Origin of the sequence: Micromonospora sp. NPDC002717 (assembly GCF_040295705.1) — a bacterium.
Taxonomy (GTDB): domain Bacteria; phylum Actinomycetota; class Actinomycetes; order Mycobacteriales; family Micromonosporaceae; genus Micromonospora.
Genome location: NZ_JBEOVW010000030.1, coordinates 1 through 56,899, shown reverse-complemented (window position 1 = coordinate 56,899; position 56,899 = coordinate 1). Strand labels below are relative to the sequence as shown.

The following is a 56,899-nucleotide window of genomic DNA, read 5'->3' as shown; positions in this document are numbered from 1 at the left end:
CGTGCTTGAAGCCGCGGTAGTCCACCGAGACGGTGGCGGCGGCCGGCTGGGGCGCGGCCCCGTCCGGCGCGGCGGTCGCGCCCGCCCTGGTCGCCGGCGGGTCGGCGCTGGCGCCGCCGACGCGCAGCAGCAGGCCGTCGCGCCAGCGCGCCGGCACCGCCGACCGGTCCAGCACCTCCACGGACACCGCCGACGCGCGGTCGCCCGCCGCGCCGGGGGCGCGGCTCACCGACACCGGCAGTGCTCCCGCCTTGACCGGAGCAGCGGCGGCCCGCCGCTCGCCGGCCGGGGCGTCGGGCAGGGTCACGGACGCCTTGCCCGGCTCCGGCCACACGGGGGCGGCGAGCTTCGCGCTCTCCGCCTCCTTGACGGGGTACGCCCGCCCCTGCGCCGTGCCGCCGTGCTTGTCGAGCCTCTCCCGCTGGCCGGTGAGCTTCGTCGGGTCGGGCGCCGCCTGCGCGGGCACCGACAGGCCGGAGACGGCGAGGGTGCCGGTGAGCGCCGCCGCCACGGCGACATAGATCCGGTTAGGCCGCTTTCGCAGCTTTTGTGGTGGTTCGAGGAGTGGTTTCGGGACGCGTTTCACTGTGCCTCCACAGGCTCGGTCGCAGGGATCGATGGAGAGGAAGAGGGGTGTGAGGGGGTCAGTCGACCGGCTCGACGGTCTCGGCGGACTCGGAGTTGAAGAGGATCTTGACGGCGGTGTCCGTCAACGCGCCCTGGTAGAGACCAAGGTCGTCGATGTCACCGAGCCACCGGTCGGTCATGCCCGGTGTTCCCCCGGCCGGCGTCCACTGTGCGTCGCCAACGACCAGCGGGCCGGTGGAGTCGAACGCTCCGGTGAAGGTGCCCGAGAAGGGGACGTTGGCCTCGAGGACGCCGTTCACGTAGAGGCGGATCTGTCGTCGGGAGGCGTCGTGGACTCCCACCAGGTGGGTCCACCTGGAAAGGTCATCCTCATCCATCAACCGGGACATCATCAGCGCGTCTTTGCCGTTGCCGTTCACATCGCTGTCGGCTCCGAAGACGGTAAACGACCACCGGTTTTCCGTGACGCCGTTCACGACCTTCACCCGCTGCCCGAGGTAGAAGGCGGACTGCTTCGCGCCCATCTGGGAGACGGCGGTCCGCGTGCCGCCGAGCGCCAAGGGGCGCACCCAGACCGCGACGGAGAAGGACTGGTCGGTGCGGAGGACCCGGCCGTTCTGCCAGACGGGGTTCTGGGGCTCGCCGAGGTTGTCCTGGGAGAGGCCGTACTCGCGGGTGGCCAGGCCGTAGTAGGGGTCGGTCGTGTCCTCCGTGAAGTGCACCGCGTCGAGCAGCAGCCCGTCGTCACGGTGCCCGGCCCCGACGTTGCTGCCCTGGGTCAGGGCCAGGTGGCGGCCGAACTGGCCGGCTTCGGGAGCGCTGCACAGCGTCGGGTCGAGGAACTCCTCGTAGCAGGGCTGGGCGCCGGAGAAGGTCCAGTCGCCGACCTTGACCGCGCTGAGCATGCCGGGCTCGTCGAAGCCGCCCGACTCCGGGTCCTCCGCGGACTGGCCGACGAAGTCGTGGTCGACGAGGATCCGGTCGTAGACCTGGACGTCGGCCAGGTTGCCCTTGAAATAGTTGCTCACCGCGCCGGAGCTCCAGCCACGCCCCACGGCGAACTTGCCGTTCGCGCTCCAGGGCGTCGCGGTCCGGGCGACCTCGGCGGTCAGGGCGCCGTTGACGTAGAGCCGCACCTTGCCGGCGGTCTTGTCGTACACGCCCGCGATGTGCGTCCAGCGGCCCACGTCCGCGGAGGTCAACGCGGTGCTGCTGAACGCGGCCCGGCTCGCGCTGGACTGGAGGTCGGTGTCCTTCATCAGGAACGACCAGCGCGGCGTCGCCGGCGAGCCTTCGAGACGCGTGCCGAGGTGGAACCCGGCGGCGCTCACGCCCTCCTGCGAGGCCACCACCATGTCCGCCGTCGTCGGCAGGGAGTTCAGCCGCACCCAGCCGGCAACGCTGAACGACCTGGTGGTGTCGACGACCTTGGTCGTGGTGGTCAACGCCGAGGAGGTGCCGTTGAAGGAGGCCGTCTCGCCCCGGATCAACCTGAGGTCACCGGTCCAGGAGACGCTGCCTCCGGTGAAGGAGTTGTCGCCGGCCAGCGTCGGCTGGCTGTCCGTCATCGGTCCCGGGTTGACGCCCGGATAGTTCTCCAGTCCCCAGCGGGCGATCGCGGGCGTCGGCCGGGCGGCGGTGAACTCGTGCGAGCCGTAGCCGACGTTGCCGGCGCCGTCGACGGCGGAGACGGAGATGGTGTTCTGGCCGTACTTCGGCACCATGAGCGACACGTTGGCCTGCTTGCCCGTGACGGTGGCACCCGTCGACGGGTCGGTCCAGGTGCCGGTCGTGGCGGCGATCTCCGTGGTGGGCGGGTTGACCCAGCCGTACCGGAACTTCGTCACGGTGGTGTCGGTGGAGCGGACCGCGAAGGTGGCCACGGTGCCCGGCACCGGGTTCGCCGAGGTGAGCGTCGCGGTCACCGGGGGCACCTTCGTGTCGGCCATGAACTTGCACCAGTCGGACCAGACGCTGGTGCGGCTGTAGGGGGCGGGGTCGGTGGCCCTGGCGCGGAACGCGTACGTGACGGCCTCGGAGACGGTCACCGCCGCCGTGGTGGAACGGCCACCGGCGGGCACGGACGCTCCGGCCGGCGGGGTCCGGCGCGGCGTCGACGCGTCGATGACCCCGTTTGCGGGCACCTGCACCCACTCGTACGCCGTGGTCAGCGCCTGGGTGCTGTCGGCGTCCGGGAAGATCGCGGAGAAGGTCGGCTTCAGGGTGCCGATGACCAGCGTGGTGTTGGTGGGGCAGGCCACGCCGGCTGCCTGGAGGCTGCTGGGCTTGCCCGGGATGTTGTCGTAGTCGACGATCAGCTTGGCGTTGTTGGGGAAGAACTTCTTCCACCGGTCGGTGGTGGACTCGCCCGAGCCGTCGGTGGCGCTGCACGCGCAGAAGCCGAAGGTGATGTTCGTGGCGTTGCTGGTCGCGTGGGTCTGGATGACGCTGGTGACCGCCGAGCCGGTGAAGTTGACCGTCATGTCCGGCTGCGGCGAGTCCGAGCAGCCCGAGCCCTCGTTGGCGTGCGAGCTGGCCGACGACTTGAGGCTGTTCAGCTTGGGGGACCAGCCGGTGCGCGGCGTCGAGGCGATGCCGCCCGAGTGGTACATGTACGTGGGCGTGTTTCCGCAGGACCAGGAGTGGTCCAGCTTCATCTGCACGTACGCCGACTCGATGTGCTTGCCCTTCATGGCGGTGAGGGGGAAGTCGAAGAAGGAGCGGTACAGCCTGCCGCTCTCGGGGTCCTTGCCCACCCGGGCGACGGTCGTGTCGGTGTTGTTGCTGTTGTTGCTCGTCGCGTACGCCCACCGGGACTTGCCGGTCGACCACGCCGGGTCGATGTAGACGGGGAACGTCGCGTTCGCCGGGGCGAGCAGCTTCGCGTCCGGCCGCAGCACCAGGTCACCGCCGGCCACCTCGACACCCACCGGCGCGGTCTTCGCCGCGTCACCCGGCGCCGCCGCCGACGACCGCGACGGCAGCCCGCCACCGGTCGGGGCGTCGGCCGCCGGCGCGCGGTCCGCTCCGGCCGACCGGGCAGTGGCGGCCGACGGGGTGTCGTTCGAGTCCCACATGACGGCGGGTTCGGCCGAGGCAAGCAACTCGCCACCCGCGAGTGCGGACAGCCGCCCGTCGGCGCCCCGCACCACCCGGGCGTCCCCACCAAGGTCGAACCGCAACTCCCGCAACCGCGGATTCGCCGCCGCCTGCGCCGACCTCACCACGAACACATGCGTGAAACCCGTCCGCGTCGCCCGCAACACCAGATCCACGCCCGGCATGACGTCCGCATACGTCGCCGCATCCCCGGACACCACCGGCTTCGGCAACCCACCCGGCCACGACAGACTCAACGACTTCCCCCGCCGGGTCAGCGTCACCGCCGCACCCGCACCACCATCGGAGAACCACACATCCGCCACCGACGCCACCGGACGCCACCCATCCGACCCACGCCGCAACGACAGATCCACATCCGCCCACGACCCGTCCGACCGCTTCACCCGCTGCGGCACCACCGCCGACTCCGACGTGAACCCACCCGACGGATTCGCGAACACCTGCGTCAACTCCGTCCGAGCCGACGCCACCTCCACCCGCCGACCCGACCGCACCGCCGCCACCGCCGCCGACCCCGCATCCGGCGCCACCGAGGGATCAGTCCGCGGCGCCGCCGGAGCGGCCTGGCCCGCCGACGGCACCCCCAGGACCGAGGCGACGAGCGTCCCGGCCACGAGCGCGGCGACAGCCGCGCGAGTGCGGTTCGTGGGCTTTGGTGGTTGTTTGCGTGATGAATTCGGGACGCGTGTCACCGTGTGCCTCCAAGGCGTGATCGAAAAACAGCGGAACCTGGTGAGGTGGAAGGGAACCGGTGGTGCTCAGCCCACGGCGTCGGTGGCCGTCGTGGACCCCTCGGAGAAGATCTGCTCCACGGCGACGCTGGTCAGCGCACCCTGGTACAGGCCGACGTCGTCGATGTCGCCGTGCCAGCGGTCGACCAGCAGGGTGCTGCCACCGGGTGGGGTGTACCGGGCGGCGCCCACGTAGAGCGGGCCGGTGGCGTCGAAGGCGCCGGTGAACGACCCGGTGCCGTACGCGACGGTCGACTCCAGCTTTCCGTTGACGGAGAGCCGGACCTCCCGGCGCGACTGGTCGTGGACCCCGACCAGGTGTGTCCAGGTCGACAGGTCGTCCTCGTCGTTCATCACCCGGGACGTCATCATCGCGTCGGCCACCCGGCCGTTGAGCCCGTCGACGTCGACGCCGAAGACGCTGAACGACCACCGGTGCTCGACCGTCCCGTTGACCGTCCTCTGCCGCTGCCCGGGGCAGGACGGGCACCTCTCGACCTGCGCGCAGGCAGCGGCCAGCGGCCAGTAGTCATCGCAATCCCCCGTGGAAGATGAGAACCAGTCGGCCGAACTGTAGGGGCGCCCCCGACCCTTGTCTATATCGATCACGGTCCGTGACTTCGGACCGGATTTCGCCGCTCACCGGGCACCGGGAAACCACCCACGGTGAACGCTTTCCCGGCAGCGCGACGCGGCCGTCCACTCAGGACAGTGGACGGCCGCCGTCGTGCCGGTGGTGTCGAAGCGGGATCAGGCCCGGGCCGGGCCCGTCGCCGACAGCAGCGCCGCCTCCCGCTGCGGGGCCAGACCGACCGGGGCACGCTGTGGCCGGCCCGCCCGCGGCGGGACCGTGCCCACCTTCCGCAGCCACGCCCAGGTGTCCGCGACCGTCTCCGTCACCGGGCGGCAGGTCAGCCCGGCCGCGTACGCCTTCTCGACGCCACGCTCCTGCAACCAGCGGTACTCGTGCCCGGCCGGGATCCAGGCCGGCAGGTCGTTCCACGGCACCACCCCGGCGGCCAGGATCGGCTCCGGGTCGGTCCACCGCAGCCGGGCGTCGGCGCCGGTGACGGCGACGCAGGCGTCGAGCAGTTCGCCCATGGTCGCGTGCCCGGTGCGGCTCACCACGTTGAACGTCCCGCCCAGCCCCTCCGCGCCCCGGTCCAACATCCAGGCCGCCAGGTCCCGCACGTCGACGTACTGCAACGGCAGGTCGACCGGGCCCGGCGCCAGCACCTCCCCGCCCCGGGCGATCCGCTCCAGCCACCAGGGCAGCCGGCCGATGTCCTCCCCCGGCCCGAGGATCAGCCCGGCCCGGGCCAGCAGCGCCCGGTCGCCGAACACCTCCCGCACGGCCCGCTCGCCGCCGGCCTTGTTGTGCGGGTAGTCGCCGTCGTCGGCGTCCGACTCGGCGTCCACCACCGGGGCCTCCTCGCCCACCCCGTCGACGACCGGCTGCGCGTAGACCGAGCCGCTGGAGACGTAGACGTAGCTGCCGACGCGGTCGACCAGCGCGCGGGCGGCGTCCCGCGCCGCCCGGGGCGCGCCGTCCCAGGTGTCGACCACCAGGTCCCACTCGCCGTCCGCCAGCGCCGCCAGGCCGCCGGGCGCGGTCCGGTCACCCCGCAACCGGCGTACGCCCTCCGGGGCCGCGCCGTGCAGGCCCCGGTTGAACACCGTCACCGACCAGCCCCGACGCACCCCCTCGGCGACCGTGGCGCCGCCCACGAAACCCGTCCCACCCAACACCAGCAGTCTCATGGGCTCCACTGTGCCGGCTCGGACCGGCCGTCCGGCCCCCTGTTCACGGTGAGCGGATCTGCCCAGGGCAGAAGATCCGCCGGGCGACGGGACAGGGACCACGTGGCGGAGCGCACAGCCCCGGGCGTACGCCTGGAAAGCACGAAGGCCCGCCACCGACGACGGTGACGGGCCTCGTGGATCATCCGGTGGGCGATACTGGGTTTGAACCAGTGACCTCTTCCGTGTCAAGGAAGCGCGCTCCCACTGCGCCAATCGCCCGTGGTGGCCACCCGGGCCCGGCAGGCCGGGCCGGCAGGGGCGGGATGCGAGCGGACGACGGGATTCGAACCCGCGACCCTCACCTTGGCAAGGTGATGCGCTACCAGCTGCGCTACGTCCGCGTGCCGCCGGTGTTCCCCGGCGACGGGATGAACTCTACCCGACGGCAAGATCGCCCGGCACGCCGCCCCGCCGGCCGCCGCGGACGATTCCCGCGCAGCCGATGGTTGCGCTGGTCAGCCACCGGGTACTGACCCCCTTCGACAGCACACCACATCCCCTGACCAAGGAGGCTGTCGTGGGTATCGGCACCAGCATCTTCCTGATCGCGCTCGGCGCGATCCTCACCTTCGCGCTCGACGCGAGCCTCGGCGGCATCGACCTCGACATCGTCGGCTGGATCCTGATGGCGGCCGGCGTGCTCGGCCTGATCATGACCACGCTCATCTGGGGACGCCGCCGCCAGGTGGTCAGCACGACCGAGCCGGTGGAGTACCGGCGGGTCGAGGAGCGCCGGGACGTCGCCCCGCCGCTCTGACCGACCGACCCGCGCGGCCGACGGAGTCGGACGGCCGTCGGACGCACCGCGACGCACGTGCCGGGCACCCGCGAGGGTGGCCGGCACGTCGACGTCACCGGCACCACCCGCCGTACGCCGACCGCGCGGCGGCCCCACGCCCGACAGCGCGCAGGCCGCTGCCGGCCGGCGGCGCCCCGCCCGCCTGCGGCGGCCCACCCCGGGGCGCCTCCCCGAGGGGCGGGAGCGCCGGCGTGCCGGGCGTCACCCCTCCCCCGCCTCTCCTCGTGACCCCCGCCACCCGGGTACTACCGTCTGCTGTCGTGCGGACGGAGCAGGACGGGTCGCGAACGCCCGGGCGACAACCGTCGCGAGTCCGCTTCGAGCGCGCCGAGGCCGTCGTCGCGATGACCCGCCTCGCCGCCGGCCCCGATCCCGTCCGGGCCATCCTCGACACACTCGCCCGTCGATCCACCGCGGCTGCCCTGATCGGCGTGGACGGCACCCTGCTGACGGTCCACCCGGGCCGGAGCCCGCTCGACCGGACCGTGCTGGGCGCCGCCGCCCGCGCCGTACCTGAGCTGCACGGACGCGGCACGCCGGCGGCCGTGCGGGGCGGCGCGGGCACGCCCACCGTCCACCTGGTCTCCCTCGGCGCCGGGGAGGCCGACGACGGCGCGGGGTGCGACCCCGACCGCGGGACCGAGCCCGCCCCCTGGCTCGCGGTGGTGGACCCGCTCCCCGGCGACCCGCTCGCCGACGCGGCGCGCGTCCTCGGTCTCTGCTGGCGGCTGGAACGCTCGGAGCGGGCCCGGCGGCGGGTCGCCGCCGGCGACGTGCGCAGCCGGGAGGCGGTGCTGCACCTGCTGATGGTCGGCGACGTGGCACCGGCCCGACGTATCGCCGCGGCACTGCGTCCCCACCTGCCCGACCTGGTCCGGGTGTGCGTCGTCGAGTGCGCGCCCCGGCGACGCGACGAGGCCGCCGGGCAGGTGACCCGCGCGCTGGGCGGGCGGGCCTGGGTGGTGCCCTGCCCGGTCCGCTCCCGGCACCTCATCGCGCTGGTGCCGGCCCCGGACCGCGCCGGGCCGCGAGAGGCCGGCGACGCGGACGCGCTGGGGATACTCGTCACCGGACGGGTGCCCGGGACGCGGATCGGGGTGAGCGAGCCGGTCCCGCTGCGCCGCACCGCCGCCGGCTACGAGCAGGCGTTCCACGCTCTCGCGGTGGCCCGGAACGGACCGGACGGGCACTGCCGCTTCGACCGGGCGACGGAGCTGCGCGCCCTGCTCGGCACCGCAGGGCAGGACTGGGCGCGGACGCTGCTGGCGCCGTGCCTGTCGTACCGGCCGGCCCGACGGATCGATCCCGACGGGCAGGAACTGCTCGCCACCCTCAACTCCTGGCTCGCCTTCGACGGCGCGGCCCACCGGCACCTGCGGATCCACCGCAACACCCTGGCGGCCCGGCTGGCGCTGCTGCGCGACCGCCTCGGGCTCGACCTGTCGCGGATCTCCGACCAGTCGGTCGCGTGGTTGGCCCTGCACCTGCTCGGTTCCGCTGCGACCCCGGAAGGCGTGCCGGAGGCACCGCCCGTCGTCGGTGGTGGCGCGGACGACGCGTTCGGGCAGGGGGCGGTGGCCGGCAGCCGGTGGGTCGGCCTCGACCGGCTGCTGGCGACCCCCGCCCTGCGCCTCTGGGCACGCGGCCAGCTCGCCCCCCTGGAGGCCGGCGGTACGCCCGTCGCCCTGGTCACCGTACGCGCGTGGCTGCGCGCCGAGACACGACTGCCCGACACCGCCACCGCGCTCGGCGTCTCGGTGTCCGCCGTACGCAAACGCCTCGGCCGGGCCGAGCAGGCACTGGGGCGTTCCCTGCTGCGCGGGCCGAGCGCCCGGCACGAGCTCTGGCTCGCCCTGCGGGCCCTCGACGCGACCGCCGACGCGGGCCTGGTCGACGACCCGGCCGGGTGGCCGCCCGCCTGAGCGCCGGTGCCTCCCGCCCGTGCGCCCCGGGCAGCGGCACCGGTCGCGGTCGCTGTGCAGCCCGACACCGCCGGCGCCGCCGCTGTGCGGATCGGTCCTCGCGCCCGGCCGGCGGTGCTCCCTACCGTGTGATGGGAGACGGCGGCGAGGACGCCACCATTCGAGCCCGACCGGCGATCCGGTGAGCTGACGACCGACGTCCGGACGCGCCGCAACGGGGGACGCGTCCGGCCTGCTCCGGGGGGTGCGGCCGCCCCGTCCGCGACGACCCCGCGGGCGGGCGGCCGTGGTCGTCCGTGGCTCCGGGGGCACCGGGGCGATCCGGGCGCGGCCCGCGAACGGCGGCGGTCCGAACGGCAGCGCCCTGCGCGGCGGAGGCTCGGCACAGCGACGTCCGGGAACGGCGAAGGCCCGCCACCTGATGGTGACGGGCCTTCGTTCTGGTGGGCGATACTGGGTTTGAACCAGTGACCTCTTCCGTGTCAAGGAAGCGCGCTCCCACTGCGCCAATCGCCCTCGCCTGTTGCCGAGGTGGGGACGGGATTTGAACCCGCGTACACGGCTTTGCAGGCCGTTGCCTCGCCTCTCGGCCACCCCACCGAGGTTGCCCCCGTCATGCGTGGCGGCATCTCCGAGCGGACGACGGGATTCGAACCCGCGACCCTCACCTTGGCAAGGTGATGCGCTACCAGCTGCGCTACGTCCGCGTGTCTCCGGCGTTAACCGGTGACGGGTGAGAACTTTAGCCGAGCCGACGAGCGGTTGCCAAATCGGGGTGGTTCTCGGCGCGTCCGATGAGGGCGGGCCACCCCACCCCTGAGCTTCCTAGGAGGCTGGCCAGCCATTTCCCCCGGTCTGGACGGAGGAACGGGTCGGTCGTGGCGCGGTCGAAGTGTCCGGCTTCCGACTCTTTGGAGGGCGGATGGACCGTGATCGGTGACGCCTCGTGTTCAAGCTGATGCGCTACGGTAACGGCGTGACGAGACGTGCGGCCGAGATCCGCCTGGATGCCCTGCTGCGCACGGCCTGTGACGTGATCGTGGAGCGGGGTCTGGCCAACACCCGCACGGCCGACGTGGCGCAGGCGGCCGGGGTGAGCCAGGCGCTGGTCTTCTACCACTTCGCCACGAAGGACCGGCTGCTCGCGCAGGCGTTCGCGTACGCGGTGGAGCAGGACCTGGCCCGGCTGGACGCGGTGATGCGGTCCAGCGCCCCGCCGCTGACCAAGCTGCGCCGGATCGTGAAGCTCTACACGCCGGCCGGCCGGGCGACGTCGTGGGCCATGTGGATCGACGGCTGGGCGGAGTCGCTGCGCACCCCGGAGCTGGAGAAGGTCTCCCGTCGGCTCGACCTGCGCTGGCGGGAGGACCTCGCGGCGGTGATCTCGGAAGGCGTTCGCGACGGCACCTTCGAGTGCGCCGACCCGGCCGGCGCCGCGTGGCGGATCAGCGCCGTGATGGACGGCCTGGCGGTGCAGCTCGCAGTGCACGACCGGGTGATCTCCCGCCGCCAGCTCGCCGAGTGGGTCCGCCTGGTCACCGCCCGCGAACTCGGGCTGGACCCGGACCAGCTCGACTGACCGCGACCGCCCGAGGCCGGCGGAGCGGACCAGCTCGACCGAGGCCCGTCCCCGGAGGGCGGTGGAGCGGACGGGCTCGGCCGATGCGGTCATCCCCGGTCGAAGGCGGCAAAACGGCTCGGGCCCCCAGGGCACCCGGAACAATCGTCGGCATGGACCCGCTGGAGACGTACCGCCGCAGCCTGGCCGAGTTCATCGACCGGGTGGAGCTGGTCGGCCCCGGGCAGTGGTCGGACCCGACCCCCTGCCCGGACTGGGACGTCCGGGCGCTGGTCAACCACGTCGTCGGCGAGGACCGGTGGAGCGTGCCGCTGCTCGCCGGCCGGACGATCGAGGAGGTCGGCGACCGCTACGACGGCGATGTGCTCGGCCCGGATCCGGTCGAGGCGGCCCGGGACGCGGCGGCGCAGGCGGAGCTGGCCTTCACCCACCCCGGGGCGCTGGAGCGCACCGTCGCGCTCTCCGCCGGCGAGACCCCGGCGGACGAGTACCTGCACCAGCTCGTCGCGGAACACCTGATCCACGGCTGGGACCTGGCCGTGGCGATCGGCGCGGACCCCCGGCTGGACGCCGACGCGGTCGCCGAGTGCGCCCGCTGGTTCGGCCGACGGATCGGCGACTACCAGCGGGACAGGCTGATCCGGGCGGAGGCCGACGTGCCGGCGGAGGCCGACCAGCAGGACCGCCTCGTCGCCGCTTTCGGCCGCGACCCCGACTGGGCGCCGTAGCCCCCGCGTCGCACCCGCCGTCACCCGGGCGGCACCAGCGCGGCGACCACCCACCGTCTCGTGACGACGGGCCGGGGTGCGTCGCCGACGAGCCCGTGGCGCTCCAGGGTGATCGACCACCGCCGGTCTCCGCGATCCGTGGAGCCGCCATCGCGGCCGGGGCCGCCTTGAGTAGGCGTGGCTCTTGTCCCCGCCGACCAGGGCTGATATCCACAGATGCGCATGCTTGACCGCACGCGCGGCCGGCGGAGGGCCGGCCACCCCCGCTCCCACGAGGAGGTCCCGTGGCACAACCGGAGTGGACACCCTGGATGAGCCGGCGTCGACGCCGGCTCGTTCCCGTCCTGGCGGCGACCGCGGTGGTGGCCGCGCTGCTCCCCGCCGGCCCCACCGCCGCCGTCCCCACCGGCGGTGCCGCCACCGAACGGCGCTCCGGCCCGTTCGCCGAGGGGCACGAGCACGCCGACGTCGACAACCGCCCCGGCACCGCCGCCCCCGACGCCCGGCAGCGGGGCCTGGCCCGCAGGGCCGACCCGGACGTCCGCTGGAACCGGCTCGGCACCCCGCACGCGCTCGGCCCCGCCCGCGCCCCGCTCGCCACCGGCCTCCCCGGCGACCCGGAGGCGGCCGCCCGCGCGTACCTGACCGGCAACCAGGACCTCTTCGGCCTGGACGCCGCCGCGGTCGCGGCGATGGACCGGCTGCTGGTCCGGCCGATCGGCGACGGCGCGGTGGTCACCCTCCGGCAGCGCTTCGGCACCCTGCCGGCCGGGCACGACGGCCTGGTCACCGTCGCGGTCGCCGCCGGCACGGTCCTCGCGGTCAGCTCCTCGCTCTCCCGGGACACCGCCGCGCCGGCGCCCGCCACCCTCACCGACGAGCAGGCGTACGGCGCGGCGCTCGCCGACGCCGGCCTGGCCGCCGACGCGGTCCGCAGCCACAGCGTGCGGGCCGTCGCCGTGCCGACCCCGCTCGACGGGCCCCGGGCCGCGTACGAGGTGACCCTGATCGGCGCCGACGACGACCACCCGGAGGCGTTCACCACCTACGTCGACGGGATCACCGGGCAGGTGCTGGTCCGCGAGGACCTCGTCGACTTCGACTCCGACAACCCGAGCTGGGCCGTCTTCCCGGCCACCCCGCCGCGCGACCTCGGCCCCGGGCAGGACCCCCGGGTGCGCTGGTGCGGCGACCCCGCACCGGAGTGCCGGGAGGCGTTCCGCGACCCGGCCACCGGGCAGCCGTGGGACGTCGACGCGGCCACCGGCACGCCGACCGGCGCCGCGCGTGGCAACTCCGCCAACACCGTACGTTCCTGGGGCGGCGGCACGCCGGCCGTGCCGGTCACGCCCAGCCCGGAGCGGCGCTACGAGTACCCGTTCACCGACCAGTGGCACCAGGCCCGCTGCAACCCCGCGGTGTTCACCTCGGCCCAGCGCAACGACGGCGACGCGGCGATCGCCAACCTCTTCGCCATGCACAACCGGATGCACGACTGGGCCTGGCACCTCGGCTTCACCGAGGCCACCTGGAACCTCCAGGCGGTGAACCTGACCCCGCAGGGCCGGGGCGGCGACGCCGAGCAGGGCCGCGCGCAGCAGGGCGCGCTCAGCGGCAACCGGAACAACGCCAACCAGGGCACGCCGCGCGACGGGCTGCCGCCGACCACCAACATGTACCTGTGGCAGCCGCAGGCCGGCGGGCCGTACCCGCCCTGCGTCGACGGCGACTACGACATGACGGTGATCGGGCACGAGTACACCCACGCCATCACCAACCGGATGATCGCCGGCCCGGACAGCGGCATCGGCGGGCACCAGGGCGGTTCGATGGGCGAGTCGTGGAGCGACCTGCTGGCCGCCGAGTACCTCTTCGAGCACGGGCTGCGCGCCCCCGGCGAGACGCCCTACGTCACCGGCGGGTACGTCACCGGCAACCTGGTCAGCGGCATCCGCAACCACGACTTCAGCCGCAGCCCGCTGAACTACTCCGACGTCGGCTACAACACCGGCGGGCCGGCGGTGCACGCCGACGGCGAGATCTGGAGCGCCACCAACTTCCGGGTCCGTGCCGCGCTGATGAAGCGGTACGGCGTCGGCACCCCGCAGCGCCAGCTCGACTGCGCGCAGGGCCGGGTGGCGGTGGACCAGTGCCCGGGCAACCGGCGCTGGGCGCAGCTCGTCTTCGACTCGTTCCTGCTCCAGGCCGCCAGCCAGGTCAGCATGCTCGACATGCGGGACAACATGCTCACCGCAGACCTGCTCCGTTTCGGCGGCGCCAACCAGGACCTGCTCTGGGCCGAGTTCGCCCGCTCCGGGATGGGCCGGGACGCCGCCAGCAACGGCGCCTCCGACACCGACCCGACGCCGAGCTTCGCCGCCCCCGACGCCGACAACGCCGTGCTCACCCTCCGCCCGAAGGGCGACAGCGCCGACGCGCCGATCCGGGTGTACGTCGGGGCGTACGAGGCGCGGGCGGTCCCGGTGGCCGACACCGACCCGGCGACGGCGCTGCCGGACCGGATCGAGCTGGTGCCCGGCACGTACCAACTGCTCGCCGTCGCGCCGGGCTTCGGCCACCAGCGGCTCACCGTGGTCGCCAAGGCCGGCAAGGAGGGGTACGTCGACCTGCGGATGAGCCGCAACCTGGCGTCCACCGCCTCCGGCGCGACGATCACCGGCGACGGGGTCAACCTGGACCGGATCGCCGACGACACCGAGGCGACCAACTGGGCCTCCCTCGACGGGGTGGCCGGCAAGCAGGTCACCGTGGCGCTGCCCGGCGACGCGCCGCAGGTCGTGAAGCGGGTCAGCGTCAGCGCGATGCTGCGCCCGTCGATCACCGGCGACGCCGACCCGGGCAGCCAGAACTCGCTCAGCGCGCTGCGGTCGTTCGCGGTGTCGGCCTGCAACGCGAAGACCACCGACTGCGCGGATCCGGCGAACTGGCAGCGGATCCACACCAGTGCGGCGGACGCGTTCCCGGGCGGGGCGTACCGGGCGTACGTGCGGGACATCAACCTGCGCGAGTTCCCGGTGCCGACCACGCTGGCCACGCACCTGCGGCTGGAGGTCCTGACCAGCCAGTGCACCGGCGGGCCGGACTACGCGGGCGAGCAGGACGACGACCCGGCGACCACCACCGACTGCGCGACCGCCAGCCCGGCGCGTACGCAGGTGCGGATCGCGGAGTTCCAGGCGTTCTCGAAGTGACCGTCCGTCGGGGCCGGTCGGCGCGCCGGCCGGCCCCGACGGAAGCCCCGCGGCCCGACGGGCGGGGCGGCGGGAGACAATCGGCGGCGTGTCCGACCTTTCCACCGCCTTCGTCCGGCTGCACGCCCGCCTCGCCCCGGTCGCCTTCGTCCCCGAGGTGCGGCTGCACCAGGCGGACGACGCCATCGGGCTGTGGGAGCTGACCGAGGGCGAGTTCCGCAGCGCGCAGCCGCCGCCGTTCTGGGCCTTCGCCTGGGCCGGCGGGCAGGCGCTGGCCCGGTACGTCAGCGACCATCCCGAGCTGGTCGCCGGCCGCCGGGTGCTCGACCTCGCCGCCGGCTCCGGCCTGGTCGCCATCGCCGCCGCGCGGGCCGGCGCCGCCGCCGTCCGCGCCGTGGAGATCGACGAGCTGGCCGTCGCGGCCGTGGCGGTCAACGCCGACGCCAACGGGGTACGCGTCGACGCGGAGCTCGGCGACATCCTCGACGGCGACGCCGGCGGGGCCGAGGTGGTGTTCGCCGGGGACGTGTTCTACAGCGAGGCGATGGCCAACCGGGTGCTGCGCTTCCTGCTCCGGGCCGCCCGCGCCGGGGCGGACGTGCTGGTCGGCGATCCCGGCCGGGCGTTCCTGCCCCGCGACCGCTTCGACGAGTTGGCCGCCTACGACGTGCCGGTGCCCGAGACGTTGGAGAGCGTACGGGTGAAGCGCACCACGGTGTGGCAGTTGCGGGCCGGGCTGCCGGGAGCCGCCCGATAGCGTGTCGACGTGCTGTTCCGGAGCTGGGCGCAGACCACCGACGCGCACTGGCCGGACGTGGCCCGGGTGGCCGACCACGTGGGTGTCGAACACCTGGTGGTGACCCGGCACGCGCTGGTGCGGGAGGTGCTGACCGACCCGGTCACGTACCGGCCGGACAACGCCCTGGACGCGGTGACCCCGATCCCGGTGGCCGCCCTGCGGGTGCTGGCCGGGCACCGGTTCCGGCTGCCGCCGACCCTGGCGAACAACGGCGGCGCCAGCCACCCGCAGATCCGGGCTATCGTCGCCGAGGCCCTGCACCCGGCCCGGGTCGCCGCGCAGCGGCCCTGGCTGACCGGACTGGTCCGGGAGCGCCTCACCGCGATCGGCGCCGTCCTGGACGCGGGCGCGCCGGTCGACCTCTACGCCGAACTCGCCGCCGACCTGCCGCTGCTGGTGCTGGCCCGGCTGGTCGAGCTGCCCGACGCGCCGGTCGGGGCCGTGAAGGAGTTCGCCCGCGCGGCGCTGGAACTGTTCTGGGCGCCGCTGGACGCCGACCGCCAGGCGGCGCTCGCGGCCGAGGTGGGCCGGTTCCACCGGGTGCTGCGGGAGTTCGCCGAGACCGGGGGCGGGCTCGCGGGGTCGCTGCGGGCCGCCGGGCACCCGCCCGACGTGGTGGTCGGTGCGCTGTTCTTCCTGCTCGTCGCCGGCCAGGAGACCACGTCGCAGTTCCTCACCCTGCTGCTGCACCGGCTTGCCGGCGAGCCGGCCGTGCTGGCCGGCCTGCGGGCCGGCACCGTCGCGGTCGCCGACGTGGTCGAGGAGGGGCTCCGGCTGGAGCCGCCGATCGTCACCTGGCGACGGGTGGCCGCCGTGGACGCCACGCTGGGCGGGACGGCGGTGCCGGCGGGCACCAGCATCGTGCTGTGGCTGGCCCGCGCCGGCCGGGACCCGGCCACCGTGGAGGCGCCCGACGAGTTCCGGCCCGGGCAGCGCGGATCCCGCCGGCACCTGGCCTTCGGGGCAGGCGCGCACCGCTGCGTCGGTGACCAGCTCGCCCGGATGGAGGCGGCGGTGGTGGTCGGTGAGACGGCGCCGCTGCTGGACGGGGTCGCCGTCGTCCGCGCGCCGTGGTGCCCCGACAACCTCACGTTCCGGATGCCCGACGCCTTCGTCGTCCGACGCCGCTGAGCCGCCGGCGTGGCGGCGTGGCGGCGGATGGTCGGGTGCCGCGCCCGGTGGCGCCGCCCCGGGCGCGTGCGGGCCCGGGGCGGGTCAGCCGCTGGGCTCGACCAGCCCCGCCTCGTACGCGAGGATCGCCGCCTGCACCCGGTTGCGCACCTCCAGCCGGGTGAAGATGCTGGTCAGGTAGCTCTTCACGGTCCCCTCGACCAGGTACAGCCGGCGGGCGATCTCGGCGTTCGACAGTCCCGCCCCGACCAGCGCGAGCACCTCCCGCTCCCGCTCGGTCAGCCCGGCGAGCCGGTCCCGCGCCACCGGCCGGCGGGCCACCCGGTCCCCGCCCAGCTCGATCACCCGACGGGCCACCCGCGGCGACAGGTACGCGCCGCCGTCGGCGACGGCGTGCACCCCGGCGATCAGCTCGCGCGGGTCGCCGGCCTTGAGCAGGAACCCGCTCGCCCCGTGCCCGAGCGCCCGGGCCACGTGGTCGTCCTCGCCGAAGGTGGTCAGCATGACCGTCGCCGTCTCCGGCACGAGGCGGCGGATCTCGGCGGCCGCGCTGAGCCCGTCCAGCCTCGGCATCCGGATGTCCAGCAGCGCCACCCGGGGCCGGTGTGCCCGGACGAGGTCCACGGCGGCCCGGCCGTCGGCGGCCTCGCCGATCACCTCGATCCCGGGGTCGGTGGCCAGGATGGCCCGGACACCGGCCCGGATCATCGCCTCGTCGTCGGCGAGCACGACCCGCACCGGGCCGCCCGTGTCGGCGTTCATCCGTCGATCCGCTCCTTGCTGACCAGCCGGCCGTCGGTGAAGCAGAGCCGCCAGGTCGGCTCGGCCAGGGGGAAGTTCCCGTCGGTGTAGTACTCACAGCCGGGCCGCGCCGGCCCGGCGGGCGGGTCGAGCTGGCGCCGGGGCAGCCCGGTCAGCGCGGCGCGCTCCGCGCCGAGGGGCATCCGGGCGAAGGCCTCCGCGCGAAGCACCGTACCGGCGGTGGCCACCGGGTAGTAAACCAGCGACAGGACCAGGGCGAGGCCCACCGGGGCGCCGAGCGCCGTCAGCAGGCTACGCCGGACCCGCCGGCGGGCGACGCGCAGCCGCCGCTCGGCCTCGGCCGGCCGAGGGCCGCCGGCGAAGCCTGGGCCGCTGGCGGGGCCTGGGGCGTCGCCGGGACCTGGGGCGTCGCCGGGCGAAAGGACGGCGTCGGCGCCGGGAATGCCGCCCAGCGGCAGCCGGGCGCGGACGGCGAAGCCGCCACCGCCCAGGGGACCGGCCGTCAGGGCACCGCCGGCGAGGCGGACCCGCTCGGCGAGGGCGAGCAGGCCGGAACCGCTGGACGGCGGGCCGGGCAGCGGCCCGGCCGGCGGCGGCGCGTTGACGACCGACACCTCGACCCGGTCGCCGTCGCCGACCAGGGCGACGGTGACCGCCGCGCCGGGCGCGTACCGGGCGGCGTTGGTGAGCGCCTCCCGGACCACCCGGTGCAGGGTGCGCGCGGTGGCCGCCGGCAGGTCCGGCAGCCCGCCCGGCGGGTCCACGTCGACCGCCATGCCGGCCTCCCGGGCCCCGTCGACCAGGTCCGCGACGGTCTCGTCGGCCGGCCGGGTGGTGGCCGTTGCGCCCTCGTCCCGGAGCACCCCGATGATCCCGTGCAGCCGCTCGGTGGCGGCCGCGACGCTGGCCCGCAGTTCGCCGGCGGCGGCCCGGTGCGCCGGGGCGAGGTCGTCGGTGACCTCCAGGGTGGCCGCGCGCAGGGCGATCAGGCTCAGGTCGTGCCCGAGCGAGTCGTGCATCTCCTGCGCGATGCGGGCCCGTTCCCGCAGCCGGATCCGCTCCGCGGCGCCCCGCTGCTCACGGTCCCGGGCCTCGGCGTGCCACCGGCCGGCGTCGGCCAGGGCGGCCTGCTGACGCCGGTACCGCCCGACGAGCCACGGAAACACCCCGGCGAAGAGCAGCACCGAGGCGAGCAGGAACCAGGTGGCCGCGCCGGTGCCGAGCAGCCCCAGGTTGAGCGCGGTGCCGCCGGCCGCGATCGCGGCGAAGGCGAGAGCAGCCGGCACGGCGGTGGCGCTGCGGCGGCCGGCCAGGTAACTGAACACCGGGATCGCGAAGAGGAAGTTGCCGTCCAGCAACGAACCGAGCACCGCCGCCACCAGGGCGGCCACCGGCCACCGCCGGCTCACCGCGACCGCCGCGGTGAGCAGCAGCAACGCGCCGACCGTCAAGGCGACGGCCCGCCCGGAGTGCGGCGGCGTGACGCCCGCGTACCCGATCGGGGCGGCGGTCACCAGCCACAGGAGCAGGTCAGCGGTCCACCGCCGGACGCCCGCCCGGGCCACCCGTCCGCCGCCCGCGAGCCCGGCCCACCAGCTCTCCACGGCGGCCAGGCTACCCACGCCCGACCTGGGCGGGCACCGACGAAAGTCAGGTTCTCAGCTGATCTCCTCGGCCCAGGCACGCCAGTCGTCGAGCACCCCGTAGAGGGCCGGGGTGAGCCAGCCGGGCGCGGACCGCCGGAACACCCCCGGGTCCATCGCGCCGGCCCCCGCCGGCAGGGCACCCAGCAGATGCGGCACCAGCTCGGTGAGGTTGGCCCAGTGCACCAGCTCCGGGTCTGCCGGCCACGCGCCGATCACCACGCCGGCCGGCACCGCCCGGCGTTCCAGTGCCTCCAGGGTGAGCGCCGTGTGGTTCAGGGTGCCCAGCCCGGCCCGGGCCACCACCACGGCCGGGGAACCCAGCGAGACCGCCAGGTCGGCCACCGTCCAGGGCTCGCCCGACGGCCGCAGCCCCATCGGTACGAGCAGCCCACCGGCGCCCTCCACCAGCACCAGGTCGTGCTTCTCGGCCTCCTCGCGGACCGCGTCGACGGCGGTGTAGAGCTCCAGCGGCTCCAGCTCGGCGACCCGGGCCGCGGCCAGCGGGGCGAGCGGGTCCGGGAAGCTGGCCAGGGTCCGGCCGGTCAGCGGGGCGGCCAGCCGGGTGACGGAGTCGACGTCGCCGGGCTCGCCGGTGGCCGTACCCGTCTGGCCGGGCTTGACCACCGCGACGCGCAGGCCGGCGGCCTGCGCCGCGGCCGCGATCGCGGCGGTCACCACGGTCTTGCCGACCTCGGTGTCGGTGCCGGTCACCAGCACCGGCCCCCGCCACGGCACCGTCACCGTGTCACCTCGGTCCGCGACCGCGGGGCTCGCAACACCGGCTCACTCCTCGCGCTCACGGTGCACACTCCACGATGACCTCCAGGGCCCGCTCGAAGTCCCGCCGGGGCACCCCCGCGCTGATGGTGAGCCGCAGCCGGGACCGGCTGTCCGGGGTGGACGGGGGACGGAAGCAGCCGACAGCCACCCCCCGGTCACGGCAGTCGGCCGCCCACGCGCTCGCCGCCTCGGGCCCCGGTGCGGTGACCGAGACGACCGCGCCGTCGGGGTCGGAGACGGCCAGGCCGGCGGCGGCCAGCCGGCGTACCACGAGAGCGGCCCGCTCGGCCAGCTCCGCGCGCAGGTCGTCGCCGGCGCGGGCCAGCCCGACGGCGGCGTGGACGCCGGCGGCGACCGCCGGGGGCAGCGCGGTGTCGAAGATGAACGTCCGCCCGGTCTCGACCACGTGCCGGACGAGCGCGGCCGGCCCGGCGACCACGCCGCCCGCGCCGCCGAGCGCCTTGGACAGGGTCGCGGTGACCACCACGTCGGGCTGGCCGGCGAGACCGGCGGCGGCGACGCCCCCGGCGCCCGCCGGGCCGGTCACCCCGAGGGCGTGCGCGTCGTCGACGAGCAGTATCGCGCCGTGCTCCCGGGCGACGGCGTGCAGCCGGGCCAACGGGGCGAGGTCGCCGTCGACGGAGAAGACCGACTCGGTGACGACCACCGCCGGCCGGCCCGGCGCGGCGGCGAGCGCGGCGGCCACCGCCGCCACGTCGGCGTGCGGCGTCACCACGGTCTCCGCGCCGGAGATCCGGCAGCCGTCGATCAGCGACGCGTGATTGTGGGCATCGGAGACCAGGAGCGTACGCGACCGCACGAGCGCCCGGACCGCCCCGAGGTTGGCCAGGTAGCCGGACGAGAAGACCAGCGCCCGGTCGGTGCCGAGCCAGTCGGCGAGGGCGTCCTCGAGCGCGTGATGGGCGTCGGTGGAGCCACGCACCAGCCGCGACCCGGTGGCCCCCAGCCCGTACGCGGACAGCGCCCGCGCCGCCGCGGCGGCGACCTCGGGGTGGGTGGCCAGGCCGAGGTAGTCGTTGCCGGCCAGGTCGACCACGGCGTCGCCGGCGGCCCGGGGCAGCAGCGTGCGGGTCAGCCCCGCCTTCGCGCGCAGCTCGGCGCGGCGGTCGAGCGCCGCCAGCCAGTCCGCCACCGTCACCCCCACGCCGCCCGGGCCGCTCGTCGTCGGCCGCTTCCGCCGGGCGAAATTACCACCCGCCGGACCTGGCCCGGCGCGTCCACCCCGGCGCCGCCGGCCCGGCACGCTGGCCGTTTCTCCCGGCCGGGCGGCCTTGTAGGGTACGAGCCATGCCAGAGATCCTCGACCAGGCCCGAACCCAGGTGCTGGAGAACGGCGTCGGTCTCGACGAGGCCGGCGTCCTCGCCGTGCTGAACCTGCCCGACGAGCACCTGCCCGCCGCGCTCCAGCTCGCCCACGAGGTGCGGATGCGCTGGTGCGGCCCCGAGGTGGAGGTCGAGGGGATCGTCTCGCTGAAGACCGGCGGCTGCCCGGAGGACTGCCACTTCTGCTCGCAGTCCGGCCTGTTCACCTCGCCGGTGCGCTCGGTCTGGCTGGACATCCCGTCGCTGGTCGAGGCGGCCAGGCAGACGGCCGCGACCGGGGCGACGGAGTTCTGCATCGTGGCCGCCGTGCGCGGCCCGGACGCCCGGCTGATGAAGCAGATGCGCGAGGGCGTCGCCGCGATCAAGGCCGAGGTCGACATCCAGGTGGCCGCGTCCCTAGGCATGCTCAGCCAGGAGCAGGTCGACGAGCTGGTCGACATGGGCGTGCACCGCTACAACCACAACCTGGAGACGTGCCGCTCCTACTTCCCGAACGTGGTCACCACGCACTCCTGGGAGGAGCGCTGGGAGACGCTGCGGATGGTCCGCGAGTCCGGCATGGAGGTCTGCTGCGGCGGCATCCTCGGCCTCGGCGAGACGGTGGAGCAGCGGGCCGAGTTCGCCGCGCAGCTCGCCGAGCTGGACCCGCACGAGGTCCCACTGAACTTCCTCAACCCCCGGCCCGGCACCCCGCTCGGCGACCGGCCGGTGGTGGAGGGCAAGGACGCGCTGCGCGCCATCGCCGCCTTCCGGCTCGCGATGCCGCGCACCATCCTGCGGTACGCGGGCGGCCGCGAGATCACCCTCGGTGACCTGGGCACGCGCGACGGCCTGCTGGGCGGCATCAACGCGGTGATCGTCGGCAACTACCTGACCACCCTGGGCCGGCCGGCGACCGCGGATCTCGAGCTGCTCGACGACCTGAAGATGCCGGTCAAGGCGCTCTCCGCGACGCTGTGAGCGCCCGGTGACGACGAGCGACGCGGTGAGCGCCCCGGTGACCACGGGCGACGCCGTGAGCGCCCCGGTGACCACGGGCGACACCGTGCCGGCGGCGGGCGGCGGGGTGGCCGCCGACCCGTGGTGCGACCGGTGCGGCGAGCCGGCCGGCGCCGGTGCCCACACGGCCTGCCGGGCGGCGCGCGAGCTGGAGCCGCCGCGGTACTGCGCGCGCTGCCGCCGCCGGATGAAGGTGCAGGTGCTGCCGGTCGGCTGGGCGGCGGTCTGCGTCGAGCACGGCGAGATCCGGGGCTGAGGGGGATGCTGCGGGGCAAGGCGGTCACGCTGCGTCCGGCCACCGCGGCCGACGTGCCGGCGCTCGCCGCGATCCGCGCCACCCCGCAGGTCCGGCGCTGGTGGCGCGGCGGCGACGACCTCGCCGCGGCCGTGCGGGCCGACCTGGCCGACGACGACCTGTCGGTGTACGCGATCGAGCACGACGGCCGGGTGGTCGGCGCCATCCAGTGGTACGCCGAGGACGACCCGGACTACCGGCACGCCAGCCTGGACGTCTTCCTCGACCCGTCGGTGCACGGCCGGGGGCTCGGGCCGGACGCGATCCGCACCCTGGTCCGGCACCTGGTCGAGGCGCACGGGCACCACCGGTTCACCATCGACCCGGCGGCGGCGAACACCCCGGCCGTGCGCAGCTACGCCCGGGTCGGCTTCCGTCCCGTGGGCGTGCTGCGCCGCTACGAGCGCGGCGAGGACGGCCGCTGGCACGACGGGCTGCTGATGGACCTGCTCGCCGACGAGCTCACCGACTGACCGCCCGGCGCCGACGCCACCGCCACCACAGCACCGCCCCGGCGACCCCGCCGCCGACCACCAGCAGCACCGGCACGGCCGGCAGCAGAACGAGCGGCCGGGCCGGGAACGGACGCGGGTCGGGGGCCGTGGCGCCGAACCGGCCTGCCTCCATCAGGTGGCGCGCCACGTCCATCGCCCGCACGCCGTCGGGCGGGTCCAGCAGCACCTGGACGCGCCCGTCGGGGCGCAGCGACACCAGCTGGACGTGGCCGGTCTCCCAGTAGCCGGTGTCGTCCCAGTCGTCGGTCTCCCCCATGGTCACGCCGGGCTCCGGAACGTACCTGAGCGCGACCAGGGCGCGGCCGTTGCGCCAGCCCAGCGCGCGCAGGGCCTGCCCCTCGGCCGGGGGCAGGGCGGGGCCGCTGCCGTCCCGGCCGGTCGCCGCGTCGACGTAGCCGGTCCGCCACGTGCGGGCGGCCCGCTGGTCGGCGTCGCACCCGCTCCGGCAGCCGTCGAGACGGAAGACGGCCACCGCCGAGCCGTCGGGGGTGAACGCGCCGACCCCGGCGAGCCGCTCGTCCGGCCCCAGCTCGCGGGACCAGGCGACCGCGCCGGAGCGGTCCAGCATGGTCAGCTCGCCGCCGGCGTCGACGGCGATCCGGGTGCCGTCCGGGGAGAACGCGGCCAGCGACCCGGTACGCAGATCCCACCGGTCGCCGAGTTCGCCCCCCAACCGGCGGGCGGCGCCGGTGGCCAGGTCCAGCAGGAGCAGCCGGCTGGGGTACACCCCGTCGCCGTCCGCGTCGGCGTCGGCGTGGTAAAGCACGAGCAGGGCGTCGCCGCCCGGGGCCCAGGCGACCGGGGTGGTGCAGCAGGTGCTGTCCGCCCCGCCGGCGAAGTCCCGCCGCTCGCCGGTGGTGAGGTCGGTGACGTGGATCCACCCGTCGGCGGAACCGTCCGCGACGTACCGGCTGTCCGGAGAGAGCAGCACGTCGATCCCGGCGCTGCGCTCTGCGTCGCCGTAGAGCAGCATGCGGTACTTCCCGCCCATGCCGAGCACCGCCACCTTGCCCTCGTGGTCGATCGGGTCGATGCCACGCAGGCCGAGGTGGTCGCCGCCGCTGAACAGCAGCGACGCCCGGCCGGGCGGATCCTGCTCGACGGTCGCCTGCCACATGTACGGCAGCCCGATCCGGTGCGGCACGGCGGCGGGCACGGCGCCCGTCATCGACCGCTGCTCGACGGCGCCGAGCGTCACCGGCACGCCGAGGGCGCAGGCCAGCACCACCACCAGCGACACCAGGGCGGTACGCCGGCGCGCCCGCGACCGTAGCCGCCGTCCCGCCGTCCACGGGTCGTCGCCCAGCCGGACCGGTGGCATCCGCTCGCCCAGATCCCGCAGCACGTTCCGCAGCTCCTCGCCCATCACGCCTCCCCCGCCGTCGCGCCGACCAGCTCGGCCAGTTCGGGAGCGTGCGTACGCAGCCGCGCCAGCGCGTCCCGGGTCTGGCTCTTGACGGTGGAGACCGAGCAGCCGAGCGTCTGGGCCGTCTCCACCTCGGTGAGGTCCTCGTAGAAGCGCAGCACCAGCACGGCCCGCTGCCGGGGCGCCAGCCGGGCCAGCGCGGCCCGCACCACCAGGGCGCGGGCGACGTCGGCGCTGCCGTCCGGCAGGGCCCGCTCCGGCGGCTCGGCCCGCAGGTCCACGCCCCGCCACCGGCGCCGCCACAGCGACACGTGCTGGCTGTACATGGTGCGCCGCACGTACGGGTCGGGGTCGCCGGCCGCGCTGACACGCTCCCAGTGCCGGGCGACCCGCACCAGGGTGAGCTGGACGAGGTCCTCGGCCTGGTGGCGGTCGCCGGTCAGCAGCCACGCCGCGCGGGACAGCGCCGCGATGCGCCCCGACACGTACGCGCGGAACGACTCCTCAGGGTCCACACCCCACCTCCCGACCGGGACCACGCGCGGCGACGCCCCGACGGGTGGGTCCGGTGGGAGATTTTCTCAGCCGTCCCAGACAAGGTCCCCGCCGTCGAGCCGGCGGGCGCCGACGGCGGGCCGGTGCGGGGTGAGCCGTCCGTCGGGCATCAGGTGGACCGCCGGCACGCCGCGCCCCAGCGCGGCCACGTCGGCGATCAGCCGCCGGTGGCAGCGCCACCAGACGCTCTCGCTGCACATCACCGCCGTGGTCCGGGCCGCCGCGTCCGCGAGCACCGCGTCCAGCGCCGCCCGGAAGTCGGCGGTACGGGTGTACGCCGCGTACGCCCGGAAGGCGGCGACGGTCCACCAGCTGTCCGGCTCGGCGGTGCCGGCCGGGGTGTGCCGCCGCCCGCCGAGGCGCTGCTCCCAGCGGTAGTCGATCCCGGCCGCCGGCAGCCAGCGCGCCAGCTCCTCCCTGCGGACGTCGGGGTTGGTGCGGCTCGCGGGGAACCGCCGCACGTCCACGACGAGGGCGATCCCGGCGCCGGCGAGCAGCTCGCCCAGCCGCGTCCGGTCCGCCGCCCCGTGCCCCACCGTCACCAGCTCCACGTGGAGGGGATGCCCCGAATCCTGGACAGTTACCGTCCTCGGGAAACGGAAGCTGTCCAAGATCTGTGGGCCGGGCGGTCGGGGATCCGGCGGCGCGGGGCCGGGCGGGCGGCGATGGTGGGACGGATGTGGCCCATCCTTCCCGCCGACGAGGCCGACGCGTTCGGCTGGCTGGCGTTCGACCGGGCCGGCGTCGTCACCACCGCCCAGGCGGCCCGGCTGCTGACCGAGGGCACCGTACGCGGACACGTCCGCTCCGGGCGCTGGCGCTCGATCTGCCGGGGCGTCCTGCTCACCGGCAACGGCCGACTGCCCCGGGACCAGCAGTTGTGGGTGGCCGTGCTCGCCACGGGTCCCGGGGCCGTGCTGGCCGGCGCGACGGCTGCCGCCGAGGCGGGCGTACGCGGGCTGCGGCCCGAGCCGCTGCACGTGCTCGTGCCGGCGCACCGGCGGGCGGGCCGCACGGTGTTGTGCCGTCTGCCGATGGACATGCCGGCGGTCGTCGTGCACTGCACGTCGGTGCTGCCGGCGGCGCATCTCCAGCGCGCCCGTCCGCCGCGTACCTGCACCGCCCGGGCGCTGGTGGACGCGGCCGGCTGGGCCCGTACGGTCGATCAGGCGCAGGCGACGCTGGCGGCGGGCTGTCAGCAGCGCCGGGTCACGCCGGAGGAATTGTCGGCCGTGGTGGAGGCGCTGCCCCGAGCCCGTCGGCGGGCTTTGATCCGGCAGACCGTGGCCGACATCTCCGGCGGCGCGGAGGCGCTCTCGGAGCTCGACTTCGTCCGGCTCTGCCGCCGCCACGGCCTGCCCGCGTCCGGTCTCCAGCAGCGGCGCGCCGACGCCTCCGGGCGCACCCGGTGGCTCGACGCGTACTGGCGGGAGTGGGGGCTGCATGTGGAGATCGACGGGGCGCACCACATGGACGTCCGGCACTGGGCGGCCGACATGAAGCGCCAGAACGACGTCTGGACCTCCGGGGACCGCATCCTCCGCTTCCCGGCGTGGCTGGTCCGCGCCCGCCCCGACGAGGTCGCCGAGTCCGTCCGCCGTGCCCTCGTCGCCGCCGGCTGGCGACCCGCGAAGTAAATCTTGGACAGTTTCCGCACCTCGCGAACGGGTACTGTCCAAGATCCGCGTGACCGGCGAGTTCATGGGGACGGCGGGCCGGGGCCGCGGCCGGTGTGGGTGTCGTGTGCGAGCCCCGGCGGGCCGGGGCTCGGGGCGGTGTGGGTGCCGTGACGGGCGGCCAGGAGGGACCAATCTCGGGGTGGAGCGTCCGCGGGGCCGATCGCGTTACATCGACACGCCTGCGAAGAGTGAGGAATTCGAACGCCGAGCCGCTCATCTCGCCGCGTCGCCGCTGCTCAGGCCGATCGACCGATGTCCACGACCGTCACGCATTGTGCGATCATGTGCTGTCCCCTCGATCAACTCCAGAGGAGTCCTCATGGCACACCGTCGGCGCGTGGTGCGCGCTGCCGTTTCCACCGTCGCCACCACGGCCTGTCTCGCGCTCGCCACCCCCGCCTGGGCCAGCAGCACGGCCCCGCTCCACCCGGACCACCAGGGCTCGACGGCGGTCGCCTTCCAGCAGGAGTGCGACGACGAGCGCTTCGACGACCTCGCGGCCGGCCAGGACGGGTGGCACTTCGTGCTTCCCGGCGGCGGGAAGTCCGGGAGCTTCGAGAGCATCACCCTGACCTTCGACAACGGCACCGGCCCGGTGACCGTGAAGGTGCCGGACGCCTCCGACGCCTACCCCGACTACTTCTACTCCGCGGGCGGCCGGGTCATCCACGCCTACGTGTTCACGCCGGCCGGATGGACCCTGGTCGACGGCACCGCCACGATCAGCGGCGAGGCCGACAAGTTCAACCTGAGCCACACCTGCGCCGGCACCGCCCCGACGCAGTCGCCGTCCCCCAGCCCGTCGGTGCCGACCTCCCCGTCGCCGTCCACCTCGGTGTCGCCCTCGACGTCGGTGTCCCCGTCGGAGTCCACCTCCCCGAGCGGGTCCGTCTCGCCGTCGGAGTCGGTCTCCCCGTCGGGCTCCGTCACGCCGTCGGAGAGCACCGGCGGCAGCGGTGGCGGCAACGACGACGAGAACGAGGGCGGCCTGCCGCTGACCGGCGTGGCGACGACCAGCATCGCGCTGGGCGGCCTCGTCCTGATCGGCGGCGGCGCGCTGCTGATGCTGCGCCGCCGGCGCGACAACATCACCTTCACCAGCTGATCCCACCCAGCACCCGACCGGCCGCCGGACACCTCGTCCGGCGGCCGGTCACCGTTTCCACCCCCAGCCGTCGCACCCGCCGCCTCCCCGTGGGGCTGCTTCCGGTCTCGTCCCGGGCCGGCCGGCCGCCGCTCCGCCCGTCGGCGGCGCCAGCCGCCGCAGGCCGGCGAACCGGGCGAACGCCGCCATTCGGCGGCCCCTCGGCCGGCACCATTTCCCGGGCCGGTGGCCGGCGCGTCGATCCGCCGGAACCGCTTGCGCGTACTGACGGGCGGGCCGGTCGACGCCGCCCGGACGTTCATCACATCATCCAAGTTTGTGTATGCCCTGCCCGCGTACGACCAGCTCAGGGCCGGGGACGGCGGCCGGGAGGGCGCGCCATGGCCGGCCGGGCGCGGGCCGGGCGTTCCGGCATACGAACGTACGGTTGCCGCGCCGCTTTCCGGCGCGCGACAGTACGCGACACCAGCGGTGCCATCGACGCCGCCGCTCCCCCGGCCACACCCTGAGGAGATGCGATGGCTCTACGACTTGCCGACGGCACCGCCTGGCCCGACACCCTCGCCCGCGCGGTGGCCGCCGCGCCGGAGGCGTTCGGTGCCCCGGTCGACGGCGTCACCACGCTGCACAACCTCGTGCGCGGCGACTGGCACGCGGTGGGCACGCCCAGCCCGGTCCGCACCCCGGTCGACAACACCGTGCTGGTCAACCTGCCCCGCCTCGACGCGGAGACCGCCCGCGCGGCGGTCGCGCACGCCGCCGCCGCGCACCGCGCCTGGGCCGACACCCCGCTCGCCGAGCGCAAGGCCCGGGTCACCGACGCGTTGGACGCCCTCACCGCCCACCGCGACCTGCTCGCCCTGCTGCTGGTCTGGGAGATCGGCAAGCCGTGGCGGCTGGCCTGCGCCGACGTGGACCGGGCGCTGGACGGCGTCCGCTGGTACGTCGGCGAGATCGACCGGATGCTCGCCGACGGCCGGGAGCCGCTGCCCGGGCCGGTCAGCAACATCGCGTCGTGGAACTACCCGATGAGCGTGCTCGTGCACGCCGAGCTGGTGCAGCTGCTCGCCGGCAACGCGGTGATCGCCAAGACCCCGTCGCAGGGCGGCGCGGTCTGCCTCACCGTCGCGCACGCGCTTATGCGCCGGGCCGGGCTGCCCGCCACGCTGGTGTCCGGCGGCGGCGAGGAACTCTCCGAGGTGCTCGTCCGGGCCCCGGAGGTCGGCGCGGTGGCGTTCGTCGGCGGCCGTTCCAACGGCGGTAAGGTGGCCGCCGCGCTGCTCGACTCCGACAAGCGGCACTTCATCGAGCAGGAGGGCCTCAACGCCTGGGGCATCTGGGACTTCTCGCAGTGGGACCTGCTCGCCGGGCACCTCAAGAAGGGCTTCGAGTACGGCAAGCAGCGCTGCACCGCGTACCCGCGCTTCGTGGTCCAGCGGGACCTCGTCGACGAGTTCCTCGACATGTACCTGCCGGTGGTGCGCTCGGTCCGGTTCGGACACCCGCTCGCCGTCGGCGACGACTGGACCGCCGGGGACCCGCTGCCCGAGCTGGACTTCGGCCCGCTGATCAGCGCCGCCAAGGCCGACGAGCTGCGCCGCAAGGTCGACGAGGCGGTACGCGGCGGCGCGGTGCCGCTGCACCGGGGCAAGCTCGCCGGCGCGCCGTTCCTGGACGGGCAGGACACCTCCGCGTACGTGGCGCCGTCGGTGCTGCTGGCCCCGCCCGGCCGGTCCCGGCTGATGCACGCCGAGCCGTTCGGCCCGGTCGACACCATCGTGGTGGTGGACACCACCGACGAGCTGCTGGCCGCGATGAACGCCTCCAACGGCGCGCTGGTCGCCTCGCTGGCCTGCGACGACGAGGAGCTGGCCGGGAAGCTGGCGGTCGACCTCCAGGCGTTCAAGGTGGGCATCAACAAGCCGCGTTCCCGGGGCGACCGGGACGAGCCGTTCGGCGGCCGGGGCGCGTCCTGGAAGGGTGCCTTCGTGGGCGGCGACCTGCTGGTGCAGGCGGTGACCGTGGGCGGCGGCGGTCGCCTCTACGGCAACTTCCCCGACTACAGCAGCTACCCGACCACCTGAGGTGCGGGGAAGGGCCCCCTGTCGACGCCTGGCAGGGGGCCTTCCTGCACCGAAGGGGTCAACACGGTGCCCTTCCCGCCACGGGGGCGCCGGCGGTGAACGGGACGGTCACGGCCACCAGGCCGCCGTCCCGCTCGGTCGGGGTGGGCCGGCCGAGCCGCCGCACGGTGCGCAGCATCGGGGCGTTCTCCGCGTGGACGTGCAGCACCAGGGCCGCGTACCCGGCCTGCTCGGCGTGCCGGACCAGCCGGCGCAGCAGGGCCGAGCCGAGCCCCCGCCGCTGCCAGTCGTCGCGGACCAGCAGCGCCACCTCCGCCTCGTCGCCCTCGGCGAGCAGGTTCGCCATCGCCAGCACCGTCTCCGCCTCCCCGGCGTCGCCGCCGGCCGTGGCGAGCAGGGTCAGGCCCCGGGCCGGCTCCAGCAGCCGGCGCAGCCGGGCCGCCGAGGGCGCCGCCGCGCCGCCCAGGTAGCGGCGGTACCGGCTGCGCGCCGAGCACGCCTCGTGCAGCTCGACCACGCCCGCCAGGTCGTCGGCACCCGCCGGGCGTACGGCCGCCTCGGTCCCGTCGGGCAGGACCAGGGTGACCTGCTCGGCGGCCCGACGTGCGGCCGTGGCCGACAGCTCCAGCAGGGCCTGCGCCCGGGCGTACTCGGCCGGGGTGAAGTCCGGGGCGACGCGGCACAGGGTGAACGCGCCGCCGCCCGGGTCGGCCAGCAGCATGGTGGTGCCGGTGATCCCGGCACCGGCGCCGGCCGGCGTGGGCCGCCAGGTGACCGTGTCCGCGCCGAGCAGGGCACGCAGCGCCTCCCCGGCCGCGTCCGGGTCCCGCACGAGTCGGTTGGCCAGGCCGAGCACCCGGGTGGGCTGGTCGGCCAGCCCGCGCGCCTCGCTGCGCGCGACCCAGCAGTCCCGGCCCCGCCCCCGTTCCACGGCGGCGACGAGGTCGGCCTCGTCGAGCGCGTCCGGCGCGTCGACCAGGAAGTCGTCGACCGCGCCCCGCTCGGTGGTGTGCACCTGCACGGCGAGGATGTTGACCCCGCGCAACGCCAGGCTGGCCGTGAGCACCGACAGGTAGCCCGGCCGGTCGTCCACGGTCGCCCGGATCCGCCACAGCGTCATGGTTGCCTCCCTTCCTCGTACGACCCTCGCCGCCGGCTGTTGCGGGCCGGTTGCCCCGGGGTGACGGCCCGGATCGGCCGCCGCGACCTGCGCCACAGTGACCGCCGGGCGGGCCGGGCTCAGGGGTTCGCCACCGCCGGCGGAGCCCCGACCAGGTCGAGCCGGTCGCCGAGGATCACCGCGCCGGCCCGGACGAGCTGCGCCAGCCGGTCCACCTCGGTGGCGTGGAACGCCGCCGCGGCCGGCGTCCCGGTGCGCTCGCGGGCCACCACCAGCACCAGGCCGGCCCGGCCGAACGGCGCGACCGCGAAGTGTCCACCGTCGGGCGCGGTCATCGCCCGGGCGCGCAGCGGGGTCACCTCGGGCAGCCGCGCCGGTACGGGTGCGCGCCAGCTCGCGTAGCCGACGGTCGCCTCCCCCGTGGTGCCGGTCCGCGCGGCCCAGTCCACGGGCACCACCGCGGCCACGGCCCAGTCGGCGGCGAGCAGCCCGGGCACGGCGTCGACCAGGGTGGCCACCCCCTCGGCGGGGTTCGCCGCGACCTGGGCCAGCAGCTCGGCGTCCTGCCCGGTGGTGGTGGGCGCGCCGATCGCCCGCCACACCCCGTCCACCCGGACCCCGGGGATCGCGGCCAGGCCGGCCAGCAGCCGCTCCACCCGCGCCGCACCTGGCCAGACCACGGTGAAGTCGTCCACCGCCCGGCCGCCGAGCCGCTCCAGGACGACCACCTGGACGATGTCCGCGCTGGACACGCCCATCGTGCGCGCCACCTGGCCGAGCGTGCCCGGACGGTCCGGCAGGGTGACCCGAACGCGCAGCAACATGTCTGAACCCTCCGCTCGGCGGGCCGGCACCGCTGGCCGGCAGGCTGGGCACCAGCCTGACCCGTGGCCGTTTCGCCCCTGTTGCAGCGGCATGTCCCGAGGGTCAAATCCGACCTTGACAACCTGACGGAGCTGCCATCAACTAGTCGGATGACCGAGCCGGCCGTCGACGCGTACGGGCCGGGAAGCGGCCCCGCCCCCGCCACCTCGCCCCGAGGGCTAAATCTCGACCGGCTCGCCGGTTACCTGGCGCGGCACCGGCCCGAGCTGGCCGACGGTCCGCTGCGGGCCCGGCTGATCGCCGGCGGCAAGTCCAACCTGACCTACCTGCTGCACGCCGGCGGGCAGGAGGTCGTGCTGCGCCGCCCGCCGCTCGGGCACGTGCTGGCCACCGCGCACGACATGGCCCGCGAGCACCGGGTGATCTCCGCGCTGGCGCCGACCGACGTGCCGGTGCCGCGGGCGCTGCTGCTGTGCGAGGACCCCGAGGTGATCGGCGCGCCGTTCTACCTGATGGAGCGGGTGCGCGGCGAGGTGTTCCGCACCCGCGCCCAGACCGACCCGCTCACCGCCGGCCAGCGGCGGGAGCTGGCGATGGCGATGATGGACACCCTCGCCGCCCTGCACGCCGTCGAGCCGGCGTCGGTGGGGCTGGGCGACTTCGGCCGGCCGGAGGGCTACCTCGCCCGGCAGGTCCGCCGCTGGTCCGGCCAGCTCGACCGCTCCCGCAGCCGGCCGCTGCCCGGCATCGAGGAGCTGCGTGACCGGCTCGCCGCCACCGCGCCTGAGGGCGCCAACGCGGGCCGGATCGTGCACGGCGACTACCGGCTGGACAACCTCCTCGCCACCGTCGACCCGGTGGCCGTCCGGGCGGTGCTCGACTGGGAGATGGCCACCCTCGGCGACCCGCTGGCCGACCTCGGGCTGCTGCTGACCTACTGGGACGTGCTCGGCGGCAGCGACGCGGCGGCCGGCAACCCGGTCGCCGACGGGCTCGGCCCGCGCGCCGGCTTCCCCACCGGGTCGGAGCTGATCGAGCGGTACGCCGGGCGCGGCGACGTCGACGTCGGGCCGCTGCACTGGCACGTCGCGCTCGGCTGCTTCAAGCTCGCGGTGATCTGCGAGGGCATCCACTACCGGCACACGCTCGGGCAGACGCTCGGCGAGGGCTTCGACCGGATCGGCGACATGGTGGCACCGCTGGTCGAGCACGGGCTGACCGCCGCCGGGGAGCGGTGATGGACTTCGCGTACGACGCCCGCACGGAAGCGCTGCGGGCCGAACTGACCGACTTCCTGGAGCAGCACGTCCATCCCGCCGAGCCGGTGCACGCCGCGCAGGTCGCCGCCGCCGGTGACCCGTGGGCGCGGCCGCCGGTGCTGGCGGAGCTGAAGGCCGAGGCGCGCAGGCGCGGCCTGTGGAACCTCTTCCTCCCCGACCCGCGCCACGGCGCCGGGCTGACCAACCTCCAGTACGCCCCGCTGGCCGAGCTGACCGGGCGCAGCCCGCTCCTCGCGCCGGAGGCGGTCAACTGCGCCGCCCCGGACACGGGCAACATGGAGCTGCTCGCCGAGTTCGGCTCGCCGGAGCAGCAGGAGCGCTGGCTGTTGCCGCTGCTGGAGGGCGAGATCCGTTCGGCGTTCTGCATGACCGAGCCGGAGGTCGCCTCCTCGGACGCGACCAACATCGCCACCCGGATCACCCGGGACGGCGACCACTACGTGGTCAACGGGCGCAAGTGGTGGTCGTCGGGGGCGATGGACCCGGCCTGCGAGATCTTCGTCGTGATGGGCAAGACCGACCCGGGGGCCGACCGGCACCGCCAGCAGAGCATGATCCTGGTGCCGCGGGACACCCCCGGCGTCACGGTGCGCCGGGGCATGACCGTGTTCGGCTACAGCGACGCCCCGCACGGCGGGCACGCCGAGATCGACTTCACCGACGTCCGGGTGCCGGCGGAGAACCTGGTCGGGACGGAGGGCTCCGGCTTCGCGATCGCCCAGGCCCGGCTCGGCCCCGGCCGGATCCACCACTGCATGCGGCTGGTCGGCATGGCGGAGCGGGCCCTCGAGCTGCTCTGCCGGCGGGTCACCGAGCGGGTCGCGTTCGGCCGGCCCCTCGCCGAGCAGGGCGTCGTGCGCGAGTGGATCGCCGAGTCGCGGGTGCGCATCGAGCAGGCCCGCCTGCTGGTGCTCAAGACCGCCTGGCTGATGGACACCGTGGGCAACAAGGGCGCACACACCGAGATCCAAGCCATCAAGATCGCCACGCCGGCGATGGCCGAGTGGGTGATCGACAAGGCCATCCAGGCGTACGGCGGCGCCGGCGTCAGCCAGGACACCCCGCTGGCCGCCCTCTGGGCCCAGGCCCGCACCCTGCGCCTGGCCGACGGCCCGGACGAGGTCCACCGCGCGTCCCTCGCCAAGCGCGAACTCCGCCGCTACCCCCTCCCCTAACCCGACCCACCCCACCCCACCGCGCTCCCCACCCCTGCTCGCCTCGTTGATCATGAAGTTGTTGCCGCGACACGCGATGCCATCGCCAACAGCTTCATGATCAACGGCACGGGCCGGGGGGGTGGGATGGGAGGGGGGTGGGGGTTAGGAGGTGGCGCGTTGGATGAGGGTGGTGTTCAGGAGGAGGTGGGGGGACGGGGGCTTCTCGTCGCGGATGCGGGAGATCAGCAGGCGGGCCATCTGCCGGCCCATCTCCTCCACCGGCTGGAAGACCGTGGTCAGCGGCGGGTCGGACTGCCTGGCGATCGGGGCGTCGTCGAAGCCGACCACCGCCACGTCCTCCGGCACCCGCCGGCCCGCCTCGCGCAGCGCCCGCAGCGCGCCGAACGCCATCAGGTCGGAGGCGACGAAGACGGCGTCGAGGTCGGGGCAGACCTCCAGCAGCCGGCGCATCCCGGCCGCCCCGCTGTCCTCGCTGAAGTCCCCGTACGCGATCAGGTCGGGGTCGACCCTGCCCCCGGCGGCCTGGACCGCCTCCTTGTAGCCGGTCAGGCGGCCCAGGCCGGCGCCCATGTCCTGCGGGCCGGCGATCGTGGCGATGCGCCGCCGCCCCCGGCCGGCCAGGTGTTCCACCGCCTGGCGGGCGCCGCCGACGTTGTCCACGTCGACGTAGTACGCGGGCTGCGCGCCGGGCTGGAGCATCCCGGCCGGCCGCCCGCCCAGCACGGTGGGCAGGCCGCGCTCCTCCAGCAGGGTGGGCAGCGGGTCGGAGTCGTGCAGCGACAGCAGCAGGACCCCGTCGACATGCTGGTTGGTCAGGTGGTGCTCGACCCGCTCCCGCTCGATCGGCGACTGCACCATGGCGAGCCAGAGCTGCAACGGGGTCTCCAGCAGCCCCGAGCTGACGCCCCGGACGATGCCGGCGAAGAACGGCTCGGTGAAGACCCGGTCGCCGGACTCGGAGACGACCAGGGCGATGGAGTCGGTGCGCTGGGTGACCAGGGCGCGGGCGGCGCGGTTCGGCACGTACCCCAGCTCGGCGATGGCCTGCTGCACCGCGGCGCGCGCCTCGGGGCTCACCTGCGGTGAGCCGTTGACCACCCGGGAGACCGTCCCGCGACCGACGCCGGCACGGGCGGCGACGGCGTCGAGGGTCGGGCGCCCGAGCGACCGGGTGCGCTGCGTTGTCATCGTCTGCTCCTCCGACGGCGGGCCGGCCCCGGCCCCACCCCGGCCGGGTGGTTGCCGGGGCCGCCCGTTGCTGGCTGGCCCTCGCCTATTGTGCGGCCAGACCGTTGCGTCGGATCACCTCGGCGTACCACCTGGCGCTGGACTTGGGGATCCGGGCCTGGCTGTCGTAGTCGACGTAGACCATCCCGAACCGCTTGGTGTAGCCCCAGGCCCACTCGAAATTATCCATCAGCGACCAGGCGAAGTAGCCGCGCAGGGGAACGCCGGCCTCGATCGCCTCGTGCGCGGCGCGCAGGTGGGCGTCGAAGTACGCCACCCGGTCGACATCGTCGACCCGCCCGTCGACCACCGCGTCGACGAAGGCGGAACCGTTCTCGGTGACGTAGAGCGGCAGGTCCGTGTACTCCTCGTGGACCCGGCGCAGCGTCTCCACCAGGCCCGGGGCGTCGATCTCCCAGTCCATGTCGGTGACCGGGACGCCCCGGGTGACGAAGCGGACGTCCTCGCTGCCCGGCCAGCAGGACGGCGTCCGCCAGTACGGCTCCGGCTCGGCGCCCGCCACCGGGGCGGCGACGACGTGGCGGCTGTAGTAGTTGACGCCGACCAGGTCCAGCGGGGTGGCGATGGCCGCCAGGTCACCCTCGCGCACGTGCCCGAAGTCGGTGACCCGGGCGAGGTCGGCCATCAGGTCCGCCGGGTACGACCCGCGCAGCAGCGGGTCGAGGAAGAACCGGTTGGCCAACCCGTCGATGCGCCGCGCGGCGTCGACGTCGGCGGGCGCGTCGCTGGCCGGGGTGACCGGATAGAGGTTGACCGTCACCCCGACCTCGGCGGCCGGCCGGGCCGCGCGCAGCGCCTGCACGGCGAGGCCGTGGCCGAGCATCAGGTGGTGCCCGGCCCGGACGGCGTCCGCCCCGTCGGAGCGGCCCGGCGCGTGCGCCCCGGAGCCGTAGCCGAGGAACGCCGAGCACCACGGCTCGTTCAGCGTGGTCCAGTAGCGCACCCGGTCGCCGAGCGCGTCGGCGACGAGAGTGGCGTAGTCGGCGAACCGCGCGGCCGTGTCCCGGGCCGGCCAGCCGCCCGCGTCCTCCAGCGGCTGCGGCAGGTCCCAGTGGTAGAGGGTGAGCCAGGGCTCGATCCCGTGCGCCAGCAGCTCGTCGACGAGCCGTCGGTAGAAGTCCAACCCCTCCGCGTTGGCCGGGCCGGAGCCGCCCGGCTGCAGCCGGGGCCAGGAGACCGAGAACCGGTACGACCTCAGCCCCAGCTCGGCCATCAGCGCGACGTCCGGCCCCAGTCGGTGGTAGTGGTCGCAGGCCACGTCGCCGGTGTGCCCGGCAACCACCCGGCCGGGGGTGTGGCTGAAGGTGTCCCAGATCGACGGGGTCCGGCCGCCCTCGGCCGCCGCGCCCTCGATCTGGTACGCGGCGGTCGCCGCGCCCCAGAGGAAGCCGGGCGGGAAGGTCAGCGGCGGGCGGTCGGCGAGGACGCCGACGGCGGGCGGGGTGGCGGGGTTGCTCACGATTTGACGGCGCCTTCCATGATGCCGCCGACGATCTGGCGGCCGAACAGGACGAACACGATCACCAACGGTAGGGTGCCGACCGCCGTGGCGGCGAACACCTGCGAGTAGTCGGTGTAGTAGGCGTACGACAGGAAGGCCAGCGAGACCTGGAGGGTCGGGTTCTCCGAGGTGAGCACCGCGTACGGCCACAGGAACGAGTTCCAGGTCTCCATGAAGGTGAGCAGGCCGAGCACGGCGGCGGCCGGGCGCAGCGCGGGCAGCACGATGCTCCAGTAGATCCGGAAGGTGCTCGCCCCGTCCACCCGGCCCGCCTCGATCAGCTCGTCGGAGATGGCCTCGGTGGCGTACTGCCGCATCATGAACACGCCGAACGCGCTGACCAGGAACGGCACGGTCACCGCGTAGAGGGTGTCGAACCAGTTCAGGTCCTGGATCATGCCCCAGAGCGGGATGAGCCCGAGCTGCGTCGGGATCATCATGGTGACGATGATCGTCAGCAGCAGGGCGTTGCGGCCCCGGAAGCGCAGCTTGGCGAAGGCGAAGCCGGCCAGCGAGCCGGTGATCACCACGGACACCGTCACGACGGCGGAGACGATCACCGAGTTGAGCAGGCCGGTGAGGAAGTTGGCCGCCTCGTTGTCGAGCACCCGACCGAAGTTGTCGCCGAACGACCCGCCCGGCGTGACCGGCGGCGGGACGTCGTTGATCGAGTCCAGGCTGCGGGTGGCGATGACCACCATGTAGTAGAACGGGTAGATCGAGAACAGCGTCGCCAGGACGAGCGCGACGTAGGTCAGCGGGCTGGTGCGCCACAGGCGCCGGGAGGCCGAGTTCATCTGGGCGTTCCTCACTTCACCGTACGGCGGACGAGCAGGAAGTTGATCCCCGAGACGAGCGCGATCATCAGGAACATCGCCCAGGCGACCGCGGCACCGTAGCCGGCGGTGTTGAGGTTCTCGATGCCCAGCTCGTACATGTACATGGCCAGGGTCTGGAACTCGCGCTGGTCGCCGCCGATGATGTTGCCGTTGGCGAAGACCAGCGGCTCGGTGAAGAGCTGGAGCCCGCCGATCGTGGACAGGATCACCACGAAGACGAAGGTGGGCGTGAGCATCGGCAGGGTGATCCGCCAGAACTGCTTCCACTGGCTGGCCCCGTCGAGCGCCGCCGCCTCGTACAGGTCGCGCGGGATGGCCTGCATGCCGGCGAGCAGGATCAGGGTGTTGTAGCCGGTCCACCGCCAGTTGACCATGGAGGCGATGGCGGTCCACGAACTCCAGCGCTCGGCGTCCCAGTCGACCGGGTCGATCCCGACGAAGCCGAGCAGCCAGTTGACCACGCCGAAGTCGCGCTGGAAGAGCATGCCGAAGACGATCGCCACGGCGGCCACCGAGACCACGTTCGGCATGAAGATCGCCATCCGGAACAGCGTGCGGGCGCGCAGGAACGCGCGGTTGAGCAGGTTCGCCAGGAACAGGGCGAGCAGCAGCTGCGGGACGGTCGACAGCAGGAAGATCCCGAAGGTGTTGAGCGTGGCGTTCCAGAAGTAGTCGTCCCTGGCGAGGGCGACGTAGTTGTCGAACCCGACGAAGCTGTGGTCGCCGATCAGGTTCCAGTCGTGCAGGGACATCCAGGCGGTCCGCAGCATCGGGTAGAGCCCGAAGACGCCGAAGACCACGAAGAACGGCGCGATGTACAGGTACGGCGAGTACTTCAGGTCCAGGCGGGTCAGCGAGTGCGACCGGGAGCGGCGCCGCGACGGCGGGCGGGGTGGCGGTGCGGCGGGCGACGGCGGCGCCGTCGTGGCCGAGATGCTCATGCGGGGTCCTTTCCCGGCGTCGGCGCGGGGCGCGCGCCGACGCCCAGGCGGTGGTACGCGGAACGGGACGCCGGTGGCGTCCGGAGGCGCAACGGGGACGGCGCCGGTGGCGTCCGGGTGTGGGCCGGACGCCACCTGGCGACGAGGTGGGTCAGAAGGCGCCCTGCGTCCTGGCGTCCTTGGTGAACTGCTCCCAGGCCTTGTCCTTCGTGGCCTGCCCCTGTTCGTACGAGCGCAGTGCCGGCTCGAACGCGTTCTCCTTCACCGCCTGGTGCTTCGGGCCGAGGTGCAGCGGCTGGATCCTGGCGACGCTGTCACCGAAGATCTTGCCGGTCGGCGCGTTGTTGAAGTACTCGTTGGTGTAGCCGAGGAACTCCTGGTTCTTCAGCGCCTCCAGGTTGGTCGGCAGCGGGCCCTTGAGCCTGAAAGCCGCCACCTGGCTCTGCGCGTTGGTCAGGTACTCGGCGAGCTTCGCCGCCTCCTTCGGGTACCTGCTCTGGGTCGGCACGCCGAGCCAGGAGCCGCCCCAGTTGCCGGCCCCGCCGGGCACCGGGGCGACGTCCCACTTGCCCTTGTTGCCCGGGCCGGAGTTGTCCGCGACGATGCCGAGCATCCAGGACGGGCAGAAGGTCGCCGCGAAGGTGCCCTGCTTGAAGCCGGCCGACCACTCCGGCGACCAGGTGGCCGTCTCGGCGGTGATGTTCGCGTCGGCCATCGCGACCGCCGTGTCCCAGGAGGTCTTCACCGCCGCGCTCCGGTCGGCGACGACGTTGTCGTCCCTGTCGTAGAACAGGTCGCCGCCCTGCTGGAACATCACCGCGCTGGCGGCGGTGGTGACGGAGTCGAGCAGGCCCTTGCCGGTGGCGGCGCGGTACTTCTTGCCGGTCTCGATGAAGGCGTTCCAGTCCGGCCAGAGGGCGGCCACCTGGTCCCGCTCGACCGGCAGCCTGGCCGCCTGGAACAGGTCGCGGCGGTAGCAGACGGCGAGGCTGCCGACGTCGGTCGGCAGGCCGATCAGCCGGCCGTCCGGCGCCTTGCCCAACTCCCACTTCCAGGGCAGGTAGTCCTTGCTGTGGTCGGCGACCAGCGGAGCGAGGTCGGCCCAGTTGGCCGGGTTGGCCTTGAACTCGTTGAGGATGCCCTCTTCGAGGGCGACCACGTCGGCCGCGCCCTTGCCGGTGGCCAGCGCCCGGACGATCTTCGGCCGGTACTCGTTGAGCTGCGCTACCTTCCGCAGCTCGACCTTGATGCCGGTGTCCTTCTCGTACTGCTTGACGATCTCGTCGTAACCGAACTCGCCGAACGTGTCGACGACCAGCTTCGCGGGCTTCTCGCCGGCCGCGGGCGCGTCGTCGTCCTTGCCGCAGGCCGCGAGACCGCCGATGGCGGTGATCGCGGCCAGGGCGGCGGCCGCCATGCGGGTACGCCGCGTGGTGAGGCTCATCGGGAGACCCTCTTTCGGTGGTGAGGCTGGATCGGGTGTGGTGGGGGATGCCGTGCGCACCGCCGGTGCCGGACGGTGCCGGCGGCCGGAGCGGGCGCGGGTGAGCCGTGCCACGCTTCCGGGAGCGCTCCCATGAGATTGCCGACGGGCGTCAGGGGTGTCAATAGGCCTATGGGAGCGTTCCCAGATCGTTACCGCGAGGGCGGCTCCGGCGACGCCGGGACGCCGACAAGGTCAGCCGGCGGTGCGGCGACCCGGCCGGCCGTCGTCAGCGGAGCCGGCCGGAACGGGGTGCCGGGTCGGCGACGTCAGCGGAACGGGGTGCGGGAGCCGGCAGTGTCAGCGGAACCCAGGTGCGCGGCCTCCACCTGGGCGAAGCCATAGGACCAGGTGGCGGGTGCGGGAACCGGCCGTGTCAGCGGGACCGGCCGCAGCAGGGTGCCGGGTCGGCAGCGTCAGCAGAAGCGGCGCAGCAGGGTGGCGACGCGGCCGGCGTCGAAGGCGGCCGGGTCGAAGCTCTCGCCCACCCAGTCCCGCATCGACCGGTGCTCGGGGTGGCCCGGGTCGGTTACCGCGGCCAGCAGGGCCTGGTAGCCGACCGGCCCGCCCACGTCCTCCGGCGGGCACGCCCGCTCCCCGTCCAGGCAGGACGGGTAGCGCTCGTCGGGGTCGGCGGTGAAGGCGTCCTCCACCACCAGGTCGTGCTCCCACCAGTCGCCGAAGTCGTAGGTGTAGTGGAACCGGCTGCCCTTGCCGACCACCGCGTCGAGCCGGACGTCCAGCTCGTCGCGCAGGGCCAGCTCGCCGTCGGCGTCGGGCTCGCCGTACTGCCGGCCCTCGATCTCGAACGAGTGCAGGTGGCAGTCCCGCCAGCCCATGCCGTGCTGCACCACCCGGTGCACCCGGTCCAGCGTGTAGCCGCCCGGGACGAGCACCCGGCGCCAGACGGACGGCCGGACCCCGGCCAGGGAAATCTTCAGCTGGAAGATCTGACGCGGCATGCTGTCCCATCCTTCCTCGGCATAGGCTGCGAGCATGATCTGCCGAGCGTGCCGGGCGAGGCGGCACGACGACTGTCCGGGGCGGAACTGGTGCGACTGCCAGCACCGTACCCCCCGACCCACCCCTCCGGTCACCGGTCCGGCCGGCGAATGAGCGTCGGAATCCCGATTTCGGCGCTCTGGCCCGACCCGTCGGCGCAGCCGCTGGACGACGCCGCGCTCACGGCCCGCTACGGGCGCGCGGAGCGCCCGTACCTGCGGGTGAACTTCGTGACGAGCGTCGACGGCGCGGTCGCCGTCGACGGGTACTCCGCCGGGCTCTCCGGCGAGCCGGACAAGCGCGTCTTCGGCCTGCTGCGGATGCTCTGCGACGCCCTCGTCGTGGCCGCTGGCACCCTGCGGCACGAGGGCTACCGCGCGGTCCGGCTCGACGAGCGGCGCCGGGCGTGGCGCCGGGAGCACGGGCTGCCCGAGTACCCGACCCTGGTCGTCGTCTCCGGCTCGCTCGACCTCGATCCGGCGCAGGCGGCGTTCGCCGACGCGCCGACGCGGCCCGTCGTGCTCACCCGGTCCGACGCGGCGGCGCCGCCCGGCCTGACCGACGTCGCCGACGTGGTGCGCTGCGGCGACGACCGGGTGGACCTCGCCGCGGGCCTGGCCGAACTGCGCCGCCGCGGCTTCGACCAGCTGCTCTGCGAGGGCGGGCCGCGGCTGTTCGGCGCGCTCACCGCCGCCGACCTGGTGGACGAGGTCTGCCTCACCGTCGCCCCGCTGCTCGCCGGGGCGGGCCCGGGGCGGATCACCGCCGGGGACGCCAGCGACGTGCGCCACCTGCCGCTGCGGCACGTGCTGGCCGCCGCCGACGGCGTCCTCATGCTCCGCTACGCCCGCGACTGAGCGTGGTCGGGCGGGCACCCTGCGACGGGGTGGCGGGCCGGGTGCGTGGCGTCCGCCGCGTCGCGTGGCAACCTGTCGTACTCCTGCGGCAGGATGCACCACGTGTGCCCCGACCGCGACGACCAGCCGACCGGAGTTGCCCGATGACTGACGACGGGTTCGACGGCCCGGGCGAGGAGGTCGGCCGGGTGCTGGGCACGGCCGACGCCACCCCCCTGCAGTTCTGGACGGCGGTCTCCCCCGGCAGCTACCTCCAGCTCGACGACGTCGTGGTGACCCGCCGGGAGCTGCCCGACCGCGAGCCGGTGACGATCGCCGGGGTGGTCACCCAGGTGCGCGCCCGGCACGAGGGCGCCCAGTTCGACTCCGACGTCTTCGCCATCGCCGACGGCACGCTGCCGGCGCAGGTGCAGGAGGCCGCCGAGATCACCACCACCCGCGTCGACCCGGAGCTCTACGTGCCGCCGTCGCCCGGTGCGGTGGTGCACCGCGCCGAGGGCGACGCCCGGGCGCGGGCGCTGCACTTCGACCGGATGGAGCGGCGGATCCCGATGGGGATGGGCCGCGACGGGGTGCCGGTCTACCTCAACGCCGACTTCCTCGACGGCAGCCGGGGCGCGCACGTGTCGATCTCCGGCATCTCCGGCGTCGCCACGAAGACGAGCTTCGCCACCTTCCTGCTCTACTCGGTCTTCCGCTCCGGCGTGCTCGGCGGCGACGCCGTCAACGCCAAGGCGCTCATCTTCAACGTCAAGGGCGAGGACCTGCTCTTCCTCGACCATCCCAACACCCGGCTCGACGACGCCACCCGCGCCGCGTACGCGAAGCTCGGCCTGACCGCCGGCGCGTTCCCCGACGTGCGGGTCTACGCCCCGCCCAGGGTCGGCGACTCCTCCGGCACGCCCGACGTGAGCAGCCGGCTCACCGGGGTGGACAGCTTCTACTGGACGCTCGCCGAGTTCTGCGCCGACCGCCTGCTGCCCTACGTCTTCGCCGACGCCGACGACGAGCGCCAGCAGTACACGATGGTCGTCCACTCGGTCGCCGCCCACCTGGCCCGGCACGCCCAGCCCGCCGACGGCGGGGTGAGCATCGACGGGGTGCGGCTCGGCTCGTACGCCGACCTGGTCGACCACGTCGTCGAGCAGCTCAACGACGACGAGACCCGCTCCGACTGGGCCGGCAGCGCGGTCGGGCTGGGCACGGTCAACGCGTTCGCCCGCCGGCTGATCGGCAGCAAGAAGGACCTGTCCCGGCTGATCCGGGGCGACCTGGCCACCCGCCGCCCGCACTCGATCAACACCGCCGAGAGCGCCCAGGTCACCGTGGTCGACCTGCACAACCTGCCGGACCGCGCGCAGCGGTTCGTGGTCGGCGTGACGCTCAAGAGCGAGTTCGAGCGCAAGGAGAAGGCCGGCACCGCCAAGCCGCTGCTCTTCGTGGTGCTCGACGAGCTCAACAAGTACGCCCCCCGCGAGGGCTCCTCCCCCATCAAGGAGGTGCTGCTCGACATCGCCGAACGGGGCCGCTCGCTCGGGGTGATCCTGGTCGGCGCCCAGCAGACGGCGAGCGAGGTGGAGCGGCGGATCGTCACCAACTCGGCGATCCGGGTGGTCGGCCGGCTCGACCCGGCCGAGGCGTCCCGCCCGGAGTACGGCTTCCTGCCGCCCGCCCAGCGGCAGCGCGCGCTGCTGGCCAAGCCCGGCACGATGTTCGTCAACCAGCCCGACATCCCGGTGCCGCTCTGCCTGGAGTTCCCGTTCCCGGCCTGGGCCACCCGGGTCTCCGAGGCCGGCCGGGCGCCGTCGGAGACGCTCCGGTCGATCACCCAGTCCGCCGACCCGTTCGCGGTGGTGGGCTCCGGCGGCGGCGCCAGCGACGACGACATCCCGTTCTAGGGGGAGACCCGTGAAGATCCTGCACACCTCCGACTGGCACGTCGGCAAGGTCCTCAAGGGCCAGTCGCGGGCCGAGGAGCACAAGCAGGTCCTCGCCGGGGTGATCGACGTCGCCCGGGCCGAGCGGCCCGACCTGGTCATCGTCGCCGGCGACCTCTACGACACCGCCGCGCCGACGCCCGAGGCCACTCGGCTGGTCACCCGGGCTCTGACCGCGCTGCGCCGCACCGGCGCCGACGTGGTGGCGATCGGCGGCAACCACGACAACGGCCAGGCCCTCGACGCGCTGCGCCCCTGGGCCGAGGCGGCCGGGATCACGCTGCGCGGCGGCGTCCGGGAGAACCCGGACGAGCACGTCGTCGACGGCACCACGGCCGGCGGCGAGCGCTGGCGGCTGGCCGCGCTGCCGTTCCTCTCCCAGCGCTACGCCATCCGGGCCGTGGAGATGTACGAGCTGACCGCCGCCGAGGCCACCCAGACGTACGCCGACCACCTGGGCCGGGTGCTGGGCCGGCTGACCGAGAGCTTCACCGAGCCGGACCGGGTGCACCTGGTCACCGCCCACCTGACCGTGGTCGGCGCGGCGACCGGCGGCGGCGAGCGGGACGCGCACACCGTGCTCGGCTACGCCGTGCCGGCGACCGTCTTCCCGGGCACCGCGCACTACGTGGCGCTGGGCCACCTGCACCGGTCGCAGCGGGTCCAGGGCCCCTGCCCGATCCGCTACAGCGGCAGCCCGCTCGCCGTCGACTTCGGCGAGCAGGAGAACGTGCCGTCGGTGACGGTCGTCGAGGTCACCGCGACGACGGCGGCGCAGGTCCGCGAGGTGCCGGTCGTCGCGGCGGCCACGCTGCGCACGGTCCGGGGCACCCTGGCCCAGCTCGCCGAGATGGACGTGCCGGACGCCTGGCTGCGGGTGTACGTGCGGGAGCAGCCCCGCGCCGGGCTGCGCGAGGAGGTGCAGGAGCTGCTGCCCCGCGCCCTGGAGATCCGCATCGACCCCGAGCTGGTGCCCGCCCCGGGCGGCGGCGCCCGGGTGGCGCAGCGGGCCGGCCGCTCGCCCCGGCAGCTCTTCGCCGACTACCTGGACAGCCGGGGGCACACCGACGACGGGGTGCGGGAGCTCTTCGACGAGCTCTTCGAGGAGGTCGACCACTGATGCGGCCGATGCGGCTGGACATGGCGGGCTTCACCGTCTTCCGGGACGAGACGACGATCGACTTCACCGACGCCGACTTCTTCGCCCTGGTGGGGCCGACGGGCTCGGGCAAGTCGACGGTGCTGGACGCGATCTGCTTCGCCCTCTACGGCACGGTGCCCCGCTGGGGCGGCACCCGGGGGCTGGCCAACGCCCTCGCGCCGTCGGCCACCGAGGCGCGGGTGCGGCTGGTCTTCGAGTCCGGCGGGTCCCGCTACGTGGCGACCCGGGTGGTGCGCCGGGACGGGCGGGGCAACGTCAAGACGGCCAACGCCGGGTTGCAGCTCATGCCGGCCGGCTTCGACGTGACCAAGCTCGACACGGGGCTGAGCCCCGACGACCTCGGCGAGGTGGTCGCCGGCACCCCCGCCGAGATGGAGCAGGCGGTGCTGGAGGCGGTCGGGCTGCCGTACGAGCAGTTCACCAGCTGCGTGGTGCTGCCGCAGGGGCAGTTCGCGGACTTCCTGCACGCCAAGCCGGCCACCCGGCAGCAGATCCTGGTGAACCTGCTCGGTCTCGGGGTCTACGAGGAGGTGCAGAAGAAGGCGACCGCGCGGGCCGCGCAGGCCGAGGCGAAGCTGGAGGCGGTCGACCAGGCGCTGGCCGGGCTCGCCGACGTCGACGACGCCGCGCTGGCGGCGGCGACCGGGCAGGTCGACCGGATGCGGGAGCTGGTCGGGGCGGTGGCGGCGGCCGTACCGGAGCTGGCGGCGGCCCGGGAGGCGGCGCGCGAGGCGGGCGCGGCGCTGGCCGCGCTCGACGCCGACCTGGCGGTGCTGTCCGCCGTGCGCGCGCCGGACGGGGTGGCCGAGGTGGCCCGGTCGGTGGCGTCGGCGCGGGCGGGCGCGGACGAGGCGGCGACGGCGGTGTCGCTGGCCGAGGAGCGGGAGGAGAAGCTCCGCGGCGAGTTGGCCGCGGCCGGCGACGAGAGCGCGCTGCGGCTGCTGCTGCGGGCGTACACCGACCGGGAGAAGCTGGCCGGCGAGGCGGAGACGGTCCGCGCGGCGGTCGGCACGGCGCGGGGCGAGCACGCGGCGGCGGTGACCGCGCTGACGCAGGCGCGGGCGGCGGCCGAGCGGGCCGAGGCCGAGTTGGAGGCCGCCTTCCGGGCCCACGAGGAGGCCAAGGCGACGGACCAGGCGGTGGCGCTGCGGGCGCACCTGCGCGACGGGGCGACCTGCCCGGTCTGCGAGCAGACGGTGGCGACGGTGCCGGCGGTGCCGGCGGACTCGGCGGTCGCCGCCGCCACGGCGGCGGGCCGGGCGGCGCGGGCCGCCACGAAGGCCGCGCAGGCGGTGGTGGCGGAGCGCGACGCCGCGGCCCGCGAGCTGGAGCGGGTGCTGGTGCGGGCGCGGGCCCGGCAGGACCAGTTGGACGCCCGGCTGGCCGAGCTGGACGGGCAGTTGGCCGGGGCGGCGGAGCCGGCGGTGCTGCGCCGCGAGCTGGACGACCACGCGCGGCTGCGCCGGGCGCTGGAGGAGTCGGCGGCGGCGGTGCGGGCCGGCCGGGAGGCGGCCCGGCGGGCCCGGGCGGCCGTGGACGCCGCCGAGGAGCGGCTGCGCGCGACCTGGCGGGCGTTCGACGCCGCCCGCGACGGGCTGGCCCGGTTCGGGCCGCCGGCGGCCGACCGCGACGACCTCGGCGCGGCGTGGGCGGCCCTCACCGGGTGGGCCGGCACGGAGGCGGAGCGCCGCCGCGCCGAGCGGGCGGGGCGGGCCGCCGCGGTGGCGGAGGCCGAGGCGGTGGCGGCCGGCGTCGGCGAGCGCATCGCGGGCATCTTCGCCGCCGCCGGGCTGCCGGCCACCGACGATCCGGTACGCGCCGCCGACCGCGCCCTGGAGCGGGCCGAGGGCGACCTGCGCGAGCTGGAGCGCCGCCGCGAGCAGGCCGGCGGGCTGCGCGAGCAGCGGGCCGGGTACGAGCACGAGGCGCAGGTGGCCCGGGCCCTCGCGGGGCACCTGCGGGCCAACAACTTCGAGCGGTGGCTGCTGGCCGAGGCGTTGGACCTGCTGGTCGACGGCGCGTCGGGCATCCTGCGGGAGCTGTCCGGCGGGCAGTACGACCTGGTGCACGACAAGGGCGAGTTCTTCGTCGTCGACCACCACGACGCCGGGCTGCGCCGGGGCGTGCGCACCCTGTCCGGCGGCGAGACCTTCCAGGCGTCGCTGGCGCTGGCGCTGGCGTTGTCCGAGCAGCTCGCCGGCATGTCCACCACCGCGGCGAGCCTGGAGTCGATCGTGCTCGACGAGGGCTTCGGCACGCTCGACGCGGCCACCCTGGACACGGTGGCCGCCACCCTGGAGAGCCTGGCCGCCCGGGGCGACCGGATGGTCGGGGTGGTCACCCACGTGCCGGCGCTGGCCGAGCGCATCCCGGTCCGCTACGAGGTCAGCAAGGACGCCCGGTCGGCCCGCGTCGAGCGGACCGGCCGGTGAGCGGGGGCCGCCGCGGCGTCCCCCGGGCCACGACGGGAGGCTCGCCCCGGTGACCGATCCCCGGTTCTTCGTCGACGCCTGGGACCCGGCGTACGGGGCCTCGTTCGAGGCGTCCGGCGGCGGTCCCGCCGCGCCGAGCAGCGCCCAGGTCGACGCGGACGCCGAGCTGCCCGCGGTGGACTGGCGGGCCATCGGGCCCCGCCCCGGGGTACGCGCCCCCGACGTGGTGCTGCTGGTCGACGGGGTGCGCCGGATCGACGCGAGCGTGTGGACGGCGGAGGACGACGGCGCGTCCTTTCCCGGCCTGGCCGCCTCGTACGCCGCCGGGGTGGTCCGGTGCGACCTGGAGCGCGGCGCGGCGCGGCTCGCCGGCGCGAAGGTCGGCCGGGGCCTGTTCACCGCCAGCCCGTCGGCGGTGGACGTGGTCGCCGGCAGTGTCCGCTACCCGGTGCACCGGGTCAGCGGCACGGGCGAGCTGAACAAGCTCCCCGCCGCCGTGCAGGGGCCGCTGACCGCGCTGGAGGTGGAGGTCTCCGGGGCGGCCCGCACCGACGGCGACCTGCTGGTGGTGGACGGCCCGCTGCGCAACCGGCGACAGCTGCCGCGCACGCTGGGCTACATCAAGACGCAGCACAGCCAATACCTGGACGCCCGGCTGACGGCGGTGGTCACCGGGCTGGCGGCCGGCGAGCGGTCCCCGGTGTTCCGGCTCGGCACGGCGTGGGGCGGCTGGTCGTGGTATTTGCGGCTGCCGGTGGCCCTCGGGGCGCCGTGGGCGGGCATCGTCCGGATGGAGTGCTCCGCCGAGCTGGGCATCGACGAGGCGGTGGAGCTGGCCGACCTGTCGCTGGTGACGCTGCCCCGCTTCGCCTCCACCCCGTACAAGGACCCGCGGGCACCGCAGAACCTCATCCCGATCGCGGGCCTGGAGCGCCGGCTGCGGGCGCTGCTCGGCGACGCGCGGCTGCTGCACCGGGTGCTCACCGCCGCCGCCCGGGCCCGCCGCTGATGGGGCGCAGGCGGGGCGCCGAGACGGTGGCCGCGGGGGTGGACACCGGGCTGGCCGAGCTGGTGCCGGATCCGGACCGGCCGGGGTCGTGGACCCTGCTGCTGGACGGCGCGCCGCAGTCGCACGTGGACCTGGCCGACCCCACGCACCTGGAGTTCGAGTACGTCCGGCGGCTGGCCGCCGCGATCGACCTGCTGGCCCCGGCCGGTGCGCCGCTGCGGGTGCTGCACCTCGGGGGCGGGGCGCTGACCCTGCCCCGCTACGTGGCCGCCACCCGGCCCGGCTCCACCCAGCGGGTGGTCGAGGTGGACGGTGCGCTGGTGGAGCTGGTCCGCCGCGCCCTGCCGTGGCCGGCGGACTTCCGGCTCAAGGTGCGGGTGGCCGACGCCCGCGCGGTGCTCGCCGCCAGCCGGGACGCCGGCTACGACGTGGTGGTCGCCGACGTCTTCGCCGGCGCGCGCACCCCGGCCCACCTCACCTCGGTGGAGTACGCCGCCGAGGTGGCCCGGGTGCTGGGCCCCGACGGCTGCTACCTGGCCAACGTCGCGGACGGCCCACCGCTGCGTCACGCGCGGGCGCAGGTCGCCACGGTCCGATCGGTGCTGCCCCGGGCGTGCCTGGTCGGGGACGCGGCGGTGCTGCGCGGGCGGCGCTACGGCAACCTGGTGCTCGTGGCGAGCCGGGTCGAGCCGCCGGTGCCGGAGCTGACCCGGCGCGCCGCCGGGGACTGGTTCCCCGGCCGGGTGCTGGCCGGCGGGGAGCTGGACCGGTTCGCCGGCGGGGCCCCGGTGGTCCGCGACGCCGACGCCACCGACTCGACCCCGCCGCCGCCCGGAATCTTCTCCGTGCGTCGTTGATCCGTTCGCGGGGCCCTGCGAACGGCCGTGCCGAGCGGGGACGACCGGCCTACCGGCACCGCCGCGCCCCGCCGGTGCCGCCGGTCACGGGACCGGGGCGTGGCAGCATGGGCGGGTGACCGGGACCGAACCCTCCGCCCGCCGGGAGCTGCGCCCGCCGGCCGGCTACCGGCTGGCCGCGTCGGTCCGGGCGTTGACCTTCAGCGCGTACGACCCCTGCGCGCGCGTCGCGGCGGGCACCTTCTGGTGGGCCACCCGCACCCCCGACGGGCCGGCGACCCTCGCCCTGCGGCCGGCCGGCGGCGACCTGCTCGCCGAGGGCTACGGCCCGGGCGCCGACTGGGTGGTGGAGCGGGCGGACGCGGTCGCGGGGCTGCGCGACGACCTCAGCGGGTTCGCGGAACTCGCCGCCGGTCACCCCGTGGTGGCGCGGCTGGCGGTCCAGCACCGGGGGCTTCGGATGCCGGCCACCGGTCAGGTCTTCCCCCGGCTGCTCCGGGCGGTCCTCGAGCAGAAGGTGACCGGCAAGGAGGCGTACCGCGCGTACGCCGCGACGGTGCGGCACTTCCGCGAGGCGGCGCCCGGGCCGATGCAGCCGCTGCTGCTGCCGCCGGAGCCGGCGGCGGTGGCCGCCACCCCGTACTGGGTGTTCCACCCGTTCGGGGTGGAGCAGCGCCGGGCCGACACGCTGCGCCGCGCCGCCGCCGTCGCGGAGCGGCTGGAGCGCTGCGCGGACTCCGCCGAAGCCACCCGCCGGCTCACCGCCATCGCCGGCATCGGGCCGTGGACGGCCGCCGAGGTGGTGCGGATCGCGTACGGGGACCCGGACGCGGTCAGCGTCGGCGACTTCCACGTGCCGAACACGGTGGCCTGGGCGCTCGCGGGCGAGCCACGCGGCGACGACGCCCGGATGCTGGCGCTGCTGGAGCCGTTCCGGGGGCACCGGGGCCGGGTCTGCGTGCTGCTGGAGGCCGGGGGCGTCCAGGCCCCGAGGTACGGCCCCCGGATGCCGATCCGCTCCTTCGCCCGGTTCTGACCGGCCGCCGCCGCGCGGCGCCGTTCCGTCCGGCGGGGCGGTGCCGCCCGCCGCGCCGCCTCTGGCCGGCGAATGCCGTCTGTCGGCCACGGCGCCCGCGACGGGGCGGACGAGGCGCGCGGTCAGGAGCGGGCGCAGAGGCGGCGCAGGGTGCGGCCGAGCCACCAGGCGTACGCGTGCTGGAAGGCCCGGCCGGCCGGGCCGGCCACCCGCATGACCCAGCGGTCCGGGCGGCTGAACGCGACCACCTCGAACCAGACGCGACCGGCGGCGTCGCGGCTGACCACGAACGCCTCCTCGCCGCTGGCCGGATGCCCGGGCAGGGTGCCGTACCCGAAGCCGGCCCGCCGGTCGTCGTCGACGGCCCAGACCACCTCGCAGGGCGCGGCCAGCCGCAGCGGGCCGACGCCCAGCCGGGAGACCACCCGCACCCCGGGCGCGGCGCGGTCGGCCACCGCGTCCATCCGGATGCCGGCCGCCCGGTGCAGGCGCCAGCCGAGCACCGCCGCGCCGGCGGCGGCGAAGCAGGAGTCGGGCAGCCGCACCCGGTGCCGCACGTGCCGCCAGCCGGGCGGCAGGTCCCCGACGCGGGTGGCGCCGACGTGCGGATAGGTCAGTGCCGGCACGGCGCGCACCCCCGGGGCTCGACGGATCACCGCCAGCGTACGGGCGGCGCGACGGGGCCGTGTGGTTGGCTGTCGGCGTGATCGAGCCGCGCATCGCCCCCGCCGACGTGCCGGACGCGGGCGAGATCCTCACGGTGCAGCGCGCCGCGTACCTCGTCGAGGCCCAGCGCTACGCCGACCCGTTCCTGCCGCCGCTGACCGAGACCCTGGAGGAGGTGCGGGCCGCGCTGGCGGGGCCGGCGACGGTGCTCACCGCCCGGCTGGGCCACCGGCTGGTCGGCTCGGTGCGGGCGCACGTCGAGGGCGACACCGCGCACGTCGGCCGCCTCGCCGTCGCCCCCGACCAGCAGGGCCGGGGCGTCGGCGGGCGGCTGCTGCGGGCGGTCGAGGCGGCCTGCGCGGCCCGCGTTCGCCGCTTCGCGCTCTTCACCGGGGCCGACAGCGAGCAGAACCTGCGGCTGTACCACCGGCACGGCTACCGCGTGGTCGGGCACCGGCCGGACCCGAACGGCCACCGGCTGGCCCTGCTGGAGAAGTCCGTGGTCAGTCCCGCTCGCAGCGACGCCTGAGCCCGTCGGCCTCCATCCGCAGGTAGCGGCGCGTCAGGTCGCCGTAGAGCCAGCCGACCGGACCGGCCAGCGGCCCGGACTGCGCGAGCACCAGCTCGACCCGGCTGCGCCCGTCGGCCAGCGGCAGCACCCGGTGTTCGGCCAGGGTGCGCACGCCGGGGCTGCGCGACACCCAGGCGAAGGAGTGCCCCTCGGTCAGCTCGGTGACCCGCCAGACGGCCGGCCGCAGCTTCGGCTGCTCCAGCCTGACGGTGGCGCCCACCGCGAGCGGCCCCGGCTCCCCCCGCCGGGCCCGGCGCACCGAGGGCGTCCACTCCGGCCACCGCTCGACGTCGACCAGCACCGCCCAGACGCGTCCGGGCTCGGCGGCCACCTCCGTACCGGCCTCGAACCGCATCGCGCCCCCCCTCCCGGGCGGCGCCCCGCGCGCCGCGCCCACCGGTGACGACGCTGCCCGGCGGATCGTGACCGCGGCATCCGCCGACCGGTCGGTCGCCGCCGGGTCAGGCGGCCTCGTGCAGGTCGGCCAGCCCCAGGGGGGTACGCCGACGCAGCAGTTCCTCCAGCTCCGCCACCGAGCCGACCTCGCCGAGCACGTCCTTGCCCCCGCCGAAGCGGGCCGGGTAGCGGCGCACGAGCCGGTAGCGGTGGCGGCCCCGGATCAGCTCGATGCTCACCCGCCACCGACCGCAGCACCCGCAGACCCACTCAGACACCCCGCGAAACTAGCTCTGACCTGCGGTTTTCCGATTCGCCCGGGCAGGGACGAGGGACGCGCGGGGAGACACGCCGCCCGCCGACCGGCCGTGATCTGCCTCACGACTGTCGGTGCCGTCTGGTTGACTGGTCGCCGTGAAGCTGCCGATCAGTCCACCGGTCGAGCCGATGCTGGCCAAGAGCGTCCCGCGGATCCCCACCGCGTCCGGGATGACGTACGAGCCGAAGTGGGACGGCTTCCGGTGCATCGTGTTCCGCGACGGCGACGAGGTCGAGCTGTCCAGCCGGGGCGGCAAGTCGATGACCCGCTACTTCCCCGAGGTGGTCGAGCAGGCCCGCCGCCAGCTGCCCGAGCGGTGCGCGGTCGACGGCGAGCTGATCGTGATCCGGCGGGACGGCCCGGGCGGGCAGCCCCGGCTCGACTTCGAGCTGCTGGCCCAGCGCGTCCACCCGGCCGCCTCCCGGGTGAGGCTGCTGGCCGAGACCACGCCGGCCGACTTCGTCGCCTTCGACCTGCTCCTCCTCGACGACGAGACCCTGCTCGACCAGCCCTATCCGCAGCGGCGGGCCCGGCTGGAGGCGGCCCTGGCCGGGGTCCGCCCGCCGGTGCACGTCACCCAGGTCACCACCGACGTCGACACCGCCCACCGCTGGTTCGACGTCTTCGAGGGCGCCGGCCTGGACGGCCTGATCGCCAAGCCGGCCGACCTACCCTACGAGCCGGGCAAGCGGCTCATGTTCAAGGTCAAGCACGCCCGCACCGCCGACGTGGTGGTGGCCGGGTTCCGGTGGCACAAGTCGGGCCCGGTGGTCGGCTCGCTCCTGCTCGGGCTCTACGACGACGCGGGCGTCCTGCACCACGTCGGGGTGAGCGCCTCGTTCACCATGGCCCGCCGCGCCGAGCTGCTGGAGGAGCTGGAGCCCTACCGGGACGCCGGCGCCGACCACCCGTGGGTGCACGGCGACCACGAGCGCGGCCAGCGCCTGCCCGGCGGGGTCAGCCGCTGGACCGGCACCCGCAACCTCGAGTGGGAGCCGCTCCGCCCCGAGCTGGTGGTCGAGGTCGGCTACGACGCGATGGAGGGCGACCGGTTCCGGCACACCGCCCGGTTCGTCCGGTGGCGGCCCGACCGCGAGCCCGGCTCCTGCCGCTACGACCAGCTCGACCGGCCGGTCCGGTTCGATGTGGACCAGGTGCTCCGCGGCGACCCGACGGTGACCGTGGGCTCCGCCGCGGGCCCGGCGTAGCCTGGCCGTCGAAATCGATCACGGAGGCCCGCTCGTGACCCGCACTTCCGCCCGGATCCGCCGGTTCCGGCTCACCGTGGCCGGCCTGGCCGCCGCCGCGCTGCTCGCCGCCGGCTGCACCCTCCCGGCGTTCGCCCCCCGGACGGACGTCGAGGGCGAGGCCGCCGCGCCGGGTGCCGCGCCGACCTGGCGGCCCTGCCCGGAGGTGGCCGAGGAGCTGGTCGGGCGGAGCGCGCCGAACATGCGCTACGAGTGCACGCGGATCAAGGTGCCGCGTAACTGGGGCATGGGCGGCGCGGCCGGCACCGGCCCGGGCGCCAGGCAGACCTTCGAGATCGCGCTGCTGCGCGCCCGGTCGACGAAGCAGCGCGAGCGGATCGGCTCGCTGGTCGTCAACCCGGGCGGGCCGGGCGGCTCCGGGGTGGACACCGCGGTCTACCTCTCCTACGGGCCGGCGTTCGGCGGCCTGCCCGCCTCGATCACCGACCGGTTCGACATCGTCGGCTTCGACCCTCGCGGGGTCTCCCGCTCCAGCCCGGTGAAGTGCATTCCGGACGCCGACCTGGACGCGAGCTTCGGCTACGACCCCGACCCGCGCAGCCAGGAGTCCTTCGACGGGTTCGTGGCGCTCAACCAGCGGATCGGGCGCGGCTGCGGCGACCGCTACGGCGACCAGTTGCCGCTCTACGGCACCGAGCAGGCCGCCCGCGACATGGACATGGTCCGCGCGGCCGTCGGCGACGACAAGCTGACCTACCTCGGCTACTCCTACGGCACCCTGCTCGGCGCCACCTACGCGCAGCTCTACCCGCAGCACGTCCGGGCGATGGTGCTCGACGGCGCGATCGACCCGAAGCAGGGTCTGGTCGCCGGCTCGGAGAGCCAGGCCAAGGGCTTCGAGCGGGCCTTCGACAACTTCACCCGGTGGTGCGCCGCCAACGCCGGCCGCTGCCCGATCGCCCCGGACGCCCGCGCCGCGGTCACCTCGGCGATCGACAAGGCCCGGGTGTCCCCGGTGCGCGGCGACGACGGCCGGGAGGCCACCCCGGGCTGGGTCTTCTACGCGATCATCTCCTCGCTCTACACCGAGCAGGGGTGGCAGGAGTTGGCCCGCGCCATCGACGAGCTGGAGGGCGGCGACCCGACGGACGTGTTCCGCCTCGCCGACGCGTACGCCGACCGGGACTCCGACGGGCACTACTCGAACCTGTTCGACGCCAACCTGGCCGTCAACTGCGCCGACGAGGAGGAGAAGCCGACCCGGGAGCGGATCCGCCAGCTCCAGTCGCAGTGGCGGGCGAAGTACCCGCTGTTCGGCCCGTCGCTGGCCGTCGGCATGCTCTCCTGCACCGAGTGGCCGGGCGGCCGCGACCCGTACCCGACCGGTCGGGCCGACGGGGCGCCGCCGATCCTGGTGGTGGGCACCACCGGTGACCCGGCGACGCCCTACGAGCAGACCGGCGAGCTGGCCGAGATGCTCGGTGTCGGCCGGGTGCTCACCTGGGAGGGTGAGGGGCACACCGCCTACCCGCAGACCTCCTGCATCACGGCGGCGGTCGACGCCTACTTGATCGACCTGACCGTGCCCAGAGAGGGGCTGCGCTGCCCGGCCCGTTGACCGGCCGCTCCGGCGGCAGGTCGGGCAGCTCGATGCCCTGCCGCGCGGCGATCTCCTCCAGCAGCGCCCGCATCCGCCGGACGTCGGCCTTGAGTTCCTCCTGCTCGTCGTGCTCGAAGGCGTCGTCGTCGACGATCAGCTGGCTGGCGAAGTGCGCGGTGATCAACGGGATGACCAGCAGCACCATGGTCGAGATGAGCAGCGCGGCGAGGGCCCGGCCCTGCCAGCTGACCGGTGAGATGTCGCCGTACCCGACGGTGGACGCGGTCACCACCGCCCACCAGACCGCGTCCGCCGCCGTTCGGTTCTCCACCTGGCCGTAGATGACGCCGGCCACCACGATCATCAGCAGGTAGGAGATGATCAATGTCCGGGGCGAGTTGGCGAACCAGACCAGCGCCCGGTAGATCCACCGGAACGGCAGCAGCAGGACGTCCATGAGCCATCATGCTGCCCGGTGCCGGCAAGCGCCGCCCCCGCATCGCCCCACATCGTTGTGTCACGCTGGCGGCATGAGCGACGTGATCTTCCGGGAGGCGGTCCGGGCCGACCTGCCCGCCGTGCTGGCCCTGCTCGCCGACGACATGCTCGGGAAGTCCCGGGACTTCACGGAGGTCGACGACGCGTACGAGAGGGCGTTCACCGACATCGCCGCCGATCCGCGCAACCAGCTGATCGTGGCCGACGCGGACGGTGCGGTGGTCGGCTGCATGCAGCTCACCTACATCCCCGGGCTCGGCCGGCACGGCGCGGAGCGGCAGCTCGTCGAGGCCGTCCGCGTCCGCTCGGACCGGCGCGGGCAGGGCCTCGGCCGGCAGATGATGACCTGGGCCGTCGACCAGGCGAAGCAGCGCGGCTGCGCCCTGGTGCAGCTCACCACCGACAAGACCCGCCACGACGCCCACCGCTTCTACCTCAGCCTCGGCTTCGTGGCCAGCCACGAGGGCATGAAGCTTCCGCTCTGACCTCGGGCCCGACCCGCCGGCCCCGCCTTCCGGCGAGCCGCGCGGTGGCCCGGGACCGGGGGACGCTCCCCCGCGTCGGGGAGCCGGTTCACCCACCGGCGGGGTGGCGGGCCGTCCTCGGCCGGCGAGGCTGGAGCAGCAGCCGCCGAGGAACGGAGTCCGTCATGAGCACCGCAACCGCCATCGCCCCGTCGGGTCACGCCCGGGACGGACGATCGGCACCGCGGTGGGCGGTGCGGACCGCCCACCTGATTCCCCTGGTCACCCTCCCGTCGGGGCTGTGGCGCATCGCACTGGTGGCCGGCGTCCCGATCGGCGCGTTCGTGAACGGCGAGCCGGTCCGGGTCGGCGGTTGGGAGGCCGCCTACATCCTGTCGCTGAGCGTGGTCCAGGAGGCGCTGGCGCTGCTCTCGATCGGACTCGTCCGGCAGTGGGGCGAGATCTTCCCACGCTGGCTGCCGCTGGTCGGCGGCCGGCGGGTGCCGCCGCCGTTCGCCGAGACCGCGGCCACCGCGGGCGGCGTCGCGCTCATCCTGATCTGGGGGTACGCCGCGATTGGCGGGCTCCCGCGCGGCGACGGGTTCGGCTTCTCCCCTGGCGGGATGGCGTTGCTGTTGGCCTGCTACACCCCGCTGCTGCTCTGGGGTCCGCTGCTGCTCGCGCTCACCGTGGCCTACCACCGGCGTCGCTGCCGGGACTGAGTGCGCGACGCGCTCGACGCCCGGGCCCGGGCGCCTCGGTCGCCCCGGGCGCCGGCACCCGGGGGGGGGGCGGCCCCCCCCCCGGGGGGGGCCCCCCCCCCGGGGGGGGGGGGCCCGCGGGGGGGGGGGGGGGGGGGGGGCGCCCGGGGCGGGGGGGGGGGGCGGCAGGGGTTGGCGGTGGGGGGCGGGGGGGGGGCGAACGC

50 protein-coding genes and 5 tRNA genes (1 of these 55 cut by a window edge) are annotated in these 56,899 nt (G+C 75.1%); 27 read left to right on the top strand and 28 right to left on the bottom strand.

All coding sequences use genetic code 11. From position 1 onward, the window contains the following. The 6 genes from ABT006_RS29640 to ABT006_RS29615 all read right to left on the bottom strand — a co-directional run. Positions 1-511, bottom strand: partial view of a polymorphic toxin-type HINT domain-containing protein gene (locus ABT006_RS29640; RefSeq protein WP_350711701.1) — the start only. 6,407 nt of this gene lie to the left of the window's left edge; the window shows 511 of its 6,918 coding nt (coding positions 1-511); the start codon lies at positions 509-511; its stop codon lies beyond the left edge, outside the window. A 133-nt stretch (positions 512-644) separates the two neighbouring features. Next, positions 645-3,971 (bottom strand): LamG-like jellyroll fold domain-containing protein, encoded by a 3,327-nt coding sequence (locus ABT006_RS29635; protein ID WP_350711699.1) that lies wholly within the window; start codon positions 3,969-3,971, stop codon positions 645-647. 498 nt (positions 3,972-4,469) lie between these two features. Continuing rightward, entirely contained in the window at positions 4,470-5,051 is a 582-nt protein-coding gene (locus ABT006_RS29630) for a LamG-like jellyroll fold domain-containing protein (protein WP_350711698.1), read from the bottom strand. Between the two features lie 141 nt (positions 5,052-5,192). After that, positions 5,193-6,203, bottom strand: a complete 1,011-nt coding sequence (locus tag ABT006_RS29625; RefSeq protein ID WP_350711696.1) for an NAD-dependent epimerase/dehydratase family protein — start codon at positions 6,201-6,203, stop codon at positions 5,193-5,195. A 189-nt stretch (positions 6,204-6,392) separates the two neighbouring features. Then, a tRNA-Val gene (locus tag ABT006_RS29620) sits at positions 6,393-6,464 on the bottom strand. A 49-nt stretch (positions 6,465-6,513) separates the two neighbouring features. After that, positions 6,514-6,586 (bottom strand) — tRNA-Gly (locus ABT006_RS29615). Positions 6,587-6,762: 176 nt separating this feature from the next. On the opposite strand from ABT006_RS29615, the gene ABT006_RS29610 reads away from it, so the two are divergent. Both ABT006_RS29610 and ABT006_RS29605 read left to right on the top strand, forming a co-directional pair. Next, on the top strand, positions 6,763-7,002 hold the full coding sequence (locus ABT006_RS29610; protein WP_350711694.1) for a DUF6458 family protein: 240 nt from the start codon (positions 6,763-6,765) through the stop codon (positions 7,000-7,002). A 302-nt stretch (positions 7,003-7,304) separates the two neighbouring features. Then, positions 7,305-8,966: a helix-turn-helix domain-containing protein gene (locus ABT006_RS29605; protein ID WP_350711693.1), complete on the top strand. Its 1,662-nt coding sequence runs from the start codon at positions 7,305-7,307 to the stop codon at positions 8,964-8,966. 441 nt (positions 8,967-9,407) lie between these two features. On the opposite strand, the gene ABT006_RS29600 is transcribed toward ABT006_RS29605, so the two are convergent. From ABT006_RS29600 to ABT006_RS29590, 3 genes are all read right to left on the bottom strand, one after another. After that, positions 9,408-9,482: transfer RNA gene (locus ABT006_RS29600), tRNA-Val, on the bottom strand. 13 nt (positions 9,483-9,495) lie between these two features. Then, a tRNA-Cys gene (locus ABT006_RS29595) sits at positions 9,496-9,566 on the bottom strand. 34 nt (positions 9,567-9,600) lie between these two features. Next, a tRNA-Gly gene (locus ABT006_RS29590) sits at positions 9,601-9,673 on the bottom strand. A 269-nt stretch (positions 9,674-9,942) separates the two neighbouring features. Here ABT006_RS29590 and ABT006_RS29585 point away from each other — a divergent pair. From ABT006_RS29585 to ABT006_RS29565, 5 genes are all read left to right on the top strand, one after another. Next, positions 9,943-10,545, top strand: coding sequence for a TetR/AcrR family transcriptional regulator (locus ABT006_RS29585; RefSeq protein WP_350711691.1), 603 nt, complete (start codon positions 9,943-9,945; stop codon positions 10,543-10,545). A 152-nt stretch (positions 10,546-10,697) separates the two neighbouring features. Beyond that, positions 10,698-11,273 (top strand): TIGR03086 family metal-binding protein, encoded by a 576-nt coding sequence (locus ABT006_RS29580; RefSeq protein ID WP_350711689.1) that lies wholly within the window; start codon positions 10,698-10,700, stop codon positions 11,271-11,273. Between the two features lie 284 nt (positions 11,274-11,557). Then, positions 11,558-14,485: a M36 family metallopeptidase gene (locus tag ABT006_RS29575; protein WP_350711688.1), complete on the top strand. Its 2,928-nt coding sequence runs from the start codon at positions 11,558-11,560 to the stop codon at positions 14,483-14,485. An 88-nt stretch (positions 14,486-14,573) separates the two neighbouring features. After that, a complete protein-coding gene (locus tag ABT006_RS29570) occupies positions 14,574-15,242 on the top strand; it encodes a class I SAM-dependent methyltransferase (protein ID WP_350711686.1) in 669 nt (222 codons plus the stop codon). A 9-nt stretch (positions 15,243-15,251) separates the two neighbouring features. Continuing rightward, positions 15,252-16,415, top strand: a complete 1,164-nt coding sequence (locus ABT006_RS29565) for a cytochrome P450 (RefSeq protein WP_350711684.1) — start codon at positions 15,252-15,254, stop codon at positions 16,413-16,415. An 84-nt stretch (positions 16,416-16,499) separates the two neighbouring features. Here the strand turns inward: ABT006_RS29565 and ABT006_RS29560 are convergent, their stop codons facing one another. The 4 genes from ABT006_RS29560 to ABT006_RS29545 all read right to left on the bottom strand — a co-directional run bounded on the left by ABT006_RS29560 (position 16,500) and on the right by ABT006_RS29545 (position 20,756). Continuing rightward, positions 16,500-17,177, bottom strand: a complete 678-nt coding sequence (locus ABT006_RS29560; RefSeq protein ID WP_350711683.1) for a response regulator — start codon at positions 17,175-17,177, stop codon at positions 16,500-16,502. Further along, positions 17,174-18,781 carry a sensor histidine kinase gene (locus tag ABT006_RS29555; RefSeq protein WP_350711681.1) on the bottom strand — a complete coding sequence of 536 codons (1,608 nt, stop codon included), beginning with the start codon at positions 18,779-18,781 and terminating at the stop codon, positions 17,174-17,176. Before ABT006_RS29555 ends, ABT006_RS29560 begins: the two co-directional genes overlap by 4 nt. A 54-nt stretch (positions 18,782-18,835) precedes the next feature. Further along, positions 18,836-19,540: a dethiobiotin synthase gene (bioD, locus tag ABT006_RS29550; RefSeq protein WP_350711717.1), complete on the bottom strand. Its 705-nt coding sequence runs from the start codon at positions 19,538-19,540 to the stop codon at positions 18,836-18,838. Positions 19,541-19,619: 79 nt separating this feature from the next. Beyond that, positions 19,620-20,756 carry an 8-amino-7-oxononanoate synthase gene (locus ABT006_RS29545; RefSeq protein ID WP_350711679.1) on the bottom strand — a complete coding sequence of 379 codons (1,137 nt, stop codon included), beginning with the start codon at positions 20,754-20,756 and terminating at the stop codon, positions 19,620-19,622. A gap of 155 nt (positions 20,757-20,911) precedes the next feature. Here ABT006_RS29545 and bioB point away from each other — a divergent pair, with 155 nt between their 5' ends. Genes bioB through ABT006_RS29530 form a run of 3 tightly spaced genes read left to right on the top strand, consistent with a single transcriptional unit; the run spans position 20,912 to position 22,714 of the window. Next, on the top strand, positions 20,912-21,907 hold the full coding sequence (bioB, locus tag ABT006_RS29540; RefSeq protein WP_350711677.1) for a biotin synthase BioB: 996 nt from the start codon (positions 20,912-20,914) through the stop codon (positions 21,905-21,907). A gap of 55 nt (positions 21,908-21,962) precedes the next feature. After that, on the top strand, positions 21,963-22,202 hold the full coding sequence (bsaP, locus tag ABT006_RS29535) for a biotin synthase auxiliary protein BsaP (RefSeq protein WP_502891040.1): 240 nt from the start codon (positions 21,963-21,965) through the stop codon (positions 22,200-22,202). 5 nt (positions 22,203-22,207) lie between these two features. Beyond that, a complete protein-coding gene (locus ABT006_RS29530) occupies positions 22,208-22,714 on the top strand; it encodes a GNAT family N-acetyltransferase (RefSeq protein WP_350711675.1) in 507 nt (168 codons plus the stop codon). Here the strand turns inward: ABT006_RS29530 and ABT006_RS29525 are convergent. The 3 genes from ABT006_RS29525 to ABT006_RS29515 all read right to left on the bottom strand — a co-directional run bounded on the left by ABT006_RS29525 (position 22,704) and on the right by ABT006_RS29515 (position 25,228). Continuing rightward, on the bottom strand, positions 22,704-24,122 hold the full coding sequence (locus tag ABT006_RS29525; RefSeq protein WP_350711674.1) for a WD40 repeat domain-containing protein: 1,419 nt from the start codon (positions 24,120-24,122) through the stop codon (positions 22,704-22,706). The genes ABT006_RS29530 and ABT006_RS29525 overlap by 11 nt on opposite strands. Next, positions 24,122-24,637, bottom strand: a complete 516-nt coding sequence (locus tag ABT006_RS29520) for a SigE family RNA polymerase sigma factor (protein WP_350711672.1) — start codon at positions 24,635-24,637, stop codon at positions 24,122-24,124. The genes ABT006_RS29525 and ABT006_RS29520 overlap by 1 nt, the downstream gene beginning before the upstream one ends. 66 nt (positions 24,638-24,703) lie before the next feature. Then, on the bottom strand, positions 24,704-25,228 hold the full coding sequence (locus ABT006_RS29515) for a DUF488 domain-containing protein (RefSeq protein ID WP_350711671.1): 525 nt from the start codon (positions 25,226-25,228) through the stop codon (positions 24,704-24,706). Positions 25,229-25,354: 126 nt separating this feature from the next. Here ABT006_RS29515 and ABT006_RS29510 point away from each other — a divergent pair, with 126 nt between their 5' ends. The 3 genes from ABT006_RS29510 to ABT006_RS29500 all read left to right on the top strand — a co-directional run bounded on the left by ABT006_RS29510 (position 25,355) and on the right by ABT006_RS29500 (position 29,545). Next, complete coding sequence (locus ABT006_RS29510; protein WP_350711669.1) at positions 25,355-26,314, top strand: putative endonuclease domain-containing protein; 960 nt, start codon at positions 25,355-25,357, stop codon at positions 26,312-26,314. 361 nt (positions 26,315-26,675) lie between these two features. Beyond that, positions 26,676-27,461, top strand: a complete 786-nt coding sequence (locus ABT006_RS29505) for an LPXTG cell wall anchor domain-containing protein (protein ID WP_350711668.1) — start codon at positions 26,676-26,678, stop codon at positions 27,459-27,461. Positions 27,462-27,979: 518 nt separating this feature from the next. Next, positions 27,980-29,545 carry an aldehyde dehydrogenase family protein gene (locus ABT006_RS29500; RefSeq protein WP_350711666.1) on the top strand — a complete coding sequence of 522 codons (1,566 nt, stop codon included), beginning with the start codon at positions 27,980-27,982 and terminating at the stop codon, positions 29,543-29,545. A gap of 58 nt (positions 29,546-29,603) precedes the next feature. Here the strand turns inward: ABT006_RS29500 and ABT006_RS29495 are convergent, their stop codons facing one another. Beyond that, positions 29,604-30,665: a GNAT family N-acetyltransferase gene (locus ABT006_RS29495; RefSeq protein ID WP_350711664.1), complete on the bottom strand. Its 1,062-nt coding sequence runs from the start codon at positions 30,663-30,665 to the stop codon at positions 29,604-29,606. A gap of 119 nt (positions 30,666-30,784) precedes the next feature. After that, entirely contained in the window at positions 30,785-31,489 is a 705-nt protein-coding gene (locus tag ABT006_RS29490) for an ACT domain-containing protein (RefSeq protein WP_350711662.1), read from the bottom strand. Between the two features lie 150 nt (positions 31,490-31,639). Between ABT006_RS29490 and ABT006_RS29485 the strand changes: the two genes are divergently transcribed. Further along, positions 31,640-32,728 (top strand): phosphotransferase family protein, encoded by a 1,089-nt coding sequence (locus ABT006_RS29485; RefSeq protein ID WP_350711661.1) that lies wholly within the window; start codon positions 31,640-31,642, stop codon positions 32,726-32,728. Then, entirely contained in the window at positions 32,728-33,945 is a 1,218-nt protein-coding gene (locus ABT006_RS29480) for an acyl-CoA dehydrogenase family protein (protein ID WP_350711659.1), read from the top strand. Before ABT006_RS29485 ends, ABT006_RS29480 begins: the two co-directional genes overlap by 1 nt. Positions 33,946-34,089: 144 nt before the next feature. On the opposite strand, the gene ABT006_RS29475 is transcribed toward ABT006_RS29480, so the two are convergent. The 6 genes from ABT006_RS29475 to ABT006_RS29450 form a co-directional block, all read right to left on the bottom strand. After that, complete coding sequence (locus tag ABT006_RS29475; protein ID WP_350711657.1) at positions 34,090-35,136, bottom strand: LacI family DNA-binding transcriptional regulator; 1,047 nt, start codon at positions 35,134-35,136, stop codon at positions 34,090-34,092. A gap of 85 nt (positions 35,137-35,221) precedes the next feature. Further along, positions 35,222-36,655, bottom strand: coding sequence for a GH1 family beta-glucosidase (locus ABT006_RS29470; RefSeq protein ID WP_350711656.1), 1,434 nt, complete (start codon positions 36,653-36,655; stop codon positions 35,222-35,224). Next, positions 36,652-37,494 carry a carbohydrate ABC transporter permease gene (locus ABT006_RS29465; RefSeq protein WP_350711654.1) on the bottom strand — a complete coding sequence of 281 codons (843 nt, stop codon included), beginning with the start codon at positions 37,492-37,494 and terminating at the stop codon, positions 36,652-36,654. The genes ABT006_RS29470 and ABT006_RS29465 overlap by 4 nt, the downstream gene beginning before the upstream one ends. An 11-nt stretch (positions 37,495-37,505) precedes the next feature. Further along, positions 37,506-38,477 (bottom strand): carbohydrate ABC transporter permease, encoded by a 972-nt coding sequence (locus ABT006_RS29460; protein ID WP_350711653.1) that lies wholly within the window; start codon positions 38,475-38,477, stop codon positions 37,506-37,508. A 151-nt stretch (positions 38,478-38,628) separates the two neighbouring features. Continuing rightward, the gene (locus ABT006_RS29455; protein WP_350711651.1) at positions 38,629-39,921 is read right to left on the bottom strand and encodes an ABC transporter substrate-binding protein; all 1,293 of its coding nucleotides are present in this window, start codon (positions 39,919-39,921) and stop codon (positions 38,629-38,631) included. Between the two features lie 455 nt (positions 39,922-40,376). Next, positions 40,377-40,922, bottom strand: coding sequence for a plasmid pRiA4b ORF-3 family protein (locus ABT006_RS29450; RefSeq protein WP_350711649.1), 546 nt, complete (start codon positions 40,920-40,922; stop codon positions 40,377-40,379). Positions 40,923-41,072: 150 nt separating this feature from the next. Between ABT006_RS29450 and ABT006_RS29445 the strand changes: the two genes are divergently transcribed. The 7 genes from ABT006_RS29445 (at position 41,073) to ABT006_RS29415 (ending at position 50,252) form a co-directional block, all read left to right on the top strand. Beyond that, positions 41,073-41,819 carry a pyrimidine reductase family protein gene (locus ABT006_RS29445; RefSeq protein WP_350711647.1) on the top strand — a complete coding sequence of 249 codons (747 nt, stop codon included), beginning with the start codon at positions 41,073-41,075 and terminating at the stop codon, positions 41,817-41,819. A gap of 143 nt (positions 41,820-41,962) precedes the next feature. Further along, entirely contained in the window at positions 41,963-43,717 is a 1,755-nt protein-coding gene (locus tag ABT006_RS29440) for an ATP-binding protein (protein WP_350711645.1), read from the top strand. A 10-nt stretch (positions 43,718-43,727) separates the two neighbouring features. After that, the gene (locus ABT006_RS29435) at positions 43,728-44,876 is read left to right on the top strand and encodes an exonuclease SbcCD subunit D (RefSeq protein WP_350711643.1); all 1,149 of its coding nucleotides are present in this window, start codon (positions 43,728-43,730) and stop codon (positions 44,874-44,876) included. After that, positions 44,876-47,350: an AAA family ATPase gene (locus ABT006_RS29430; RefSeq protein WP_350711642.1), complete on the top strand. Its 2,475-nt coding sequence runs from the start codon at positions 44,876-44,878 to the stop codon at positions 47,348-47,350. The genes ABT006_RS29435 and ABT006_RS29430 overlap by 1 nt, the downstream gene beginning before the upstream one ends. A 49-nt stretch (positions 47,351-47,399) precedes the next feature. Beyond that, positions 47,400-48,359 (top strand): hypothetical protein, encoded by a 960-nt coding sequence (locus tag ABT006_RS29425; protein WP_350711640.1) that lies wholly within the window; start codon positions 47,400-47,402, stop codon positions 48,357-48,359. Further along, positions 48,359-49,216, top strand: a complete 858-nt coding sequence (locus tag ABT006_RS29420; RefSeq protein ID WP_350711638.1) for a spermidine synthase — start codon at positions 48,359-48,361, stop codon at positions 49,214-49,216. Before ABT006_RS29425 ends, ABT006_RS29420 begins: the two co-directional genes overlap by 1 nt. A 115-nt stretch (positions 49,217-49,331) precedes the next feature. Further along, a complete protein-coding gene (locus ABT006_RS29415) occupies positions 49,332-50,252 on the top strand; it encodes a DNA-3-methyladenine glycosylase family protein (RefSeq protein ID WP_350711636.1) in 921 nt (306 codons plus the stop codon). 122 nt (positions 50,253-50,374) lie between these two features. Here the strand turns inward: ABT006_RS29415 and ABT006_RS29410 are convergent, their stop codons facing one another. After that, positions 50,375-50,908 carry a DUF1990 domain-containing protein gene (locus ABT006_RS29410; RefSeq protein WP_350711635.1) on the bottom strand — a complete coding sequence of 178 codons (534 nt, stop codon included), beginning with the start codon at positions 50,906-50,908 and terminating at the stop codon, positions 50,375-50,377. A gap of 47 nt (positions 50,909-50,955) precedes the next feature. On the opposite strand from ABT006_RS29410, the gene ABT006_RS29405 reads away from it, so the two are divergent. Next, positions 50,956-51,447, top strand: coding sequence for a GNAT family N-acetyltransferase (locus ABT006_RS29405; RefSeq protein WP_350711633.1), 492 nt, complete (start codon positions 50,956-50,958; stop codon positions 51,445-51,447). Here the strand turns inward: ABT006_RS29405 and ABT006_RS29400 are convergent. Both ABT006_RS29400 and ABT006_RS29395 read right to left on the bottom strand, forming a co-directional pair. After that, positions 51,422-51,844 (bottom strand): SRPBCC family protein, encoded by a 423-nt coding sequence (locus tag ABT006_RS29400; RefSeq protein WP_350711631.1) that lies wholly within the window; start codon positions 51,842-51,844, stop codon positions 51,422-51,424. The two genes, ABT006_RS29405 and ABT006_RS29400, sit on opposite strands and share 26 nt — an antisense overlap. 106 nt (positions 51,845-51,950) lie before the next feature. Then, positions 51,951-52,163, bottom strand: coding sequence for a hypothetical protein (locus ABT006_RS29395; RefSeq protein WP_350711629.1), 213 nt, complete (start codon positions 52,161-52,163; stop codon positions 51,951-51,953). A gap of 136 nt (positions 52,164-52,299) precedes the next feature. On the opposite strand from ABT006_RS29395, the gene ABT006_RS29390 reads away from it, so the two are divergent. Beyond that, the gene (locus ABT006_RS29390) at positions 52,300-53,412 is read left to right on the top strand and encodes an ATP-dependent DNA ligase (protein WP_350711627.1); all 1,113 of its coding nucleotides are present in this window, start codon (positions 52,300-52,302) and stop codon (positions 53,410-53,412) included. 34 nt (positions 53,413-53,446) lie between these two features. Next, positions 53,447-55,030 (top strand): alpha/beta hydrolase, encoded by a 1,584-nt coding sequence (locus ABT006_RS29385; RefSeq protein ID WP_502891039.1) that lies wholly within the window; start codon positions 53,447-53,449, stop codon positions 55,028-55,030. On the opposite strand, the gene ABT006_RS29380 is transcribed toward ABT006_RS29385, so the two are convergent. Continuing rightward, positions 54,957-55,469 (bottom strand): potassium channel family protein, encoded by a 513-nt coding sequence (locus tag ABT006_RS29380; protein WP_350711625.1) that lies wholly within the window; start codon positions 55,467-55,469, stop codon positions 54,957-54,959. The genes ABT006_RS29385 and ABT006_RS29380 overlap by 74 nt on opposite strands. Before the next feature lie 73 nt (positions 55,470-55,542). Between ABT006_RS29380 and ABT006_RS29375 the strand changes: the two genes are divergently transcribed. Further along, a complete protein-coding gene (locus ABT006_RS29375; protein WP_350711624.1) occupies positions 55,543-55,995 on the top strand; it encodes a GNAT family N-acetyltransferase in 453 nt (150 codons plus the stop codon). Positions 55,996-56,159: 164 nt separating this feature from the next. After that, positions 56,160-56,696 carry a hypothetical protein gene (locus ABT006_RS29370; protein ID WP_350711622.1) on the top strand — a complete coding sequence of 179 codons (537 nt, stop codon included), beginning with the start codon at positions 56,160-56,162 and terminating at the stop codon, positions 56,694-56,696. The last annotated feature ends 203 nt before the right edge of the window (positions 56,697-56,899 follow it).

What these genes read in the sequence shown, in the direction of transcription:
- ABT006_RS29625 (WP_350711696.1), bottom strand. Translation starts at nt 6,203, where the DNA reads ATGAGACTGCTGGTGTTGGGTGGGACGGGTTTCGTGGGCGGCGCCACG.
- ABT006_RS29580 (WP_350711689.1), top strand. Translation starts at nt 10,698, where the DNA reads ATGGACCCGCTGGAGACGTACCGCCGCAGCCTGGCCGAGTTCATCGAC.
- ABT006_RS29560 (WP_350711683.1), bottom strand. Translation starts at nt 17,177, where the DNA reads ATGAACGCCGACACGGGCGGCCCGGTGCGGGTCGTGCTCGCCGACGAC.
- bioB (WP_350711677.1), top strand. Translation starts at nt 20,912, where the DNA reads ATGCCAGAGATCCTCGACCAGGCCCGAACCCAGGTGCTGGAGAACGGC.
- ABT006_RS29530 (WP_350711675.1), top strand. Translation starts at nt 22,208, where the DNA reads ATGCTGCGGGGCAAGGCGGTCACGCTGCGTCCGGCCACCGCGGCCGAC.
- ABT006_RS29525 (WP_350711674.1), bottom strand. Translation starts at nt 24,122, where the DNA reads ATGGGCGAGGAGCTGCGGAACGTGCTGCGGGATCTGGGCGAGCGGATG.
- ABT006_RS29510 (WP_350711669.1), top strand. Translation starts at nt 25,355, where the DNA reads ATGTGGCCCATCCTTCCCGCCGACGAGGCCGACGCGTTCGGCTGGCTG.
- ABT006_RS29505 (WP_350711668.1), top strand. Translation starts at nt 26,676, where the DNA reads ATGGCACACCGTCGGCGCGTGGTGCGCGCTGCCGTTTCCACCGTCGCC.
- ABT006_RS29500 (WP_350711666.1), top strand. Translation starts at nt 27,980, where the DNA reads ATGGCTCTACGACTTGCCGACGGCACCGCCTGGCCCGACACCCTCGCC.
- ABT006_RS29495 (WP_350711664.1), bottom strand. Translation starts at nt 30,665, where the DNA reads ATGACGCTGTGGCGGATCCGGGCGACCGTGGACGACCGGCCGGGCTAC.
- ABT006_RS29490 (WP_350711662.1), bottom strand. Translation starts at nt 31,489, where the DNA reads ATGTTGCTGCGCGTTCGGGTCACCCTGCCGGACCGTCCGGGCACGCTC.
- ABT006_RS29485 (WP_350711661.1), top strand. Translation starts at nt 31,640, where the DNA reads ATGACCGAGCCGGCCGTCGACGCGTACGGGCCGGGAAGCGGCCCCGCC.
- ABT006_RS29480 (WP_350711659.1), top strand. Translation starts at nt 32,728, where the DNA reads ATGGACTTCGCGTACGACGCCCGCACGGAAGCGCTGCGGGCCGAACTG.
- ABT006_RS29475 (WP_350711657.1), bottom strand. Translation starts at nt 35,136, where the DNA reads ATGACAACGCAGCGCACCCGGTCGCTCGGGCGCCCGACCCTCGACGCC.
- ABT006_RS29465 (WP_350711654.1), bottom strand. Translation starts at nt 37,494, where the DNA reads ATGAACTCGGCCTCCCGGCGCCTGTGGCGCACCAGCCCGCTGACCTAC.
- ABT006_RS29460 (WP_350711653.1), bottom strand. Translation starts at nt 38,477, where the DNA reads ATGAGCATCTCGGCCACGACGGCGCCGCCGTCGCCCGCCGCACCGCCA.
- ABT006_RS29455 (WP_350711651.1), bottom strand. Translation starts at nt 39,921, where the DNA reads ATGAGCCTCACCACGCGGCGTACCCGCATGGCGGCCGCCGCCCTGGCC.
- ABT006_RS29450 (WP_350711649.1), bottom strand. Translation starts at nt 40,922, where the DNA reads ATGCCGCGTCAGATCTTCCAGCTGAAGATTTCCCTGGCCGGGGTCCGG.
- ABT006_RS29445 (WP_350711647.1), top strand. Translation starts at nt 41,073, where the DNA reads ATGAGCGTCGGAATCCCGATTTCGGCGCTCTGGCCCGACCCGTCGGCG.
- ABT006_RS29440 (WP_350711645.1), top strand. Translation starts at nt 41,963, where the DNA reads ATGACTGACGACGGGTTCGACGGCCCGGGCGAGGAGGTCGGCCGGGTG.
- ABT006_RS29430 (WP_350711642.1), top strand. Translation starts at nt 44,876, where the DNA reads ATGCGGCCGATGCGGCTGGACATGGCGGGCTTCACCGTCTTCCGGGAC.
- ABT006_RS29420 (WP_350711638.1), top strand. Translation starts at nt 48,359, where the DNA reads ATGGGGCGCAGGCGGGGCGCCGAGACGGTGGCCGCGGGGGTGGACACC.
- ABT006_RS29400 (WP_350711631.1), bottom strand. Translation starts at nt 51,844, where the DNA reads ATGCGGTTCGAGGCCGGTACGGAGGTGGCCGCCGAGCCCGGACGCGTC.
- ABT006_RS29380 (WP_350711625.1), bottom strand. Translation starts at nt 55,469, where the DNA reads ATGGACGTCCTGCTGCTGCCGTTCCGGTGGATCTACCGGGCGCTGGTC.
- ABT006_RS29375 (WP_350711624.1), top strand. Translation starts at nt 55,543, where the DNA reads ATGAGCGACGTGATCTTCCGGGAGGCGGTCCGGGCCGACCTGCCCGCC.
- ABT006_RS29370 (WP_350711622.1), top strand. Translation starts at nt 56,160, where the DNA reads ATGAGCACCGCAACCGCCATCGCCCCGTCGGGTCACGCCCGGGACGGA.